Annotated in this window: 48 protein-coding genes and 2 riboswitches (1 of these 50 running past the window's edge); of the genes, 21 read left to right on the top strand and 27 right to left on the bottom strand. The window is 60.1% G+C overall.

Annotated features, from left to right (window positions below):
- Positions 1-1,577, top strand: partial view of a bifunctional protein-serine/threonine kinase/phosphatase gene (locus UF78_RS08950; protein ID WP_045161809.1) — the 3' portion only. Its footprint begins 145 nt before the window's first position; the window shows 1,577 of its 1,722 coding nt (coding positions 146-1,722); its start codon lies beyond the left edge, outside the window; the stop codon is at positions 1,575-1,577.
- A 26-nt stretch (positions 1,578-1,603) separates the two neighbouring features.
- Here UF78_RS08950 and UF78_RS08945 read toward each other — a convergent pair whose 3' ends face one another.
- On the bottom strand, positions 1,604-1,930 hold the full coding sequence (locus UF78_RS08945; RefSeq protein WP_045161807.1) for a hypothetical protein: 327 nt from the start codon (positions 1,928-1,930) through the stop codon (positions 1,604-1,606).
- 181 nt (positions 1,931-2,111) lie between these two features.
- Here UF78_RS08945 and UF78_RS08940 point away from each other — a divergent pair, with 181 nt between their 5' ends.
- The gene (locus tag UF78_RS08940; protein ID WP_045161806.1) at positions 2,112-2,420 is read left to right on the top strand and encodes a hypothetical protein; all 309 of its coding nucleotides are present in this window, start codon (positions 2,112-2,114) and stop codon (positions 2,418-2,420) included.
- Between the two features lie 288 nt (positions 2,421-2,708).
- Positions 2,709-3,386, top strand: a complete 678-nt coding sequence (locus tag UF78_RS08935; RefSeq protein ID WP_045161805.1) for a TIGR04211 family SH3 domain-containing protein — start codon at positions 2,709-2,711, stop codon at positions 3,384-3,386.
- Positions 3,387-3,422: 36 nt separating this feature from the next.
- On the opposite strand, the gene UF78_RS08930 is transcribed toward UF78_RS08935, so the two are convergent.
- From UF78_RS08930 to arsS, 5 genes are all read right to left on the bottom strand, one after another.
- The gene (locus tag UF78_RS08930) at positions 3,423-5,516 is read right to left on the bottom strand and encodes a putative bifunctional diguanylate cyclase/phosphodiesterase (RefSeq protein ID WP_045161804.1); all 2,094 of its coding nucleotides are present in this window, start codon (positions 5,514-5,516) and stop codon (positions 3,423-3,425) included.
- Between the two features lie 276 nt (positions 5,517-5,792).
- On the bottom strand, positions 5,793-6,002 hold the full coding sequence (locus UF78_RS08925) for a DUF3079 domain-containing protein (protein ID WP_045161803.1): 210 nt from the start codon (positions 6,000-6,002) through the stop codon (positions 5,793-5,795).
- A gap of 95 nt (positions 6,003-6,097) precedes the next feature.
- On the bottom strand, positions 6,098-6,772 hold the full coding sequence (locus UF78_RS08920) for an RES family NAD+ phosphorylase (protein WP_045161802.1): 675 nt from the start codon (positions 6,770-6,772) through the stop codon (positions 6,098-6,100).
- On the bottom strand, positions 6,772-7,173 hold the full coding sequence (locus tag UF78_RS08915; protein ID WP_045161800.1) for an MbcA/ParS/Xre antitoxin family protein: 402 nt from the start codon (positions 7,171-7,173) through the stop codon (positions 6,772-6,774). The genes UF78_RS08920 and UF78_RS08915 overlap by 1 nt, the downstream gene beginning before the upstream one ends.
- A gap of 197 nt (positions 7,174-7,370) precedes the next feature.
- Positions 7,371-8,348 (bottom strand): arsenosugar biosynthesis radical SAM (seleno)protein ArsS, encoded by a 978-nt coding sequence (arsS, locus tag UF78_RS08910; RefSeq protein WP_045161799.1) that lies wholly within the window; start codon positions 8,346-8,348, stop codon positions 7,371-7,373.
- A gap of 127 nt (positions 8,349-8,475) precedes the next feature.
- On the opposite strand from arsS, the gene UF78_RS08905 reads away from it, so the two are divergent.
- Positions 8,476-9,156 (top strand): DUF2064 domain-containing protein, encoded by a 681-nt coding sequence (locus UF78_RS08905; protein ID WP_230623591.1) that lies wholly within the window; start codon positions 8,476-8,478, stop codon positions 9,154-9,156.
- Positions 9,149-9,868: a glycosyltransferase gene (locus UF78_RS08900; RefSeq protein WP_045161797.1), complete on the top strand. Its 720-nt coding sequence runs from the start codon at positions 9,149-9,151 to the stop codon at positions 9,866-9,868. The genes UF78_RS08905 and UF78_RS08900 overlap by 8 nt, the downstream gene beginning before the upstream one ends.
- A 10-nt stretch (positions 9,869-9,878) precedes the next feature.
- On the opposite strand, the gene UF78_RS08895 is transcribed toward UF78_RS08900, so the two are convergent.
- The gene (locus UF78_RS08895; protein WP_045161796.1) at positions 9,879-12,242 is read right to left on the bottom strand and encodes a DNA polymerase II; all 2,364 of its coding nucleotides are present in this window, start codon (positions 12,240-12,242) and stop codon (positions 9,879-9,881) included.
- Positions 12,243-12,627: 385 nt separating this feature from the next.
- On the opposite strand from UF78_RS08895, the gene UF78_RS08890 reads away from it, so the two are divergent.
- On the top strand, positions 12,628-13,743 hold the full coding sequence (locus UF78_RS08890) for an SMP-30/gluconolactonase/LRE family protein (protein ID WP_045161795.1): 1,116 nt from the start codon (positions 12,628-12,630) through the stop codon (positions 13,741-13,743).
- 56 nt (positions 13,744-13,799) lie between these two features.
- On the opposite strand, the gene UF78_RS08885 is transcribed toward UF78_RS08890, so the two are convergent.
- From UF78_RS08885 to UF78_RS08875, 3 genes are all read right to left on the bottom strand, one after another.
- Positions 13,800-14,708 (bottom strand): chemotaxis protein CheV, encoded by a 909-nt coding sequence (locus UF78_RS08885; RefSeq protein ID WP_045161794.1) that lies wholly within the window; start codon positions 14,706-14,708, stop codon positions 13,800-13,802.
- A 123-nt stretch (positions 14,709-14,831) separates the two neighbouring features.
- Positions 14,832-16,019: an acetyl-CoA C-acyltransferase family protein gene (locus UF78_RS08880; protein ID WP_045161793.1), complete on the bottom strand. Its 1,188-nt coding sequence runs from the start codon at positions 16,017-16,019 to the stop codon at positions 14,832-14,834.
- 186 nt (positions 16,020-16,205) lie between these two features.
- A complete protein-coding gene (locus tag UF78_RS08875) occupies positions 16,206-18,368 on the bottom strand; it encodes a NosR/NirI family protein (protein WP_052679293.1) in 2,163 nt (720 codons plus the stop codon).
- A 225-nt stretch (positions 18,369-18,593) separates the two neighbouring features.
- On the opposite strand from UF78_RS08875, the gene UF78_RS08870 reads away from it, so the two are divergent.
- From UF78_RS08870 to UF78_RS08855, 4 genes are all read left to right on the top strand, one after another.
- On the top strand, positions 18,594-18,905 hold the full coding sequence (locus tag UF78_RS08870) for a hypothetical protein (protein WP_045161791.1): 312 nt from the start codon (positions 18,594-18,596) through the stop codon (positions 18,903-18,905).
- Positions 18,906-18,969: 64 nt separating this feature from the next.
- Positions 18,970-19,263, top strand: a complete 294-nt coding sequence (locus UF78_RS08865; RefSeq protein WP_275589370.1) for a GNAT family N-acetyltransferase — start codon at positions 18,970-18,972, stop codon at positions 19,261-19,263.
- 72 nt (positions 19,264-19,335) lie between these two features.
- The gene (locus tag UF78_RS08860) at positions 19,336-19,689 is read left to right on the top strand and encodes a YkgJ family cysteine cluster protein (RefSeq protein ID WP_045161788.1); all 354 of its coding nucleotides are present in this window, start codon (positions 19,336-19,338) and stop codon (positions 19,687-19,689) included.
- Between the two features lie 26 nt (positions 19,690-19,715).
- Positions 19,716-20,057 (top strand): FKBP-type peptidyl-prolyl cis-trans isomerase, encoded by a 342-nt coding sequence (locus UF78_RS08855; RefSeq protein ID WP_045161787.1) that lies wholly within the window; start codon positions 19,716-19,718, stop codon positions 20,055-20,057.
- Between the two features lie 33 nt (positions 20,058-20,090).
- Here UF78_RS08855 and UF78_RS08850 read toward each other — a convergent pair whose 3' ends face one another.
- Entirely contained in the window at positions 20,091-21,356 is a 1,266-nt protein-coding gene (locus tag UF78_RS08850) for a D-amino acid dehydrogenase (RefSeq protein ID WP_045161786.1), read from the bottom strand.
- A 53-nt stretch (positions 21,357-21,409) separates the two neighbouring features.
- Positions 21,410-21,520: riboswitch (glycine riboswitch) on the bottom strand.
- A 1-nt stretch (position 21,521) separates the two neighbouring features.
- A riboswitch (glycine riboswitch) is annotated at positions 21,522-21,618 on the bottom strand.
- Positions 21,619-21,829: 211 nt separating this feature from the next.
- Positions 21,830-24,952, bottom strand: coding sequence for an ATP-binding protein (locus UF78_RS08845; RefSeq protein WP_045161785.1), 3,123 nt, complete (start codon positions 24,950-24,952; stop codon positions 21,830-21,832).
- Positions 24,953-25,205: 253 nt separating this feature from the next.
- Between UF78_RS08845 and UF78_RS22570 the strand changes: the two genes are divergently transcribed.
- On the top strand, positions 25,206-25,463 hold the full coding sequence (locus tag UF78_RS22570) for a DUF1272 domain-containing protein (RefSeq protein ID WP_080890577.1): 258 nt from the start codon (positions 25,206-25,208) through the stop codon (positions 25,461-25,463).
- 14 nt (positions 25,464-25,477) lie between these two features.
- A complete protein-coding gene (locus UF78_RS08840; RefSeq protein ID WP_045161784.1) occupies positions 25,478-25,807 on the top strand; it encodes a DHCW motif cupin fold protein in 330 nt (109 codons plus the stop codon).
- A gap of 64 nt (positions 25,808-25,871) precedes the next feature.
- Here the strand turns inward: UF78_RS08840 and UF78_RS08835 are convergent, their stop codons facing one another.
- The 3 genes from UF78_RS08835 to UF78_RS08825 all read right to left on the bottom strand — a co-directional run bounded on the left by UF78_RS08835 (position 25,872) and on the right by UF78_RS08825 (position 29,473).
- Positions 25,872-27,278, bottom strand: coding sequence for a DegQ family serine endoprotease (locus UF78_RS08835; RefSeq protein WP_045161783.1), 1,407 nt, complete (start codon positions 27,276-27,278; stop codon positions 25,872-25,874).
- Between the two features lie 354 nt (positions 27,279-27,632).
- Complete coding sequence (locus tag UF78_RS08830; RefSeq protein ID WP_045161781.1) at positions 27,633-28,502, bottom strand: NmrA/HSCARG family protein; 870 nt, start codon at positions 28,500-28,502, stop codon at positions 27,633-27,635.
- Positions 28,503-28,537: 35 nt separating this feature from the next.
- Positions 28,538-29,473 (bottom strand): NADP-dependent oxidoreductase, encoded by a 936-nt coding sequence (locus UF78_RS08825; RefSeq protein WP_045161780.1) that lies wholly within the window; start codon positions 29,471-29,473, stop codon positions 28,538-28,540.
- A 104-nt stretch (positions 29,474-29,577) separates the two neighbouring features.
- Here UF78_RS08825 and UF78_RS08820 point away from each other — a divergent pair, with 104 nt between their 5' ends.
- On the top strand, positions 29,578-30,453 hold the full coding sequence (locus UF78_RS08820) for a LysR family transcriptional regulator (RefSeq protein WP_045161779.1): 876 nt from the start codon (positions 29,578-29,580) through the stop codon (positions 30,451-30,453).
- A gap of 162 nt (positions 30,454-30,615) precedes the next feature.
- Here the strand turns inward: UF78_RS08820 and UF78_RS08815 are convergent, their stop codons facing one another.
- Complete coding sequence (locus tag UF78_RS08815) at positions 30,616-31,032, bottom strand: hypothetical protein (RefSeq protein ID WP_230623590.1); 417 nt, start codon at positions 31,030-31,032, stop codon at positions 30,616-30,618.
- Between the two features lie 130 nt (positions 31,033-31,162).
- Here UF78_RS08815 and UF78_RS08810 point away from each other — a divergent pair, with 130 nt between their 5' ends.
- Complete coding sequence (locus tag UF78_RS08810; protein ID WP_045161778.1) at positions 31,163-32,047, top strand: AraC family transcriptional regulator; 885 nt, start codon at positions 31,163-31,165, stop codon at positions 32,045-32,047.
- 352 nt (positions 32,048-32,399) lie between these two features.
- Here UF78_RS08810 and UF78_RS08800 read toward each other — a convergent pair whose 3' ends face one another.
- The 8 genes from UF78_RS08800 to UF78_RS08765 form a co-directional block, all read right to left on the bottom strand.
- Positions 32,400-33,326 carry a Kiwa anti-phage protein KwaB-like domain-containing protein gene (locus tag UF78_RS08800; protein ID WP_045161776.1) on the bottom strand — a complete coding sequence of 309 codons (927 nt, stop codon included), beginning with the start codon at positions 33,324-33,326 and terminating at the stop codon, positions 32,400-32,402.
- 2 nt (positions 33,327-33,328) lie between these two features.
- Positions 33,329-33,922 (bottom strand): hypothetical protein, encoded by a 594-nt coding sequence (locus UF78_RS08795; protein WP_052679291.1) that lies wholly within the window; start codon positions 33,920-33,922, stop codon positions 33,329-33,331.
- 260 nt (positions 33,923-34,182) lie between these two features.
- The gene (locus tag UF78_RS08790; protein WP_045161775.1) at positions 34,183-37,011 is read right to left on the bottom strand and encodes an AAA family ATPase; all 2,829 of its coding nucleotides are present in this window, start codon (positions 37,009-37,011) and stop codon (positions 34,183-34,185) included.
- Between the two features lie 633 nt (positions 37,012-37,644).
- Positions 37,645-38,991, bottom strand: a complete 1,347-nt coding sequence (locus UF78_RS08785; protein WP_045161774.1) for an MmgE/PrpD family protein — start codon at positions 38,989-38,991, stop codon at positions 37,645-37,647.
- Positions 38,992-39,006: 15 nt separating this feature from the next.
- The gene (locus UF78_RS08780) at positions 39,007-40,200 is read right to left on the bottom strand and encodes a CaiB/BaiF CoA transferase family protein (RefSeq protein WP_052679290.1); all 1,194 of its coding nucleotides are present in this window, start codon (positions 40,198-40,200) and stop codon (positions 39,007-39,009) included.
- A 121-nt stretch (positions 40,201-40,321) separates the two neighbouring features.
- Positions 40,322-41,311: a tripartite tricarboxylate transporter substrate binding protein gene (locus UF78_RS08775; protein ID WP_045161773.1), complete on the bottom strand. Its 990-nt coding sequence runs from the start codon at positions 41,309-41,311 to the stop codon at positions 40,322-40,324.
- A gap of 344 nt (positions 41,312-41,655) precedes the next feature.
- Positions 41,656-42,609 (bottom strand): LysR substrate-binding domain-containing protein, encoded by a 954-nt coding sequence (locus UF78_RS08770; RefSeq protein ID WP_230623588.1) that lies wholly within the window; start codon positions 42,607-42,609, stop codon positions 41,656-41,658.
- A 6-nt stretch (positions 42,610-42,615) separates the two neighbouring features.
- Positions 42,616-43,866, bottom strand: a complete 1,251-nt coding sequence (locus UF78_RS08765) for an OprD family porin (protein WP_045161771.1) — start codon at positions 43,864-43,866, stop codon at positions 42,616-42,618.
- Between the two features lie 638 nt (positions 43,867-44,504).
- Between UF78_RS08765 and UF78_RS08760 the strand changes: the two genes are divergently transcribed.
- Complete coding sequence (locus UF78_RS08760; RefSeq protein WP_423831466.1) at positions 44,505-45,365, top strand: IclR family transcriptional regulator; 861 nt, start codon at positions 44,505-44,507, stop codon at positions 45,363-45,365.
- Positions 45,366-45,405: 40 nt separating this feature from the next.
- Here the strand turns inward: UF78_RS08760 and UF78_RS08755 are convergent, their stop codons facing one another.
- From UF78_RS08755 to UF78_RS08745, 3 genes are all read right to left on the bottom strand, one after another.
- Positions 45,406-46,380, bottom strand: a complete 975-nt coding sequence (locus UF78_RS08755) for an AbrB family transcriptional regulator (RefSeq protein ID WP_045161770.1) — start codon at positions 46,378-46,380, stop codon at positions 45,406-45,408.
- A gap of 324 nt (positions 46,381-46,704) precedes the next feature.
- A complete protein-coding gene (locus tag UF78_RS08750) occupies positions 46,705-48,198 on the bottom strand; it encodes a tripartite tricarboxylate transporter permease (RefSeq protein WP_045161769.1) in 1,494 nt (497 codons plus the stop codon).
- Positions 48,199-48,207: 9 nt separating this feature from the next.
- Positions 48,208-48,738 (bottom strand): tripartite tricarboxylate transporter TctB family protein, encoded by a 531-nt coding sequence (locus UF78_RS08745; RefSeq protein WP_045161767.1) that lies wholly within the window; start codon positions 48,736-48,738, stop codon positions 48,208-48,210.
- A 566-nt stretch (positions 48,739-49,304) separates the two neighbouring features.
- Between UF78_RS08745 and UF78_RS08740 the strand changes: the two genes are divergently transcribed.
- The 6 genes from UF78_RS08740 (at position 49,305) to UF78_RS08715 (ending at position 57,509) form a co-directional block, all read left to right on the top strand.
- Positions 49,305-50,102: an enoyl-CoA hydratase/isomerase family protein gene (locus UF78_RS08740; protein WP_045161766.1), complete on the top strand. Its 798-nt coding sequence runs from the start codon at positions 49,305-49,307 to the stop codon at positions 50,100-50,102.
- Complete coding sequence (locus tag UF78_RS08735; RefSeq protein WP_045161765.1) at positions 50,099-52,225, top strand: acetate--CoA ligase family protein; 2,127 nt, start codon at positions 50,099-50,101, stop codon at positions 52,223-52,225. The genes UF78_RS08740 and UF78_RS08735 overlap by 4 nt, the downstream gene beginning before the upstream one ends.
- Positions 52,218-54,299 (top strand): 3-hydroxyacyl-CoA dehydrogenase NAD-binding domain-containing protein, encoded by a 2,082-nt coding sequence (locus UF78_RS08730; RefSeq protein WP_045161764.1) that lies wholly within the window; start codon positions 52,218-52,220, stop codon positions 54,297-54,299. Before UF78_RS08735 ends, UF78_RS08730 begins: the two co-directional genes overlap by 8 nt.
- Before the next feature lie 5 nt (positions 54,300-54,304).
- Entirely contained in the window at positions 54,305-55,510 is a 1,206-nt protein-coding gene (pcaF, locus tag UF78_RS08725) for a 3-oxoadipyl-CoA thiolase (RefSeq protein WP_045161763.1), read from the top strand.
- 80 nt (positions 55,511-55,590) lie between these two features.
- Positions 55,591-55,995: an acyl-CoA thioesterase gene (locus UF78_RS08720; protein ID WP_045161762.1), complete on the top strand. Its 405-nt coding sequence runs from the start codon at positions 55,591-55,593 to the stop codon at positions 55,993-55,995.
- A 143-nt stretch (positions 55,996-56,138) separates the two neighbouring features.
- A complete protein-coding gene (locus tag UF78_RS08715) occupies positions 56,139-57,509 on the top strand; it encodes an IS1182 family transposase (RefSeq protein WP_045161088.1) in 1,371 nt (456 codons plus the stop codon).
- Positions 57,510-57,671 lie beyond the last annotated feature (162 nt).

Here is a 57,671-nt window from a genome sequence, read left to right as displayed (position 1 = left end):
GCAGCAGCACCGTCAGCCATATCGCCAGCGAATCGGCCGTTACCGGATTCTTCGCCGACTACTACTGCACCTCCGACGCCTGGTCAGTCAAAACCTCTGCGCAGCGGGTGTTGATGGCGACCAACTCCTGGCTGCATGCGCAAAGTCAGCAGAGCCAGTATCGCTACGATAAGGACCGCGGCTACGTCTGCACCTTCAGCGCACTGGTAATCAAATCGACCACCGCGCACATCTTCCACGCCGGCGACTCGCGCATCTATCGCGTTCAGGGCAAGACGCTAGAACAGCTCACCAACGACCATCGTCTCTGGCTATCCGAAGAAAAAAGCTACCTGAGTCGGGCCCTGGGTATTCATCCGCAGCTGGAAATCGACTACCGCGCCGAACGGGTGGAACTCGGCGATACCTTCATCCTGGCCACTGATGGGGTATACGAGTTTGCCAGCGCGCAGTTCATGAGCGAGACCATCGCACGACATGCAGCCGATCTGGACGCCGCCGCGAGGGAGATCGTCAACGAAGCGCTGCAACGCGGCAGCGACGACAACCTCACGGTGCAGATTTTGCGCATCGAGCAGCTTCCGATTCAGGCCCCGGACGAGCTCTACCAGCACCTCACCGAACTGCCCTTCCCGCCCATGCTCGAGGCACGGGCGCGGTTCGATGGCTACACCATCGTTCGCGAGGTGCACGCCAGCAGCCGCAGCCACGTCTATCTGGCGACCGACGACGACAACGACACGCCGGTGATCATCAAGACGCCGTCGATGGAGCTTCAACAAGATGCGGCCTATCTCGAACGCTTCCTCACCGAGGAGTGGGTCGCGCGACGAATCAACAGCGCACATGTGGCCCAGCCGTGCCGGCAGACGCGTAAGCGCAACTTTCTCTACAGCGTCAGCGAATTCATCGATGGCCAGACGCTTACGCAGTGGATGATCGACCATCCGCAGCCGGACCTGGAGACGGTGCGCGGCATCATCGAGCAGATCGCCAAGGGCCTGCGCGCCTTTCACCGGCTGGAAATGCTGCATCAGGACCTGCGCCCCGAGAACGTCATGATCGACGCGACCGGCACGGTGAAAATCATCGATTTCGGCTCCACCCGAGTTGCCGGCATCATGGAGATCGCCTCGCCAACCGAACGCAGCGAGTTGCTCGGCACCGCTCAGTACACGGCGCCGGAATATTTCCTTGGCGAGAGCGGCACGCCTCGCTCGGATATGTTCTCGCTGGCCGTCATCACCTATCAGATGCTGACCGGCAAGCTACCGTATGGCGTTCAGGTCGCGCAGTGCCGCACCCGCGCCGCGCAGAACAAGCTCAGCTACAGCTCGATCCGCGAGCACGACCGCGAGGTGCCGGCCTGGATCGACGATGTGCTGCGCAAGGCACTGCATCCTGATCCGTACAAACGCTACGAGGATCTATCGGAATTCGTCTTCGAGTTGCGCCACCCCAACAAGGCCTTTCTCAACAAGGCCCGGCCGCCGCTAATGGAGCGCAACCCGGTACTGTTCTGGAAAGGGGTATCGCTGGCGTTAGCCATTGCCCTGGTCGTACTGCTGGTGCGTTGAAGGCTGCCGCCCCACCGCGGGCGATCTCACTCGGGGCGCTGCGGCGCGTAGACGTTGAGCGCAGGATCGGTGATGCCATCTTTCGAAGGGTCGAGAATCCAGCGCAGCTGGGTGACCAGTTCCTCGCAGTTCTCACCGCGTTGCAGCCAGTCCTGGAAGGCAATTCGCGATGCCGTCAACGCCACTTCGGCTACCTGCTCAGTCTCTGACGCCCGATTGCCAGGCTGCCACTGGTCAAACACAGCCTTGAGTGCCTGCTGCGCTTCCTCGGCGCCCAGCTCCCCATCCGACCAGCGTGAAGTGATGTCCTGAGCCTTCTGCAAGGCCGCTACCGTGGGGTTCGGTGATTCCATCTTGAGCTACCTCCCGCAATTCGTTGTATAGCTTGGAGTCTGCATGCGTCGCTGAATTCGTCTCCGCCCATCAGCGCCGTCTCTGATCGTACCGTTGATCCGTACATGCTCCATGCAATAGTGCCGGCCGCGCCTGCCCGTGGTCGGATCAACAAAGCCCACCGCCCATCGGAGCTGCGACATGTACCTGACCCAGTTGCTGCTTCCCCTTTATGACAATGACGGACAAGCGCTGCCCAAGGCCCTTTTCGCCGAGGTGAGGAACGAGCTGGTGGAGCAGTTCGGCGGGCTCACCGCCTATGCCCGTGCGCCCGCGAACGGCCTGTGGCGCGAAGATGACAGCCGAGCGGTGCGCGACGATCTGGTCATCTACGAAGTCATGATCAGCGAACTCGACCGTATCTGGTGGGCCAACTACCGGACCTCGCTGGAAGCCCGGTTCCGCCAGGAACAGCTTCTGATCCGGGCCCACCCGGTGGAAGTGCTGTAACGTCGCCCCTGAGCACGGCCAGCGTTGGCCGGAACGAGCTCGACCTAGCATGAAATGATGAACATTCAGTGAACCTACAGCGCTCCCTGCTGTCAGTCCTGTCTGCAGGACCATGTGGGGCCTAGGCTCAACCGGAGAGAACGCATCCTCCCGCTCACCCATCAGCACATCCGACCAGCCAGCTGCCGCCCGTAGCGGCAAGCTGACGGCACAGTGCCAGCTCCGGATCCGCTTTTGTTTCGGCCCGTTCATCGGGGCCATCATCCTTTTGTCAACGCGAAGACCACCATGTCCATATCCCGTCATCTTCTCGCCCTTCTCACCCGTGTTTCGGGATCTGCCACGCAGCGCCGCGCGTTGCGTGGCAGCCTGTTCGGTACCCTGCTGGCCGTCATCGTGCCGGCCCATGCGCAGCAAGCGACCAATGAACGCTGGGTCAGCGACAGCCTGACCACTTACGTACGCAGCGGCCCAACCGACGGCTATCGCATCGTTGGCTCGCTCACGTCCGGCGAGAAGGTCGAATTGCTCGATACCCAAGGCGATTACAGTCAGGTTCGTGGCGCAAATGGCGACCGAGTGTGGATCCGCAGCGCCGATCTGCAAGAGATGCCCGGCCAGGCGGAGCGCTTGCCTGAGCTGGAGCAGAAGGTTGCCGAGCTCAGCGAAGAGCTGCGCACCATAGACGACAGCTGGAAGACCCGGGTACAGGGCATGCAGGAGACACTCGACTCCCGCAAGGCGCTGATTGATGAACTAGAAGCGCGCCGCCAGGCGCTGGATACCGCGCTCACCGCAACCGAATCGGATCTGCGCGATGCCCAGGCGCGTCTCGGCGACGAAAACAATCAGGTACTGATGCGTTACATGGTCTATGGCGGCAGCATCGCCGGCGCAGGCTTGCTGGCCGGGCTGATCATTCCGGCGATGACACGCGGCCGCAAGCGCAACGACCGCTGGTTCTGAGCAAGCTGAAGAGTCGCCGGTGCGGTTAACCCCTGCTTACCCGGCGAGAGTGCAGGCCGGCTCGACCCGCGCGCGCTCGGCGCGCTCAAGTACCTGTGCCGCAGTCATCGGTCGATCAAGCAGAAAGCCCTGGAGCGTTTCACAACCGAGATCTGTGAGGAACGCCTGCTGTTCAGGTGTTTCCACACCTTCGGCGACTATCTCGAGACCCAACGCTTTGGCCAGTGCAACGATCGCCGAGACGATGACCGAATCTTCGTTGCCAACGCTCATTTCCTTGACGAATGCGCGGTCGATCTTCAGCTCGCTGGCGGGTAACCGCTTCAGGTAGAGCAGACTCGAATAGCCCGTTCCAAAATCGTCGATGGAGGCCTTGACGCCAAGATTCGTGAGTTTCTCCAACGTCTCGATGGTCACTTCCGGATTACGCATGGCAACGGTTTCGGTGATTTCGAGCGTCAGCTGGACCGCCGGAATGGCATAGCGATCGAGAATCTCGGCCACCATACCCGGCAGATCCGGCTGGTCGAACTGCACCGCTGAAAGGTTGACCGCGATCGTCCACTGGCTGAAGCCTTGTAGATGCCACTCGCGCAACTGTCGGCACGCCTCCTCCAGCACCCATTTTCCCATCGGGATGATCAGACCGGTTTTCTCAGCCAGCGGCAGAAACGCATCAGGGCTGAGCAGGCCACGTTTCGGATGCTGCCACCGCAACAATGCCTCGAAGCCACGTACGGGACCGGCGGGTGCCTCGAACTTCGGCTGATAATGCAGGCGTAACTCACCGCGCGCTTCGGCCAGCCGCAAGTCATGCAATAGCTGCAAATGCTCCGCGGCGTTGGCGTTCATTGAAGGTTCGAAGAAGCTGTAGCCGTTCCGGCCGGCGCTTTTGGTGTGGTACATGGCGGCGTCGGCGTGCAGCAGCAGATCACGCGTGCCCTCGCCATCATTGGGGTATATCGCAATGCCGACGCTGAGCGAGACACGGAGCTCGTAGCGCGACAGCTCAAAAGGTTCGTCGATGCGCTGCACCAGCTTGTCGGCCAGTGTCGCTGCATCATCCGGGCTTGTAACGACCGCCAGCAACACGAACTCATCTCCGCCAAGGCGTGCGAGTGTGTCCTGGGCGCGAATGCACGAACGCAACCGTTCAGTGACGCTAACCAGCAGCTCATCGCCGATATGGTGTCCATAGGCATCGTTTACGGCCTTGAAGCCGTCCAGATCCATGAACATCACGGCAAAGCAGGAGCGCTCGCGCTTGGCGATCTCCAACGCCTGACTCAGGCGATCCTCCAGCAGGAGTCGGTTGGGTAAGCGGGTGAGGTTGTCATGCAATGCCAGCTGGACCAGCTCGCTGTTGGCCTTCTCCAATGAAGTCGCCAGCAACGATGTACGCGATTGCATTCGGCTATCCAGAATCGAGACGATCAGCGTGATGGCCAGCACGGCCAAGGTCAGCACGATCACCAACAGCGCCAGCCAATGGGTTTCCACACCCGTGATGGAAGCCCCGCAAAAGCTACCTTCGGGAAAGCGCGCCGCTGCCATGCCGGTGTAATGCATGCCGGTGATCGCGAGCCCCATCACCAGGGCGGCCAATGTACGCCAGAGTTTCAGGTGGGCCAGATTGCCGCGCAGGCGAAACGCCAGCCACAAAGCGGCTGCCGAGGCGAGCACGGCAATGGCAACCGAGGCAATGAACCAACCCGTGTGATAGTCAATGCCTGGCTGCATGCGCAGCGCCGCCATCCCGCTGTAATGCATTGCGGTAATTCCGGCACCGATCAACAACGCCCCCACCCCGATACGGGACCAGGGCAGCTCACGCTGACATACCAGCCACAGCGCAACGGCAGAGGCAGCAATGGCAATCACGAGCGAGCCGGCAGTGATCAGCGGATCGTAGCCGAGCGGAAGCGGCAGACTGAACGCCAGCATGCCGATGAAGTGCATCGACCAGATTCCCAGGCCCATAGAGAAGGCGCCACCGGCCCACCATAGGCGCGCCGCACGACCTTCGGCAGTCGCGACCCGTCCCGCCATGTCGAGCGCGGTATAGGAGGCAAGCACAGCGACGACGAACGAGAAAAACACCAGGACGTCGTTATAGCTACCAACTAGCATGGTCAGGTTCCTGCGTGGGCTGCGAATGTTCGGTCTGGATCCGAGACGAGCGGCGCTCCGCCCGGACAGCCCCACGAAGAGGCCACGGTGAACCCGCAACGTGGCCGCCGCACCAGTTCATCGTTCGCTTGGAGATTTTCTGAAGTTTGCAATTGAAGCAGGTGCCGAACGGTTGTTCGACCTGCCTTGGCCAAAAGGCGGCGAAGTGTACCTGCGGTTCGGTGGACCCGCTATTTCCTAGGAAAAATATCTAGCTAGAAGTTGCAGGCCGGAGGCTTAAGCTTTTTTCTCGTCCGGCTTGTCGGTGGCAATCAAATCGAACCCCCAATCGCCGTACAGGTACCAGTCGTCACCCATCATCTCCGCAGGATGCTGAGTACGACCTGCGCCGTTGCCGCAGGCAAGCGAATCCGATGGACAATATCGATCGCATCCCCAGCAGATGCGCTCGGGATGCGGAGGATTCATCGGGAATTTCTTGGCCATCTCAGGGGCCTCGTCTTGATCTCAATCGAGCCTTCAGACTAGCCAGGCGTCCTTTGCAGGGACTTGATCAGGCTCAAGAACGCAGCCCTGGACGTTCACACCAATACCTCGCTCATCTTGAGAATGTGAGTGATCGCGCCCGACCGGGCATCCCACACGTAGCGCAGATGTGGCCCCTGCACCGGCAACGAGACCGCCCGCGGACGAAAGGCCGCGACGCATTCGTGCCCTTCCAGCCGCACACTTCGATAGAGCAAACCCCAGGTCTTGCCGTCACGTTGCTCACGGGCGAATGCCTGGCTATTGCCATAGGCGGCCGGATCGGGTTGGTGCAGCTCGGGCATGTCGCGCACGTCGATCAGCGGTTTGACGACCTTGTTGACGTACGCGCGCATGGTGATTTCGACGTTCGCCTCGCGGGTGGCTGCCAGAAAACGCTCTTGATGGAATTTGGTCTCGGCGATGGCGGCATCCAACGAACTGGCACAGTAATAGACACCGTAGCTGCCGTCGCTGAAGCGGCTGGCATTGCCGATATGGGTAAAGGCCGCCATCACCGCAGTCGAACCCGGCCCGCTGACACGGTCACCCGGCGCGACGCGCTGCAGGGCGCCCAGTTCCTCGCGCAGCCGATCGTTGGTCATGGCTTCCAGCGCGAAGGCGATCTCCAGGTCATCCGGGCTGAGCGTGTCCTCGAACACGTCCAGTGGCGGGAACGAGCTGTTGATGATGCGATACGCTCGCCGCCAGGCCGGCAGGATTTCCTGCATCAGCCCCGCACCCAGTCGAGATAGCGACGTACATCGGCCAGATCGACCACCTGCCCACCGAGCATGTAATCGAGCGCGCTCACGCCATTGAACGGCGCGGCATCATTGGGCTTGTGCACCCACTCATATGCCCGCTCCGCCTGATTGCTGAAAAGGATACGCAGCGCCTTGTGAATACCCATCAGGTAGGAAATACGCTCCAGCGTATCGCGCGGCAGACGAACTTCAGGAAGTTTCTTGTACTTGAAGTAAGTCGTATTACCCACCGAGCCAAGCAATATCCGCTGCTGCTCGGCGCTGCAGTTCCATAACCGCATGAGGTTGAAGAAGAACGTCAGCGCGACTCGCCCTGCCTCGGGCGAAGCAGTGTCTGGCTTGCTGACCGCCTGTTCGAGTTTCATTTCCGCTCCGCCTGGTTATTGCCACAGGACACAGATTACTCCATATATGAATAATCTCAACTTTTAACTACGCATGCGGATAGCATTAACTTCGAACTTGACGATAGACGCACAACAGAACGGGAGTAGTGCAAGGTCATCAGAGAATGGCCGGTCGAATGGTTTGCTCGATCGACTCGAGGCGACGCAAGGGGTAATCAGCTTTTTAGAGCGCCACCGCAGCTCGATCCCTGTCCAGCGGTACAGGCGTAGCAGTGATCACGCGTGACGATGGAGTTACCGTCCAGCCTCAAGGGCGTCAGCAAATCGCGCAGGTGCGCGCGGTCCCGGCTGATGAGCCTGGGAAGCGACATCGGCAGGTTGAGCATCTGATTGAAATCACAGTCGTACAGGTAGCCCTGCCAATCGACGCTCACCAGGTTGCGGCACATCACCGCGCCGAGATTTTCAGGCCGATAGCTGTCGCGCAGGAGTTGCATGTAGTCATTGAACTGCCCCCTGCTCACCAAGGTACTGCCGAAGCGCGCGATCGGTTGATTGGTGATGGTCAGCAAGTGATTGAAGCGGATACCGAAATCCTCGGCCAGGTGCGCTTTGTAGTCGGTTTCCAGTTGCGCCTGTGGCGGCGGCAACGACGGCCCCTGCGGGTTATAGACGAGGTTGAGCACCAGCCCACGGCCCTCTTTTCCATAGCCCAACGCGTTGAGCTGACGCAGCCCGGCAATACTCGCGTCGAACACGCCATCGCCGCGCTGCTTATCGACGTTTTCCTGCGAGTAACACGGCAGTGATGCCGTCACTTCAACCCCTTGTTCAGCAAGGAACTCGGCCAGATCCTCATGACCCGGCTCGCTCAGAATGGTCAGGTTGCAGCGATCGATCACCCGCAGCCCTTCGCGGCGGGCATGCCGAACGATCTCGCGAAAGCGTGGATGCATCTCCGGCGCGCCGCCGGTCAGGTCGAGTGTCTGCACCGGGTGCGCCTCGATCACCCGATGCAGCAGAGCCAGGCTCTCGTCGGTCATCGCCTCCTTGCGCGTCGGCCCGGCGTTGACGTGGCAGTGCAGACAGCGTTGGTTGCAGCGGTAGGTCAGATTGACCTGCAATGCCTCCAGACGACTGCGTCGGATCGGCGGAAAGCGCAACGCATCGAGCAGCGGTAAAGTGTCACGCATGACAATGTTTCAACCTTCAAAACGTCTCAAGGAAACCGACGCGTAGATCGCTCGCAATCGGCAACCGTTTCATCAGCGTAGTCAACGCACGCGCAAGGTTCTGCCTTTGCTTCCAGGGGAAACCGATTTGACCTCAGATCCTGCCATGCCCTGCCTGGTCCTGCTCTGTAAAAGACCCGCACTGGGCCACGCCAAGCAGCGACTGGCAGCGACACTCGGGCAGCATGCCGCGCTGTCCATCGCTCAGGCACTGCTCGCCTGTGCACTGGAGGACCTGCAGCAATGGCCAGGGCCGAGGGCGATCGCACCGGATCACGTGCAGCATCTGAACTGGGCGCGATCGCTGGCTGGCGAGGCGCTCTGCATGGCGCAGCCAGACGGCAATCTCGGCGAGCGCCTGAACGAACTGGACCGCACGCTACGCGACCAAGGCCAGCGCAAGCTGATCTTCATCGGCAGCGACTGCCCTGCCCTGCGCCCCGCCGACTACCTGTACGTCGCCCAGCTGCTGCAGCGGGTCGACACCGTGCTGTTCGCCGCCCGTGATGGCGGCGTCGTACTGATGGCCTCCAATCGCCCCTGGCCGGATCTTTCCCGCCTGCCCTGGAGCACTGATCGACTCGGCCATGCGCTCGTGCAGTTGTGCCGACGGGCAGGTCATGAGGTCGTCATTGCGGGCGAGTCCTTTGATATCGACCATGAGCAAGACCTGCTGCCCCTTGCCGCGGCGTTGCGCGAAGACAGGCGGCCATCGCGTCGAGGCCTACGCGCGGTGCTCGAAGCACTTGGGACTCGTCACGATGCCTGAGCAGAGCGCAATCAGCGTGATCATTCCATGCTGGCGCGACGAGCAGGCGCTGACGCAACTGCTGAGCAGCCTCGTCCCGCTTTTCCAAACGACCGAGGTGAATGGCGAAATCATCGTCGTGGATGGCGCCAGCAGCGAGGCGTGCCGATTGCTCTGCGCGCGCCACGGCGCATCCTGGCTGCCGACCGCGCCCTGCCGCGGTACGCAGCTTCGCTTGGGTGCCAGCCATGCGCGGTATCCAGTGCTGTGGTTCCTGCATGCCGACGCCCAGCTACACGGCAACCCGTTGCCCTCGATGCTGACGGCGATCGCCGACGGTGCGGTGGGAGGCTATTTCAAGTTTCGCTTTGCCGGCCGAACCGGCTGGCAGGGCGCGCTGCTCGAGCGCCTGATCACGTTGCGCACTCACTTCGGCGTGCCCTACGGCGACCAGGGGTTGTTCGTAACGGCGGAGGCCTATCAGCGCTGCGGTCAGCACAGCCCTTGGCCGCTGTTCGAGGAGGTCGAACTGGTGAAATGCTTGCGCCGAAATGGCCGGTTCGTACGGATGAATGACGGCGTCCGCGTCGATACACGCCGTTGGCAGCGCGACGGCTGGTGGCGACGCTCGCTGCGCAATCGCCTGCTGGCGCTGCAGTTCGCCTGCGGCGTGCCCGTCGGACGCCTCGCCGAGCGCTACAGCGCGCCTCGCTCCGACCGATCGGGTGGCTAGAGTCAGCTAATCAGAACAGCCCGAGCTGCTCGTCGATCAAACCACTGAAGCTGTCGCCGACGAAAGGCAGAATGGCATCGGCGATGGGCTGCAGCTGGCGTGTCACGTAGTGGTCGTAATCGATTGCCGCGCGCCGCACTTCCAGAGGCTCCGGGCCGCCCACGGTAATCAGATAGCTGATCCAGCCACCATTCTGGTATTGCCGCTGACGGCCCTGCTGCAGGTTGTAGTCATCGGCAATCCGTGCGGCGCGTACATGTGGCGGGACGTTGCGTTCATAGTCATCCAGGCGCCGGCGCAATCGCTTGCGCAAGATCAGCAACTCGTCCAGCTCACCGTTCAGGGTGCGGCGTACATAGTCGCGCACGTAGTCCTGATAGGGTTCGCGGTTGAAGATGCGCCGGTACAGCTCCTGCTGAAATTGCTGGGCCAGCGGCGACCAGTCGGTGCGCACCGTTTCCAGGCCTTTGAACACCAGCCCGTCGCTGCCGTCCGGGCGGGTGACCAGGCCGGCATAGCGTTTTTTGCTGCCTTCTTCGGTGCCGCGAATGGTCGGCATCAGGAAGCGCTTGAAGTGGCTTTCGAACTGCAGCTCCAGCGCACTTTGCAGGCCGTACTCACGCTGAAGATGCTCGCGCCACCACCCATTGATCTGCTGCACCAGTTGCCGGCCGATGCGCGCCGCATCCTCGTCGCGGTGTGCTTGCTTGAGCCAGACGAAGGTGGAGTCGGTGTCGCCATAGATCACGCTGTAGCCTTCAGCTTCGATCAGCTCGCGGGTGCGGCGCATGATTTCGTGCCCGCGCAGGGTGATGGATGAGGCCAGGCGCGGGTCGAAGAACCGGCAACCGCTGGAGCCGAGCACGCCGTAGAAGGCATTCATGATGATCTTCAGCGCCTGGGACAAGGGCTTGTTGCCCTCGCGCTTGGCAGCTTCGCGCCCTTCCCAGACACGCTCAACGATGGCCGGCAGGCAATGCCGGTCGCGTGAGAAACGGGCACCGCGAAAGCCCGGTACCGAGTTGCTGTCGTCAGGATTGCGCATGCCTTCGACCAGCCCCACCGGATCGATGAGAAAGGTGCGGATGATCGACGGATACAGGCTCTTGTAATCCAGCACCAGCACCGATTCGTACAGGCCCGGCTGGGAGTTCATCACGAAGCCACCGGGACTGGCTTCCGGTGGCCGCTCACCGAGGTTGGGCGCAACGAAGCCCTGGCGATGCATCAGCGGGATGTAAAGATGCTCGAACGCGGCCACCGAGCCACCCATGCGATCGGCGGGCAAGCCAGTGACCGTGGCGCGCTCGAGCAGAAAAGTCAGCAGCTCGGTCTTGTCGAAGATCCGCGTGACCAGTTCGCAATCCTTGAGGTTGTAACGCGCCAGCGCCGGCTTGTCCTCGGCGAACATACGGTTGATCTCGTCCATGCGCTGATAAGGCGTATCGATCGCCTTGCCCTCGCCGAGCAACGTCTGAGCGACGTTCTCCAGGCTGAACGAGGGGAAACTCCAAGTCGCCGAACGCAGCGCCTCGATGCCATCGATGATCAGCCGCCCCGCCGCTGCTGCGAAGAAATGATTGCTGCGGCTGCCGTGTTCGCGCCAGGCCATCTCCTCACCGCCGCGCCCCAAACGCAGCGGCACCTGATAGCGCTGGGCCTGTTCGCGCAGTACACGCAGATCGAACTGCACCAGATTCCAGCCGATGATCACATCCGGATCGTGCCGCGCCAGCCAATTGTTCAAGCACTCGATCAACTGCTTGCGGCTGTCGCAATACTCCAGCTGGAAATCCACCGTACTGGCATCGCCATTGGCCGGGCCGAGCATATAGACCTTGCGCTGGCCGCAGCCCTCCAGGGCAATGGAGTACAGCTCGCCGCGCATGGTGGTTTCGATATCCAACGAGACCAGCCTGAGTGGTGGCCGATAATCCGGTGCCGGCTTGATCTGCGCCTCGACGAGAACGCCTTGCGTATCCGGCCGGCCGGCAAAGCTGACCGGTGCGGTGATAAACCGCTCCATCAGATAACGCTCCGGCGGTCGGATGTCCCCCTCGTAGACGTCAAGCCCCGCCCCGCGCAGACGCTTGTCGAGATTCATCAACTGGCGGTGCTGTTTGCAATACAACCCGACCACCGGCCGATGGCGGAAGTCGGTCAGGCTCAGCGGACGCAGCTCGACGTCGCGCTCGCCCTTGAGCAGGATTTCAACCTTGCGCTGCTGTGCCGCCGGAATGAAGGCAACCGACGGTTGGTAAGGCACGCGCAGACGACGCGGACCGGTATCGGTGGCCAGCCAGAACTCCACCTCAGTACCGGCCGCCGTGTCGCGCCAGTGTCGGGTCAGGACAAAGCCCTGTTGCAGATTCACCGTCCGCCGTCCTTATTCTTTCGGGGCGCCCATTCTACGTGGCAACGTCCAAGCGAAGGCGACAAACGAGTCGAACCAGCTCATACGACGTCGAACAAGATACAGAAGGTGTTAAAGATCTTCGTTCGTCAGCAAGAATAGGCTTTGACAAGCGGTCATACCCTAACAATACTCATCGAGGTTGTACGACAACATCACCCTACAATAACAATGGATAGTCGCATGCCCCCTTCTCCACGCCCGACCGCCAAGCGCGTTCTGCCGTTGTTGCGCCACGCACATAGCCCGCCTCGACTGAATCGCTGACCCCTCGCGTATCGCCTGACCGCCTATCCCGGTGGAACGGGCTCGCTCGCCCATAAAAACTTCACGTAGGACGCACGCCATGACCACAACGAATGACGATTCCGCCAACGACCCACGCAATGCCCGCCGAGCCTTCCTGAAAAACTCGCTGATGGTGTCGGCTGGAATCGCCTCGATGGGCAGCCTGGGCCTGCCCCGGCTCGCCTTGGCCGAACCATTGACCCAGCGCTACCCGGATGAACTCGTCGAAATCCTCGATGAGAGTTTCACCAAATATCGGTTGTTCAACGCCAGCGTCGAGAAGATCGCCAGCGGCATGCGCTGGGCCGAGGGCCCGGTCTGGGTCGGCGATGGCCGTTACCTGCTGGTCAGCGACATTCCGGAAAATCGCATCATGCGCTGGGATGAGATCACCGGTTCGTTCGACATCTATCGCCAGCCCTCGAATCATTCCAACGGCCTGAGCCGCGATCTGCAAGGACGGCTGCTGGCCTGCGAAGGCTCGACCACCAATGACCAGGGCCGTCGCGTCACACGCACCGAGCCGGACGGCAGCATCACGGTGCTGGCCGATCAGTTCGAAGGCAAACGTTTCAATTCACCGAACGATCTCGCGGTCAAGCAAGACGGATCGATCTGGTTCACCGACCCGCCTTTCCAGACCAGCAACTTCTACGAGGGACACAAGATTCAAACCGAGCTGCCGGACGCCGTCTATCGCATCGATGGCGAAACCGGTGCCGTGACCCGCGTGATCGACTCGATCGCCGGCCCCAACGGACTGTGCTTCTCGCCCGACCAGAAGACGCTGTATGTCGTCGAAGGCCGGGCAAAGCCCAATCGGCTGGTCTGGGCCTACCCGGTCAACGCGGACGGCACGCTGGGCGAACGTCGCAAGCACATCGAGGCGCCTGCCTTCGGCGCGTTGGATGGCATCAAGTGCGACGAGGATGGCAACCTGTGGTGCGGCTGGGGCAGCTCGGGCTCACCGGAAGCCGTGACCGCCGATCTGGATGGCGTGATGATCTTCAATCCACAGGGAAAGGCGATCGGGAAGATCAGGCTGCCGGAGCGCTGCGCCAATCTCTGCTTCGGCGGCAGCAAGGGCAACCGGCTGTTCATGGCCAGCAGCCATTCGTTGTACGCGCTGTACGTCAACACGCGTGACGCGGCGTTCGGCAAGTACGGCGCCTGACCGAGCCTAGGCGGAGGTGGCCGATCCGGAAGCCACCGCCGCTACCAACCAGGTTCTCAAGCGACCGAGGTGTCCTCACCGAGATGAATCACCCGCGCCGCGCGCAGCATGCACTTGGCCATTTCCGGCGGCGAGAACTTGGTGAGGATGTCATTGGCGCCGGCGGCCTTGGCCTTATCGGTGCTGATGGTGCTGTCGAGAGAGGTATGCAGCAGGACGTAAATGGACGCGTAATCCGGATGCTTGCGCAGCGCCTGGGTGAATGAATAACCGTCCATTTCCGGCATCTCGATATCCGACACCACCACATTGATCGCTTCGTAGCTGTCCTTCAGGCTGTCGAGCTTCTCGAAGGCCTCGCGAGCGCTGCGTACCGAATGGCAGGTAACGCCCATCTTCGTCAGCGCCGACATCGACATGTGGATCGCCACCTGGCTATCGTCGACGATCAGGGCGCGCGTTTCGGTCAACAGCTGGGCGTCCTGATCATCGAGATGGGAAATGTCCGCCTCGCCGGGAACCGGCGCAATGTTGTGGATGACCTTTTCCACGTCGAGGATCTGGATCAGTTCGCCGTCCACTTCAGCGGTACCGGTAATGAAGGAATTGTTTCGCGCGCCGTAGGGCGGCGGCAGGATCTTCGATGATTGGATGTGCACGATCTTGACCACCGCCTGCACATGCAATCCCTGCTTCGAACGACTGATTTCGGTGACGATCAGGCAACCGCCTTTGGGATCCTGCAAGGGCGCCATGCCGATGGCCAGGCTCAGATCGATGACCGACAACGGCTGGCCGCGCAACGTGGCGACGCCTCTGACATGAGGGTGCGACTCTGGCAACCGGGTCAGCGACGGCGTCGGAATGATCTCGCTGACCTTCAACAGGTTGATCGCCATCTGCTTGCCGCTGCGAAGCGTGAACAGCAGAAGCGATAAGGCGTCGGTGGCGGATGCGTTGTTCATGAATAGTCCTGTGGGAAAGCCGGTCTCTTGGCGTAGATATCACCCTCGCCAAAGCTTGTCGGCCATTTCGGCAGAATCTTCAATCGAAACGGCTATGCCCGACGAACGCGAGCGCAGCCGCTATCAGCAACGCTCGAAAACCGCTGCGATGCCCTGCCCGCCGCCGATACACATGGTCACTAACGCATAGCGGCCCTGTATGCGCTGCAGCTCATGGATGGCCTTGACGCTGATAATCGCACCGGTCGCGCCCACCGGGTGCCCGAGGGAAATACCGGAGCCATTGGGATTGACCCGCGCCGGGTCCAGCCCGAGCTCCTGCATTACGGCGCAGGCCTGGGCGGCAAAGGCTTCGTTGGCTTCGATGACATCGACCTGCTCGAGGCTGATGCCGGTGCGCTCCAGCACCTTGCGCACCGCCGGCACCGGGCCGATCCCCATGTAAGCCGGGTCGACCCCGGCATGGGAGTAGCCGACCAGTCGCGCTATTGGCACCAAGCCCAGCGCTTTAGCCCGCCCGGCCTCAGCCAGCACCAGCGCCGCAGCGCCATCGTTCAGCCCCGACGCATTACCAGCGGTCACGGTACCGTTTTCTTTCTTGAAGACCGGCTTCAGCGCCGCGAGGCGCTCGGCGGTGAGATCGGCGCGGATGTGTTCGTCGACCTCGAACTGGATGGTCCCCTTGCGGGTCGCGACGGTCACCGGGACGATCTGCTCGCGGAAATGGCCCTGCTCCACTGCGCGAACAGCGCGCTGTTGGCTTTCCAGCGCGAGCGCATCCTGCTGCTCGCGGCTAATGCCGTAGCGCTCAGCGACGTTCTCCGCAGTCACACCCATGTGAAACTTGCCCCAGGGATCGTGCAACAGGGTGTTCATGTAGTCGATCGCCTGGCTGTCGCCTAGGCGTGCGCCCCAGCGCATGTCCGGCAGGATGAATGGACCGCGGCTCATGCTCTCCGCGCCGCCACCGATGGCCACGTCGGTATCGCCGAGCAGGATGGACTGCGCCGCCGAGATCACCGCCTGCAGGCCGGAGCCGCACAGGCGGTTGACGTTGAAGGCCGGGGTTTCCAGCGGAATGCCCGCGTCCACCGCGGCGACCCGTGCCAGGTAGCCGTCTCGAGGCTCGGTGGGTATCACATTCCCCATCACCACGTGGCCCACGGCATCGGCGGGCGTACCGGAGCGTTCAAGCACGCCGCGGCAGACTGTGGTTGCCAAGGTGATCAGATCGACATCCTTCAGCGCGCCACCAAAGGAGCCGATCGGGGTGCGCACCGCACCGACAACGACGATTTCACGTTCAGCCATGGAGTCCTCTTCGGAGCAAAGGGTCAGGCGCGCCGATCCGGTCCGGCGCACGGAATCGGCCGATCCTAACGAACTCAGGCAAAGGAACAATAGCCATGTGCGCAGAACCGCTGTGCAGCGTTGCAGAACCGGCCGGTCAGGTGGCGTTTACGATCAGCCGCTCCGATACGGCCAGATCGTTGATCCTCAGGGTGCCGGTAGCGGCCTCGGAGCCATGGCGTCGGTTACGATCAGACCGTCGTGACCGCGGCGCCCGGCCTTTTCGGCCCTCTTGCGCGCACTGACGGTCGCCACGCATTGATCCTCGTTGTTGAGTATGACGATGCATTCCAGACACTGGATGCATTCGTCATAGTCGATGCGGCCATCGCGTTTGATGGCGCCGATCTCGCAGTGGTTCTTGCAGTGTTGGCACGGCTTGCCGCAAGCATCGATGCGGGTGAGCCAGGCGAACAGGTGGAACTTGCCGAGCATCGCCAACCCAGCCCCCAACGGGCAGACGTAACGACAGTAGAACTTGTGCACGAACAGCCCGAGGCCGAGCAGAATCACCGCATAGAGCACGAACGGCCATGAGCGCACGAAGAACAGCGTGATGCTGGTCTTGAAAGGCTCCACCTCGGCGAGCCGCTCGGCCAGCGTCAGCGAGTAGAACGCTGTCGGCACCAAGCCGATCAGGATCAGGTACTTCAACCATTGCAGGCGCTGATGATTGCGATCCGATATTTTCCACTGACGGATGCGCAGACGCTTGGCGACCCAGCCGAGCATCTCCTGCAGCGCACCGAACGGACACAGCCAACCGCAGAACACACCGCGCCCCCAGATGAACAGGCTGACGAAAGTGAAGCTCCAGAGCATGAAGATCACCGGGTCCATCAAAAACACCCGGATATCGAAATCCTGTCGCAACGCTAGAAGCAGCGTAAAGATGTTTACCACCGATAGCTGGCCCTGAGCGTAGAGCCCGATAAAAACCAGGGTGAACAATAGAAAACCCGCACGGAAGACATGAAAGCCCTTGCTGTGGCGGCTGATGCGGTGCTGCCAAATGAACACGGCGGTCAACACCAGCAACGACAGTCCCACCAAGCCGACCTGCCACCAGCGTTCATGCCACATGCGCAACCAGACCGGAACCGGCTCGGCAGCGACCTGCGCCTGCTGGATGTCGAACAGTGCGGGATCGAGCCGAAACGCTCGGCTGAAATGGGCGTTGGTTTCCATCAGGTGGTTGCGCCGCAATCTGACGTTGAGCCGCAGACTGGCCGGCTCGACCGGATTGAACGCGCTGTGGGCCTTGATACGGAATATGTGCGCTTCGCTCGCCTCCACCGGCACGTTCAACGCGTCGAGGACCGCTCCATTGTTGAAGTTCATGTCATGCAGTTCGATCGCATGATCGTTCTGCATCAGCACCAGCCGATCCGGTGCGGTAGCTGGCACGAAGTCGTCCGGCACGTGGCGATACATGCCGGATGACATCACCAGCAGCGCCTGCTCGTTGGGTAGCAGCTCCTCCCTAAGCCGTTGGAATCTCGTCTCGCCCAGCAGGTTACGGCCGATACTCGGCGCATTCAGATAGGCGAAATACAGGTCGCTGAAAGGTTCGTCTTCGGCGTCCGCCTCGAGATCCTGATAGCCGTCAAGCGAATGGCCTATGGCCTCCTCGACCTCGTCGTCGCTCAGCGTCCAGTGCTGGACGAAGCCCCGCTCCAGCAGCTCGTTCCAGCCGAGCGGTTGATATACGTCTGGTTTGGCGGTGGCCAGCGGGCCACTAGCGAACCCATCGAGCAGCTGCCGTGCGACGTTCAAGGCGGAAAGCAGAACGGTTTCGTTGAGGATCACCACCGAGACCGTCGCCTTGCTGACCCCGTCGATGCGGGTCACCGAGTCGCTGTCAGCTGTGGCCCCTTCACGATTGCCCACGACGATGGGCCTACTGATCGATTTCTGCCGATATTGCTCGACGAAGTCGAACAAGGACTGCTCGCCAAGCCCGTGCAGAAATACCGGCTCATGATGTTCCAGCACCTTGATGCCAGCCAATACACCCTGCGGGTCCATGCCGATCAGCAGCCGTATCGGCTTGCCGGAAAAACCCTGCAGATTGGAGTAATCAGTGGACTCGAAGGCGTAACCGAGCAGCTCGTCGAGCTGATACGCACGGTAAACCGGCGGGTTCTCCTGCTTCGGCTCGATGCGCGTCGCCCTGGGAAACAACTGTCTGATCTCGGTCTCCAGGCCCTGCTCATCTGGCGCCTGAGCGTAGAGCATCGGACTGACGACCAGGACGCAGAACAACACAAGCGTACGTACGCACGGAAGGAGGCTGACGCTTCGAGTCATGGGTGCCTCTGGGCTTGTCGTTACGCCCCATGCTAGCCAGCGACAGCTCCGACACCATGCGACTTGCAGGTGGTAAAGGCTGTACTTCAGTCTAGGTTTGGTGGCGCCGATAGCGGGCCGGTGAGCCGTGCGCTGGCAGGTTCACGTTCATCGCGCGCATCGCCACCGTCGGGAACGATGCGCCGCTGCCTCGGCCCAATCCAGACAACCCAAGGAGGTCCAGCGATGAGCAAGGCCGTCAAACCGGACGCCGAACAGCCCTACTTCGACATGCCCGCGCACATCCCCAGCGGCAGCGATCACCAGATCCCTCACAGCCACCGGCTGGTCTACCGCGATCACGAGGTGATCGTGCACATCACTGGGTACGAGTATGAAACTTACGGCGAGACGCTCTGGGCCGTGGGCGCGGAAGTGGTGAAAGACCGTGAAATCGTCGTTCCGGTAAGCGTCGATCAGACGCAGCACTACCGCAGTTTCGACGAAGCGCTCGAGCGCGGCTGCGAGATGGGACGAAAGCTGGTCGACTCGCTGTAGCGGCTACACCCTGCCCGGTTGCTATACAGGCCGGGCCTGATTTCCCTACGGAAGGAACATTTCGATGAACGACGCAACAGTACGACACGACGAGAATGCGCACCGCTACGTGCTGAACGTCAATGGCCAGGACCTCGGTTTCGCCGAGTACCGTGAGGAAGGCCCGCGCCAAGTGTTCACTCACACTGAAGTGGACCCGAGCCTCGCCGGGCAAGGAATGGGCAGCAGGCTGATCCACGAATCGCTCGACGATGCCCGTCGACGCGGCAAGCGCGTCGTGCCGGTATGCGGTTTCGTCGCCGACTATGTGAGCAAGCATCCTGACTGGAACGACATCATCGATACGCCCTCGCCGTGAAAAAGGCCGGCGCGGAGGAGAATTATCCCGTTTGGCCGAGTACTATTCGCGCCCCGAAACAGGCGCCCCCTGATGAGCTGCACCAACCGCAAGATCGACCAGCTGCGCCGAAAAATCCCAGGCTTCGCCTGCGAACCCGGCTGCCACGACTGCTGTGGACCGGTGACGGCATCTTCCGAAGAAATGGCGCGACTGCCTCACCGCAGCGACGCCGAGCACGACGCCGCCCTGGCGCACTGGAACTGCGTACACCTAGGCCCCAACGGCTGCGAAGCCTATGCCGAGCGTCCGCTGATCTGCCGGCTGTTCGGCACCACCGCGAGCCTGCCCTGCCCCCGTGGCCGCGGCCCGGAACAGGCCACTGCGGCCAAAGTGGAAAAACAGGTGCACCAGCTTATCGCCAGCACCCGCCAGGTGCTGGTCTAGCCCGGATCATCCAACGAGAAAAACAGATGAACGACGAACTGCAGATCGAGGACCTTCAAGTTGGCGACGGCAAGGAAGTGGTCAAGGGTGCCCTGATCACCACTGAGTACCGCGGCCAGCTGGAAGACGGCACCACTTTCGACTCCAGCTACGCACGTGGCAAGCCATTCCAGTGCGTGATCGGCACCGGGCGGGTAATCAAGGGCTGGGACATCGGACTCATGGGCATGAAGGTGGGTGGCAAACGCAAACTCTTCGTCCCCGCCCACCTCGCTTACGGCGAACGTCAGATCGGCGAGCACATCAAGCCGAACTCCAACCTGCTGTTCGAAATCGAGCTGCTGGAGGTACTGACTCGCGACGATTGACGACCGCGGCGTTGCCGCAGTCGCCAATGCTGGTCACGCCAGCGCAGCCTCCGGACGCGAGCCGGTCATCGAGGTAGCCGAGCCCAGCGACTGGCTCACCACATCGCCGATCATGTCCGCGGTTATTGCGCTCAGGGTCCAGCCGAGGTGCCCATGGCCGGTGTTGTAGAACACGCAGGCCGAGCTGCCGCGGCCGACCTTGGGCATCATGTTCGGCATCATCGGACGCAGCCCCGCCCAGGGCACCACGCTCTGGGTGCTGACGCCGGGGAAGCACTCGGCGACCCAATCCACCAGGGGGCGAATCCGATCAGCGCGGATGTCACGGTTGTAGCCGTTGAACTCGGCGGTGCCGGCCACTCGGAGGCGGTTGTCGCCGAGGCGGCTGGTGACCAGCTTGGTTTCATCGTCCAACAGGCTCACGGTCGGCGCGGCAGCACGGCTGGCCTCGTCATTGAGGTTGACGGTTATCGAATAGCCCTTGACCGGATAGATGTTCACTCGATCGCCCAACTGAGTGGCCAAGGCACGGCTGGCTGTACCGGCGCAGATCACCATGCCATCGAACTGCAGGGTTTCGTCGCCTCCTGGCGTGCCGAAAATGACGCTGGCCTGCCTGCCATCTGTCGCCACGCCCTTCACATCCTGGCCATACCGGCACTCGACGCCTAGGCGGCTGGCCGCTGCGGCGAGGCCGTTGGTGAATAAGTGAATGTCGCCGGTGGAATCGCACTCGGTGTAATAGCCACCGTAGTATTGCCCTGCAAGCGTCGGTTCGATGGCACGCATCTCGTCCGGCGTCACGCTGCGGCGCGGTAGGCCACCCTGGGCTAACAATGTGGATACCTTGCCCGCGTGGTCGAAGCCGGCCTTGTCGCGGTAGATGTGCAGGATGCCGGCCTTCTTCAGGTCGAAGTCGATGCCCTCTTCCTCGGCCCAGGCGAACAGGTGCTCACGCGCGGCGATGGCCAAACGTGCGGTTTCGATGGTGTTCTGACGGTATTGCGGAATGGCACCGATGAACTCGGCGAACCAGGACAGCTTGTGCCAGCTGGGCTTGGGATTGACCAGCAGAGGCGCGTCGCTCTTGAGCATCCACTTGATGCCCTTGAGGATGGTCGACCAATGCGTCCACACCTCTGCGTTCGACGCGGAGAGCTGGCCGCCGTTGGCGAAGGAGGTTTCCATCGCCGCGTAGCGATGCTTTTCGAACAGGGTAACGGCGAAACCGCGTTTGGCCAGCGCATAGGCGGTAGTGATGCCGGTAATACCGCCACCAATGACAGCGATCGTTTTCATTTTGAGGCTCCAGAACGTCGGGGTTAGAGCTCGTCCGCTATTGCAGATCGAGCGCCCCCTCTGTTCTGGACCTGAGAGTTTCACGAACAGCCATTGTGTAGCGGCGTTCGTTTGCTCCTTCGGTGCAACGGGCGACGACTGCCCGTCGACTCTTCAGAGTTCAAAGCGGTGGTATCGGTCCTTTTGCCTGAGAGTTTCCGGGGCGGTTGCTCCTTCGGCGCTGCGACGGCGTTGCCGCTGCAGTCTCTCCCGATACCACTTCATTGCGCACCAGCGCGCTCCACGTCGCTCTGGCCGCTACAAATCAGATGGCAAAGGTGCCAGAAATTTCGGCGCACGGCACCCGCTTTTTTTTCAGGCCCACTGATGGAGCCGTAAATCCATCTCACCCACAGCGCGAAATGCTCCTCAAGGGCCTGTCGCGTATGTGTCTCCTGCACGGGCAGGCCGCGGAAACTGGGCTACGTACGGCTTCAAGCTCCCACGATGGAAATCAACCGATCGATATCGACGGGTTTGGTCATGTGCACGTCGAATCCGGCGTCCAACGCTTTTTCCTTGTCGCTCGGCTGCCCCCAGCCGGTAATCGCCACCAGTCGAACGCAAAACGTCGAGGGCTGCGAACGAATCATCCGTGCCACCTCATCGCCACGTAGGCCGGGCATGCCGATGTCCAGCAGCACCACTTCCGGCTTGAGTTGCTGATAGCGCTCAAATGCCTCGTTGCCGTCGAAGGCCAGATGCACCTCATGGCCTTCCAGCCGAAGGACCTCAGCCATGGTTTCGGCGATATCTCGGTTGTCATCCGCGACGAGGACCCGCCGCGCATGGATCGCCGCCTTGCCCGGCTCGGCACGCTGCCCGTCGCTCGGCAATACCGCGAGGGCCGGCAGAGTCAACCTGAACTCCGCGCCCTGCCCCAGCCCTGCGCTGCTGACGCGGATATCGCCGCCATGAAGATTGGCCAGCCCCTTGGCCAGTGCCAGCCCGATGCCCAGACCCGTGTTGACCTGCGTCCGGTTTGTGGGCACCTGGGCGAAGCGTTCGAAAATCAGCTTGAGGTGTTCACGAGCGATGCCCAGGCCGTTGTCGGCCACCGAAATCATGGCCGTCCCGCCCATCAGTGTGGCGCTGATACGAATCCGCCCACCCTGCGCGGTGAACTTGGCCGCGTTGTTGAGCAAGTTGACGAGTATCTGCTCGAGTCGAAGCGGGTCGGCCTCCAGCATGATCGGTTGCGCCGGCAACTCCACGATCAACTCGTGCTGTTTTGCCTCGATCTTGGCGCGAGCGGTTTCGACGGCTGCCTCGATGACCGCTCCAAGATCCAGCGACTCCTTGCGCAGCACCAGCTTGCCGAGGGTGATACGGGAAATGTCGAACAGGTCGTCCAATAGCAACGCCATGTGCCGAACCTGCCGCTCGATGATCTGTTGGCTGCGCAGCTTCTGCGCTTCGGACGCGCCGGGTGAACCGAAAAGGCCCGCAGCCAGACGTATCGGTGCGAGCGGATTACGCAGTTCGTGAGCCAGCGTCGCGAGGAACTCATCCTTGCGCCGGTCAGCCTCCAGGATGGCCTGTTCCTGGTGCTTGGCTTCCGTCACGTCAGCGAACCAGACGGCGATGCTCTGCTCGTACGGCGTCGCCACCAGACGTACCCAGCGATCGCCGCCGAACGCCGTACTGCGCAGCTCCAGATCATGCGGTTGTTTATAAGTAGCCACCGCCACCAGCGTTTCCATAACCCGAGAATTGGCGTTGGGGCCCAGCACTTCGCTCAAAACACGGCCGGTCAGTTCCGTCACCGATCCGCGCAGAAAGGCGGCCCCCGTCGGGTTGATGAAGGCCAACACGAAGTCCGTCACCTGTCCCGTCGAATCGTACAGCGTGGAAAGAATGCTGAACGGCACCGAGGACGAATCCAATGCAATCCGTAGACGCTGCTCGAACATGCCGGCCTTGGTCTGGGCTCGTGCTCGATCGATGAAGACGGCCGCGAGACCCGCCGCAAGATCGGCCAGGCGTATCTCGCGCTCCGTGGGCAAACGACTGTCCATGAGTTGCACGGTCAACACACCGAGAACGCTGCCATCGCTGTGCCTGATAGGCGTGGCATGCACCGAGCGGAACCCCTCGGCACGGGCGAGTGGGACGAGCGCGGCAAAACGCGGATCGGCTTCGGTATTCGCGACGGTCACTCGACGGCCTTCCAGGACGGCCGCACCGTCTACGCTGCCCTCAAGCGAAAGGTTGTTCAATTGCAAAAGCGAGGTCGCCGAAAAGCCTTTCGAAGCCTGAACGCGTAACGAGGAATTCCCCTCCCGGGTGGTCAGCAGGCCATGCTCGGCACCATGCAACTCGCACAGCACCTCGACAATCGCCTGCAGTTGATCGTCCAGCGTCGGCAATTGCAGCAACTGATTGCTGAGCGCCTGTAGCGATTCCAGATCGCTGACCTGCTCGGTGAGGTCCTGCTGAGCCAGCTCCAGCCGCGCCAACATGCTGTCACGCTCGGCTTCGCTCGCCTGGCGCGCCTGCGCTGCGGCGGCTAGCGCCCGCCCCACCTCGCGCACTTCCTCGATCTCGCTCTCCGGTGCCTGGTGCACCGACTGACCTCGACCGATGGCTTGCGCCGCCCGCCGCAACTGACGCATCGGGACATTGATCCGCCGCGTCGCGAACAACGCCGCAGCGACCGCAAACAACAACGAGAGCAGCAGCCCACCGCCGTAGAACGTGAAGGCCCTGACGGCGCCGGCTTGAACCTCGTCGGTGGAAACCCCGGTCGCCACCACCCATCCCGAGGGAGACAACCGCACAAACGCCGTGAAAACGGGCAGGCCTTCCACAGTCATGGTCATACCCATGCCTTCTTCTGCCTTATCTTCCTGCAGCAACTTCGCCAGGGTCGGAGAAGCGGGCAGCCCCAGCGTCTCAATATGCCGTTGAGACCGGGCGATTCGTGAACCACTGGCATCCAGCACAGTGGTCACCCAGCCCTTCGGCAACCGCCGATTGTTGATGACGTCTGCGATGGCGCCGGGTTCGAGCACTGTCGTCAGGATGTAGCGGATAGTTGCGCCATCATGTACCGGTACGCGCAAAGGAATGCCCCACGCGCCACCAGGCCCTTGCGCCATGTTGCCGATCTGAGGCTCTCCCGTGCCAAGCATTTCAACGAAGCTGCCAGGCTCGGCTATCACCTTCGACTCCGGGGAGTTATGCGACGAAACGCGCCGAACGACCTCACCCTCCGGCGTGATGATCAGCAGCGAATGCCAGCTGGGAACCGTCGGTAGTACACGCAAAACCATCTCGGCAAAGCTTTCGACGTCGCCTTCGTCGAGCAAGGGCGACTGCGACAGTGCCTGCAACAGGTTCATCGAGCGCACCAGCTCGATCTCGATAGCCGTAGCGGCCAGGCGCGTTACCTCGAGACTGCGTTGCTTGGCTATTTGCTTCTGCTCGCTGACGATCGATACCAGCCCCAGGCCGGCGACCAATGCCAAAGGCAGGATTCCGGCAAGCGCGATGGTCAGCAGACGACTGCGCAACGGTACCGAGCGGGCCGGTTTCGCTCCACTTGCGTGACTCAAAATAGCGTTACCCCTGATGCCTCGGCCAGAGGCATGAATATCGTGATATGCACAAACAGTGCGACGTCGACAGTGCTCAAGGTGTCCGACGTCGCGGGAACAAAGAGGTGCTGTGTCGAATGAATGCTTTAGCTTAAGCGATTCGTGCCGACGATCCTTAAACTCCCATACATTCGCGCCAGGCGGTCCATCGCATTAGCTGGCCCACCCGGCACGCGGCTTATCAGATAGACCACTCAAGAAGGAAACTGACATGCTGGAACTCCGGCCCGGCTGCGAATGTTGCGATACCAATTTGCCGCCAGAATCTCCCGAGGCAGTGATTTGCTCCTTCGAATGCACCTTCTGCACGACGTGCGCCCAGTCCAAACTCGGCTTCGTCTGCCCCAACTGCGGCGGTGAGTTGGTCGCTCGTCCACGCAGGCCCGTCGAGAAACTTGCCGACAATCCCGCCTCCACCCAACGCGTATACAAGCCGCAGGGTTGCAACCCGGAAAACCGGGACACTTAAAAAGGAACGATCTCGTGCAATTGAACGCCATCCCCTTCGGCACTACCGACTGGTCACTGGTTCAACCCAGCGAACATCCGGGCGAAACCGGCAGCGCGCTCTGGCGCACCTGCCATTTTGGCGACATCCGCGTTCGGATAGTCGAATACAGCGCGGGCTATCTCGCCGATCACTGGTGCAGCAAAGGCCATATCCTGTTCTGTCTCGAAGGCGAGCTGCATACCGAGCTGGACGATGGCCGCACTTTCATCCTCAAACCTGGCATGAGCTATCAGGTTGCCGACAACGCCGAAGCGCACCGCTCATCCACCGCGGTCGGCGCCAAGCTGTTCGTCGTCGACTAAGCAATCTCTGGACAGCAAAAGGCCCGCATTAAGCGGGCCTCATAGGCAGAGCAACTGGTTCGGGTTAGTCGGGGAGCCTGAAGGTAATGAAGCTCGCCCGTCCGTCCCGCAGGACACGCATCGACACGGAGCGGTTCTTCGGCAACGCCTTGACTACCTTGCTGAAGGTTTTAACCGAGTCGATCGCCTGGTTGTTGAGATGCGTGATGACATCTCCCGGGCGCAGGCCGATCATCGCTGCAGGGCCCTGACTGACCTCCCTGATGACCACTCCCCCGCTGATTTCGAGCGCCTGACGCTGCGCATCGGTCAGCTCGGTCACGGATACCCCCAGACGATTATCGCTGCTCGTGGCGCCGCCCGGACCGCCGGCTGACGCCAGAAGATCGCCATCTTCGGGCAGTGCCCCGATCTCCAGTGTCACCGTCTTGCGGTCGCCCCCACGGACCACTTCGAGCTTGGCCGTGCTGCCCGGCTTCATCGCGCCAACCAGGTGCGGCAGGTCGCCGGACATGTCGATGGACTTGCCGTTCAGGCTCAGGATGACATCGCCAACCTTAAGGCCGCCCTTGGCTGCCGGGCCGCCGTCCATGACCTGCGCAACGAGCGCACCGGCTGGACGTTCGAGACCGAACGACTCGGCCAGATCCTTGTTCACTTCCTGAATGACCACACCGAGCCAACCCCGGCTGACCTTGCCGTCTTCACGCAGTTGATTGGCGACATCCATGGCGACATCGATCGGGATCGCGAACGACAGCCCCATAAAGCCACCGGAACGGGTGAAGATCTGCGAGTTGATGCCGACCACTTCTCCATCCAGATTGAACAGCGGGCCGCCCGAGTTACCGGGGTTGATCGCCACATCAGTTTGAATGAAGGGCACATAGCTCTCGTTCGGCAGGCTACGCCCAGTCGCGCTGACCACCCCAGCGGTGACTGTGTGATCGAAGCCGAACGGCGAGCCGATAGCAACGACCCACTCCCCCGCCTTCAACTTCTCGGAATTACCGATCTTCACGATAGGCAGATCGTCGCCATCGATTTTCAACAGGGCGACATCGCTGCGCGGATCGGCGCCTACCAGCTTGGCCTGCTGCTCACTACGATCAGGCAAACGCACCATGATTTCATCGGCATCGGCGACCACGTGGTTGTTGGTCAGGATGTAGCCGTCCTCGGAAATGATGAAACCGGAGCCCAGGGACTGCGCCTGGCGCCGGCGATCCGGTTGCTGCGGCATGCCGCGCTCGAAGAAGTCGCGGAACATCGGAGGTATGCCCTCGAGATCAGGCATCTGCATCGGCCCGCCGCGTACCGGCGTGGACTGCTTGGTGCTGATATTGACCACCGCCGGTGAGGCGCTCTCGACCAGCGGTGTGAAGTCCGGCAGCTCGGCATGAGCGACGAGCGTCTGCGCCAGCAACGCAACGCCAGCCACGACAGCCAGGAAATTTTTTTGAACGATCACGGTGACGGGTCTCCCCACGAAATGTTTAAACCAACCTGCTTTCGCACGATGCCAAAGTCTAGGTTAAAAAAGCAGCGGACCGCCGCGGCTGCAACAGCTGTCAACTCAACAACCGGGCCGCGGCGGGTCCACCCAATGGAGCCGGCTGTTCCATCAGCCTGAACAGGACTTTACGCTGCTGACGGTCAGCTTCGTGTGAAGCGGACGTAAAGGGAAAGTAAGGTTTTTCCCGACACTGGGCCAGAGCTGGCGCTGATGACAGCCTTTATCACGCCAAAAGCGGACTTCACGTGAGGTCCGCTTCGGTTTGCACGGCATCGGCGGGCTCGGTCAGCGCCGCCCGCCCGGTGACGATCAGTCGGCACCGCGGGCTTCGCGCACGAAGTCCTGGTAACTGCGCAAACGGCGTCCCAGGATGGCTTGCAAGCGCTCCACCGCCCCTTCGCCCGCATGCATGCCGTGCTTCTGGATGCCGGCCATCATCAAGCGCATGTCATAGGCCATCCAGGATGGGCCGAACGAAGCCATTTGTGCTTCGAAGGCGGCCACGTCATCACCGGCATAGGCGATCTCCCGCCCCAGAGCGGAGCTCCAGACCTGCGCCGCAGAGGCGCCGGTCTGCACGTCCGGGCCGACAAGATCCAGCGTCACCGGCTCGAGCGCACCGGGGGCCTTATCGCGTCGGAGCAACTCGGCGACGGCGATATCCGCAATGTCGCGTGTATCGATCATCGAGACGCCCGCTGAGCCGATCGGCATCGGATAGACGCCATAGTCCTGAATGGCCTGCTGAACCATGTACTCGTTCTGCATGAAGTAGGCCGGGCGCAGGATGGTGGCAGCTATGCCGAAGCTTTCGATCATGCGCTCGACGGTATGTTTGCCGGTGAAATGAGGCACGTTCGTGTACTTCTCGGCATGGATCACCGACAGGTAGACCACGCGTTCGATGCCGGCTTCCTGGGCGAGGTTGAGGGTGATAAGCGCCTGCGTCACCTCGTCCGGCGTGACGGCATTCAAAAGGAATAGCGTTCGCACCGAAGAAAGCGCGGCGCGCATCGACGGCACGTCGGTCAGGTCTGCGACGACTTCGGTGACACCTGCCGGGAAGCTTCCCTTGCCCGGTTGACGAACCAGTGCGCTGACGTCCGCGCCTGCAGTGGCGAGGCGTTGAATGATGAGAGAACCGATTGTGCCCGTGGCGCCCGTAACAAGAATGCTCATGTGAATCTCCAGTATCGGATGGATGTGAGGGTGGGTTAGCGCGAGAAGTCCGCAACGACCTTGCCGAATCGCGAGGCGGTGCGGTTGCGTTCGATGGCCAGAGGAAGGTCGGCGACGTTGACGACCTCGCTGATGTGGGATTGCAGCGCGCCACTTGCGACCTCGGATGCCAAGGTCTCCAGAAGCGCGGCGTCTGGCGTGTTCATGAACCACAGGCCACGGCGGCCTGCCGGCGTACGGGCCAGGATGTCGGGCGACGTGGTGCCTACGATGGCGCCGGCCGCCGTCAGGACTTGCCATGACCGATCGAGGACATCGCCCCCGACGTAATCGAGCACCAGATCGATGCCCCAGGCGATGTCCTCGAACCGTTGGCGTTGGTAGTCGATGACATGGTCGGCACCGAGGCCGCGGACATAGTCGAGATGAGCCGAAGCCGTCGTGGCGAACACCTCGGCGCCTAGCCTTTTGGCGAACTGCACGGCAAAGCCACCTACGCCACCTGCCGCACCATGAATCAGGATCCGCTGACCCTGACGGACCGGCCCTGCATGGTGCAGGCTCTGCCAAGCCGCCACGGTTGCCACCGGGAGCGCTGCGGCCTGGACGTCATCCAGCGAATCCGGCGTGCGGGCCAGGTTCGCCTCGGCGACCGCCACGCACTCGGCATAAGCGCCGAGCCCGCCTAACGGCCCCATCACTCGGTCACCGACACGAAAGCGAGACGTGTTGGAACCGACCGCCTCGACGACGCCTGCCAACTCGATGCCCAGCACAGCCGGCAATTGCAGTGGAAAGGCATCCCGCACATAGCCCTCGCGAACTTTCCAGTCGAGGCCGTTCACCCCGGCAGCGCGAACCCGAACCAAGACTTCGCCCTGTGCCGCTTCTGGCATGGAAACATTCGCGACCTCCGCGGCATCAGCGCCGCCGTAGGCCCGGATGAGTAAAGCGCGTTGCATGGTGCTCATGGTGGTCACTCCTTATCGATCAGTAGTGACCAGACGATAGGCCGTTGCACATACAAAACGCAGACCACAAACTGAAGACACCTCGTTTCAAATTTGGAACACCTATGGACATCAACGCACTGGTCGACTTCGCACTCGTGGCCACCAACGGCGGGCTGGGAAAGGCCAGCCGCGCGAGCGGTAGGTCCAAGGCGACCCTGTCACGCCGCATCGCCGACCTCGAGGATCAACTCGGTGTGCGGCTGATCGAGCGCAGCGCCCGTGGCCTAAAGCTCACCGCGGCGGGCGAAATGTTGATGGCCCGAACCGAAGGGCCGATGAGAGAGGTGGCGGAAGCTATGACGGCCACTCGCGAGGGGCTATCCATCCCCCGCGGCCATCTTCGTGTGGCTTCGCCAGTGCTGTTCTCGCAGCTCGCCATGGGGCGGATCGGCGCCGAGTTCTGCGCCGCTTACCCGGAGATCACCATCGAGGTCCTGGCGGAGGACCGCCTGGTCGATCTCGTCGAGGAGCAGTACGACGTCGCCATTCGGGTCAACCCCAGCCCGGATAGCGACCTGGTTGGCCGATGTTTCGCCAAAGACCGACTGATCGTAGTGGCCGCCCCGTCCATCCCGATCCCGCCGCCCGGCGCGGCCAGGCAGATACCCGGCATTGTGTTTTCGAGCTTTCAGCCAACCAGTTGGAGCCTCGACGAGGGGCGCCTGATCATAGAACCCGTGCCGAGGTTGAGGTTTTCCTCATTCCTGATGATCCGCGACGCGGCTGTCGCGGGCGGCGGCGCGGCGCTCATTCCGCAGTCCATTGCATGGAACCAGCTTGCGCGTGGAGAACTGGTTCAGTGGGGCACGATATCCGGTGCCGAAACGTCGCTCTGGGTCCTACACACATCCAGACGCCTCGCTGCACCTAAGGTCCGGGCGTTCGTTGAGTTTCTGTGCGATCGCTATCCGGGAGCGTCTCTTGTACTGGCGGATTAGAGTCGGAAGCAGAGGCGGCTATCGGGCCAGGAGCGGACAGACTTTTTTGAAGGATCGGCCTACTCTACTTAAGCCATCTAGAGGGAGTGCGATTCCAGCATGCTAGATGTCGTGGCGCGATGCGGAGTGCTTTACGGGCGTTCCCGCAATCGCAGAGCACTCTCAGCGCGCGAACACCTCTTTGCTCATAAGTATGTCTAATCGATAGACATGAGCCGGATAGGCAAGTATCGAATTCATCCGCGTGATGTCTCTGAATATTTTTCCACCGCCACCTTCCACGTGGGCCTGTCTTCCTGCCAGATTCGGGAACGCTTCGAATACGCCGAAAGTCGTCTGCGAGTACCGCACGCCATACCAAGGTCCGGTAGCCGGCTCCTGCTCAACACAGGCGAGAATGTCCCTTAGCATCAGCACGACCTGATCCTCGCTGCCAGGGATGGCCTCAATGTGAATGTAGAAGGCTTTGCGACCGTCATCGCCCTGTTCGCCACTAACCTGGACGCCGTGGTGGGGCAATACGGGTGCGGACGGAGCCGGGAATAGAACAGGGCCTGGTAGGGTTGTGTTGTCAGTCATGATCACCTCCTATCGAGAGGCTTCAAATATAGAGTCGGCATGGCTGGGTGGAGCGCTGGATTCATCCGTTTTCTAGCCTGATCATCCAGAATCAACTCACGTCGCTCAGTCCGTATGGCAGGATCAGGGTATGGCCGAGACGCTACTTGAAATTGTTCGCCGCCATACCGAAGGCGCGTGTGCACGTGACAGTGTTGCATCTACCGCTTGCGGGCTTATTGCTGTTCGCAAAACCGCGACTACTTTATTGGAGCATACGCTGCCACGGCCGCTGTTGTGCCTGGTGCTGCAGGGCAGCAAGCGCGTTTCCATTGGTAGCCAGCAGCTGGATTACGCTGCTGGCGACTCCATGCTGATCACTGCCAACCAGCCAATGGTCAGTCAGATCATGCAGGCGAGTGCGAGCACGCCTTATCTGTCGCTCGCACTTGATCTGGACCTTTGCATAATCGCCGATCTGGTGCTGGAAATGCAGGCGCAGGCGTTAAGCGTCAAACCTCATGAACATACTTCAACATACGAGCAAGTCGCCGACACAGCGTTGCGTTTGATGCAACTGCTTGACCGTCCGGCCGCATTGGCCATGCTACATCAGCAATTGCTGCGCGAAATCCACTACTGGCTACTCACGGGTATGCACGGCGCAGCGATACGCCAACTCGGCACGCCTGACAGTCATGTTCATCGCATAGCCCGCTCCGTTGCGGTACTGCGAGCCGAGTACGCCAACGCGCTGCCGGCCGAACGGCTGGCTGCCGTGGCGGGTATGAGTCGCTCTTCGTTTCACCAACATTTCAGGGCAGTCACTTCACTCACACCGTTGCAATTCCAGAAGCAATTACGATTGATCGAGGCGCGGCGCTTGATCGTGTCTGAAGGCAGGTCATCCAGTAGCGCAGCGTTCGAAGTTGGTTATGAAGGTGCTTCGCACTTTGCAAGAGACTACCTACGCATGTTTGGCATATTGCCTGGCAAGGATCGGCTAGAAACCAGCAGACCGCGTCGCAAGGAGTAACGCCAATTGTCGCTAGATCCGGGAAGGATGCCTCCGCCATCTGCCGCTTTTGCCGATCGCGGTGACAGTCAGCTATCGGCCGATTCTGTTGAAAAAGTCCCGCCTCGATATTGGTCCACGAAAGAGCGTGAACGACGTTGAAATCTGGTTCGCTCGGAAGGCGGGGTTGTTTTGGTTTTTACGTAGCAACACCAAAATCGAGCGTTTTTTGAGCAGCCGAAAAGCAACTCCCTCGGAGAGCGACTTTTTCAACAGAATCGGCCAATAGCAGACATTGAATGTGTCTGGAAAGCCGGGGGCGATTCAGTCTCGACATAGGGAATCATTAAAAGGAGGACATGTAGCCTCCCCCTCACATACCTGTATCAGCAGTGTTCTGGACGTCATAGATCTTCTCTGAAAAGTGAGATTTCAACCGGTGATCCAGTAGTGCTTTGAAAATATCAGGGCAGCTTTCTGGAGTAGGCGCGATTTTTCCGTCAGCTTGGAAGGGGATGTTTAGGCCAAAGTTAGCGTACTCGCGTCGCAGATTACCCATGAATCTTGCGTCGAGATAATGGCCCTTCATCTTGATGGCCGACGCCCTGCGAAGCTGCATGGCATTCGTCCCAACATAAGCGCTCACCGCGTCGGTAGTGGTGAAAAGCGCCTGGAAATCAGCCTGAGCTAGGAGCTGAGTAAAGTCATCTTGGTGGGCGGCTTTGTGGCTCAATATCGATTCAAAGCTGGGTTTGTGTTTGATGAATATGGTGTCATCCAGCACTGCCATGTCGAAGTCCTTCGCAATGTGAAAGCTGGGCGCCTCATCAAGTTTCAGCGTTTTGGATTTGAAAAAGGTGTGAATGGCACCAGCTCGCTTCCTGGTCTTCCATGTGGAGTCCGTCTTGCGCACGCAGTACAGATTGCTCTGAGCACCCGAGAACTTCACCACGTAGAATTCGGCGTTGGCGAGCTCCTTCATTTCGGAGATTCGCTTGGCTGGAGTCTGGTCATGCGACTCTGCGACGAACTTGGCTGCATGGGTTTCGTCCTGCGGAATTGTGAGCGCACTCGATTGATTGTTTTCAGCAAGCAACCCGTATTCAAGCGTTTCAGTGAGCGCTGCTTTGAAGACCGCTGCCGTCGACTTCAATGCCAATTTTAGGTCTTTATCCAGGCTTACCCATTTGCCCGTGTATTTGGGCTCCGGTGGCGTGCCTTTTGTATATCGCCTGAATACCCAGAAATTGACCGTCGATTGTTCGAGATCGAAATCATGTAGATCCTGCAGCACTGTCATGGCTAATCCCTTTTTACTATGACTTCTTGTATGAACTCGACGTCGATGGTGGCGTTGGCCGCGGGTTTGAACTCAGTTCTGGCCAAGGCTTTATCTACGCGCTCAGTTGGGCTGTTCTGGTACGTGTATTTGATCTCGTACAGCTTCCAACCCATGATTATCAGAATTGGATTTAGAACGACTTGACCAGTTTTGTAAGATAGCCAAAAGATCCAAATCATGAATAGCGCAAAGCCCAGAACTTTGGTCAATTGTGAGTATTCAAGGCTCATGAACGAGACGATGTAAGGCACCGCGTAGTTTATCAGGTCAGTTGGGATCTGTTTTGACTCAATGATGTTAATACTCTGAGGCTCTTGCTTACACCAAATCACAAAGACGGTGGTTAAAAAGCAAGCTAGGCAGCAGAGTGCAAATCCAATCGAAAGGCCAGGGTTGTTGAAAGGGAGCTCGCACTTCGACGACATCTGCCAAAGCGTTGAACAGAAAGGCCTACTGAAGAGGTCGACCTTCAAGTCCTGAACCAACAGAATGATGCTGAGCGGAAGGTAGGAGCCCAGAAAGATTGCTGCGGCGAATACTAGCCTGAGTTCCATTTTGCATCCCTGCAAGAGCGGGGCGAATTTACCCATCCCGTTGCGCTAAAGTTATCGAGGTCAGGATAACGGCGATCACTGGCTGCTGCTAGTGGCGTTGTGCCTCAGCAAGTTAAAGGGTCTAGGTTGTTGGCGCTGATGCGATTTTTACCCAGGCTGCGAATTAGCTTGGCCCGCATGCTGCACCCCAAATCACCCACAATAAGTCGCCCCGAATTTTCCACCCACGTTGAAGGTCTGCTACTGGCCGTTTGGCAGATTCAGTTGGCCATCTCGGCAAGGCAGACGGCGACGTAAGCTAGCTCCTGAGTCAGCTCATCTGCCCGCCTGCGCAAGAGTCTCAGGCGCGCCTCAGCGTCCTTTTGCACCGCTTCTGGGGCCTGAGCAAGCTTGGCAAGCTTCGCTACCCACTGATCAATCTTATCGTTCACTTCAACCAGCAATGCCTTACATGCAATGTCCTTCTTGAGAGGAAAAAGCTGGCATTCCAGTAAGCGAACCGCATCGTAGATCCTGACCACTTCCTTGCTGGTTTTTGAATGTACGAAGTTCAAACTTCCCTCATCAAATGCGTGGTGTTCCTGGTTCTGGCCGGCCCAGTTCACCAGATCATTTTTGATCAGATTGAAATGGGCAGGATCGTAAGCGAGCACCGGCTCGATCAGTGAGAAGGTTCTCTCCAAACTGACCTGCAGATATACATTCTTCTTCAGCTGAGACTTACCGAACTGAGCAGTGATAGACACGGCATTTTCCAGGCAGTACTCGATAACGATTGACTCAAACCAAATCCGGCAATAGATCAATGCCTGCCTCACGTCGTAAACGCGCAATGCATCGTGCACCTTGCCTTGAAACCCACCGGAGTGGTCGACCGCCACGATGCCTTTGTTCGTATAACTCAAAACGCAACTTGTATGCTGATCGGCTTGAGGGTGCCGATCAGCGATGATGCAGAAGCGCTCCCAGAACAGACGATCATGTGTTGTCACGACCATCTGAGTACGCCGGAGGTAACGGTCAGAGAAAAACAGATCGATGATGTTCGACCGGTGATCGCTATCGATCGCGTTCACGACGTCATCGAAGACAATCAGTGGGAGCTTATTCTTCTCTGCCATTGCCAGCAGAAGCGAAAGGCCGAGCACACGAAGGTGCCCTTCGCTCAACACCGAGAAAGCGTCCTGCACTGTGCCGTTCGTAGCGTTGATCTTGATTCGATAGCTGTCGTTGATCCTCTCGAAGCGGATAGCATCAATACGCTCATGCTCATCGTCATGATCGTTGATGGCTTTGTAGTACTCAGCCGCTTTTGTCTCGACCCCAGTAATACGTGCCTTCTCAAGGTGCAGTTTGTACCCCAGCAGATCTTGATAGAGATTGCCGTACTCATCCTGTAACTGACGAATGAGGGTATTGAACCGAGCCGTATCGGCATCATCACGTTTTAAACTATTTCGTCGATCAATGAGGCCCGCGATTTTTTCGCCTGCATTCTCAATCAGTTTTCTACAGGTATTTTTGGCGCCAAACAGATCTTTGATTGCATCTTGCTTCTGCTGGCGTAACTCGGCCGATCTACCCAGGCGGGAGATCTCCTCCGAAGCTTGCGCGAACACTTCGTCCTTCTGTTTACAAGCCTGTAGGTAGGTCTCGATCTCGGCTGCCTCATCTCTAACAAGCGAGACAAAGTGACTTAGCACGGATGCCGCACACGCTCCTCGGTCGGCGGATGTCTGGAGGTTGGCCAGTTCGCTTTTGAGGCCGTCTAGATGAAGACGACAAGGGATATCCAACCGGGTATTCTTTTCGACTCCCGCAAGCCCAGCAGCCACCGCTCTAACGACTTGAAGAATCTTCTCGTCATTGCGCTGGTCAGCGGCTCTTAAACGCTCCAGCCGGCTTAAGGCCTGAAGCTCGCGTTTTGCCTTTTCAAATGGGTTCTCCACGACCAGTTGCAACGGAGTAGAGCATGCTGGACAAGTGTCATTTTCTTCCACTTGGCCTAGGTCTTGAATGGCTAAGTAAACGGCTTCGTAGTTAACATCCTTGGCACTTTTTAAAAACAAAGCCTCGATCATCGACTTTCGGGCAAGGAGGTAGCGAGCGGCACGTGCTGCGCGCTCAATTCGAACGAAAGAATCGACGACTGGAGCTTCTGCAAGTTTTAGTTGCTCCGCCTTGCGGATCCTGATCTCGATATCGCTCTTCAGCCGCAAAAATCTAGTTCGGACAGCAGATTGCTGATCCGACTGCAGACCGAGCGCCTCGCATACTTGGTTATTGATCTCATTCATGCGGTTGAAGTGACCCTGGCGCTCGGCAAGGAGGTCTTTTCGGTCTAATTCAACCTGGGTCAACGCTTCGGCCTGGTCTGGCTTCAAGTACTGGGTGAGATTGAAGCTCTCCGGTCTCACGAACCGCCCGATCACCTCTTGGAACTCTTCAAGGCCGAAGAGGCTGGCCACTACATCGCTTTCAGCGCTCCCTGTATCCTTAGAGCCGAGCAATGAGAACTCTTGCAGACGGTTGCGATCAATGAAGCAAGCTGACCAAGCTAGACTCTTGGTCACGGCTTTTCTGTCCCGGCCCACCAACGACAGCGTCGGCTTTGCACTGCCTCTCGCAATATAGGCCTTCACCTTCGTTTTCCGGCGATCTGCTTCTTTGATATGCCCGGTCGTACCGTACTCAATCGCCTCGCAAAGCGAAGACTTCCCCCCACCATTAGGTGCGTAGAAGATGTTCTTCATTTTGCTAAAACGCAGAAAGCATCCCCTGTCATCCGCAGACAACTCGCCGAAGCCCCTGAAGTTTTTAACCTGCAAATCCTGCAATGGGCTGAGGCCTGAAGGCGCCACCCAGTCCAGTTCTGGCCTAGACTCCAGCCCCCTTTTAAACAGCGCACCGATACGCTGAAAATTAGTGTTCAGTAGTTGGTCAGCGTTCGACGCGAGATAGGACTTGATGTGGTCTGAATAGCGTCCGCGATCCTGGCTCGCCTTGGCCATGCACCAGAGAAGGGCCAGATAGCCATCCGATTTGCCACTCAAGTGGCTTCTGGCAAAGCTCAATAGATACTGGCTCATTCGCCTGCCCTCCCTGAAGTATCTTCAGCCTAACCGGAGCGGGGGCATTTCGCTATCAGGCAGACACCTGCAGTAACTAGCTCAGCAGTCCCACCGGCCGCTTTTGGCCGATTCTGTTGAAAAAGTCCCGCCTCGATATTGGTCCACGAAAGAGCGTGAACGACGTTGAAATCTGGTTCGCTCGGAAGGCGGGGTTGTTTTGGTTTTTACGTAGCAACACCAAAATCGAGCGTTTTTTGAGCAGCCGAAAAGCAACTCCCTCGGAGAGCGACTTTTTCAACAGAATCGGCCGATAGCAGCCTTGGGCGTCCGGCAGCATGGCCAAAAGCGGTCTTTAGTAACCACGAAATGTAGAGCAAGCCATTTCAAGAGGCGGCAGCGAAGTTCCACATGTCCTGCGTGAGCCTGCCGTAGATCAATGCATTGCTCGCGGCAACAGTACTTTGATACAGCCCGCTAGGGGCTCCTGGCATGGTGCCTTGGTGATGCGGCTGCGCGAGCCGTATCGGTTTAAACGCTGGCCGTCAGCTCGCGCAAAAATTGGAACGCCTATGAGTAGATGAGCATCAGTCAACCGCCATTGTTCCTAATGGGGCTGCCTGATATGGGGCGGATCCCGTAGCACACCTGAGCTCAGCTCTCTAGCCTAATAACGTTTGGCAGTGCATTCTCGTAAAGGACACTCTGGCGTAGCGCATCCAGCTGCGATGGAGAGAGAACAGTTCCTGCCAATTCATCGTACTTGGCCACAAGCTCATCATCCGATAGGGGATCTTCTGGATCGCCTTTCCGAGTTAGCTGCAAGTGGTTTATCTGACGTCCATCCCTCAACCGCACCAGCAGCTTGGCCATGCGTTTTTTGGGGTAGGCGGCGGCCAGTTCTACATCTTCGCTAACAGACACCTTTTGCATCAGAGCTAGGATAGCTGGATGAGCAAGAGCTTCAGGGTCAAATGCAGCCAAGCGTACACATCCGAGCACTGACTGCGCAGCGAGGCAGTACTGAATGCTGAAGCGAGCCTCCTGGGCCGACTTGGGATTGGCACGGTTGCACATCTGATAGGTCGCGCCGTAGCCAGCCACATGGATCGAGTCGATATCCCCGGCAGCGAAACCCTCCCTCTCCTGCAGCAGCCTCAGGCCATCGAGGGCGGGAAAGATATGCCCGCAGCAGCCGTGATTCTTTACCGTGATGCGCATGATAGGCGTCCACTCTCCCAGGTCTTCGAGCGCCGTTATCCAGTTGCCGCTGGAGCCGCTGGTGGCCGCCGCGAAGCCCTTGTCGCCATGCAGGCTGTCGAGGGAAGCCGTCACGCCACCCGCCGCCGCGATGCCCGCAAGGATGCCGGCATCCGCCGCATGGCCGGGATGCATCGCCTTGGCCATGCCCTCGTCCTGAAGGTTTTGCTGGTGCCCACCGGCAAAGCTGCTCGACAGTGCGATCGCATAGGCGATTCGCTGCGCATCCGCCCCCAGAATCATGGCGGTTGCAACGGCGGCCCCGATAGTGCCGACCGTGGCAGTAGTGTGCCAGTAACGATAGTGGCTGGGCTGTATCGCCAGGGAGATCCGGCACCCGACCTCGTAGCCGGCAATGATCGCGCGATGCAGTTGCTCGAGCGAAGCGCCCCTGTCCTGAGCGACGGCCAGCGCAGCTGAAATGGTCGGGCTGCCTGGGTGATAGCCACCATCCTTGAAGATATCGTCGAATTCGACCGTATGGCTTGCGCTGGCATTGAGCAGCGCAGCATGGCGGGGCGAGCCAGGCTGCCCATCCACATAGCAGATGGCATTGCCCGAGCCGCGCCATGGAGAAAAAGCCTCGGCCAACAGGGTTGCCGGTGGCACTACACAGCCCGGCAAGGTCGTGGCAAACCAATCGAGAATAACGCGCCGCGTAGCCCAGATCACGCTCTCGCTCAGATCGCGGCTTTGCCAGTTCGCCGCGGCAGCGGCCAGCACCTGGATGGGATTAGTCATCACGCCACCTGACAGTCAATTGATGACACCGGCTGCGCGCAGCGCGTCGATCTCCTGCTGCCCGTAGCCTAGTTCTGCGAGAATCTCGGCGCTCTGGGCGCCTACCGGTTGAGGCGCGAGGGTGATCTGCGGTGGGCTGTCCGACAGATTGAAAGCCGCCACTGGAACCGTCAGTCCATCGACAACGCTGCCCGGGCTCGTGTGTTGCTGCAATACTTGCCGGCATGCCACCTGCTCGTCAGCGATAGCCTCCTCAAGGCGGCGAATGCGTGCTGCGGGAATACGCCGGGTCTGCAGAAACTTCTCCCAGTAATCCGCCGACATCGTACCGATGATTTGCCTCAGTACCTCTGCCTCTTCTGCATGCGCATCCAGGCGTTGATTGTTATCGGTCTTGATCATGTCTTCACGACCGAGCGCCGTCCACAAACGACGTTGTTGCACGAGGTTCGAGGCGCCGATCATCAACGGGGCATCGGAGGCCTGGTAACAGCCAATGGTGGCAAAGGGGAAGGTATTGCCCTTTTGCTCCGGATGCTTGCCGTTCCAGAGCAATCCGGTGAGGTGCGAGCTGGTCAGGATCAACGCGACATCGAGCATGGAGACGTCGATGAACTGGCCCTTGCCACCATTGCGTTCGCGTTGAAAGAGAGCGGTCGCGATGGCATAGGCTGCTGATGTGCCGGTCGCATAGTCCACCACCGGCGCACCGGACTTCAGAGGCCTGCCATCTCCATGACCGGTCATCGCCATCATTCCGGAAAAGGCCTGGATGACGTTGTCATAGGCGGTCTGTTCGCGGCGCGGTCCGTTAGAGCCGAAAGCCGAGATGGAGCAGTAGATAAGCTTGGGGTTGAGCTTCGACAATTCGTCATAACCCAGGCCCAGCTCATCGAAAGCGCCGGGGCGATAGTTCTCCACGAATACATCGGCCGTCGCGATAAGTCGCTTCATCGCCTCGCGCCCCTCGGCGTTGGAGAGGTCCAGCGCCACGGTCTTCTTGTTCGATGCCTGGGCCATGAACGCCGTGCCCATGCCCATATCGTTCAATGCGCGATCAGAGCCCTGCATGCGCGCCTGGTCGGGATCGCTGGGCGATTCAACCTTTATCACTTCAGCGCCAAGGACGGCCATCTGATAGCTGGCAAAGGGGCCTGCGAGTACATGCGTCGTATCAACGACGCGAATTCCTTCAAATGCTTTAGACATGAATCCTTACCCTGTAACGACGGCAGTTTCACCCTGAAGATGTGCTTACCGGTCAGTCGTCAGCGACGCCCAACGAGCTGACCGTGGATCTACATCACGTCACGCTCTTCAAAGTCTGAACTCACTGGATATAACCGGCTTCCTTGAGCTGGACTTCCGCCACATCCGTTACACGGTTGACGAAGCTGGTGTACTCGTCAGGCCCCATCCAGGAATCCACCACGCCGGCGTTGCGGGCATATTTCTGATACTCATCCGAGCGCATCGCCTTGTGGATAGCATCGGCGATCTTCTGCTGCAGTTCCTTGGGCATATTCGCAGGCCCGAAAACGCCACGAACTTGCAACCAGCTGGTGTCCACCTCATAGCCCTGCTCGGCGAAGGTGGGCACGTCGGACAAGCCGGTCAGTCGCTCTTCACCCAACACACCAAGGCCTTCGATGCGACCGGCATCGAAGAAGGGTCTGACCGCGCCAAGATTGGAGACCCCGACATCGACGTGGCCGCCAAGCAGTGCCGCCGTGATATCCGGGGTGGAGTTGAATGCCACCCAGTTGAACTTGACCCCGGCGGCCTTCTCCAGCATCGAGATTCCGATGCTCTGCATGGAGCCCGCCGGGCCGAAACCGCCAACATTGACCTGCCCATTGTTCGCTTTTGCCTTGGCCACCAGGTCGTCCAGGTTCTTGATGTCGGAACCGCTCTTTACGTACAGCAAAATCGCATCTTCCTGGGTCGAGGCGATCCAGGAGAAATCATCGATGGCGTAGGTACCCTTGAGATTGGTCAGCATGCTTGTGAAATGCGACAGGGTATTGATACCCAGCGTCAATCCATCGGGTTTGGCAGAGAGGATGCGCGTCATCTGCGCTGCGCCACCGCCACCAGGGGCATTGATGACGATCACTTTCTGCCCGATTTCAGGCTCAAGGGTTTTTGCCAGCGTCCTGATGAACACGTCAGCAGTCCCCCCTGCTGCGGTGTGCATGACCATATTGACGGGGCCCTTAGGCCAATCGCTTTCAGCCAACGCGATGTTGGCGGTGCCGAGCATGGTCATGGCAGCGAGCATGGTTGCACCCAGCACGTTCTTTCTAGCTTTGCTTAGCATCTTCAGACTCTCCGACGATGTTATTTTTGTTGGTCGCTATGAGGGTCACCCCCCTGAATCAAGGCTCCCAAAAATGAATCCTCGACGGTACTGATGATTTGTCAGCCAAAGCAGGCGTTTATATTAGGCAAACAGTAAGGGGTGAGGCAGCACAGTGCCCCCTGGCGCAGCACTTGGGCGATGGCGAAGAAGTCGGGGGTTGGATTGATCCAGACGAACGAAGGCTGGCCCGCACAACACGAGCTAGCAGGCTATTGAAAAACGTAGGCGGCGACTGCATGGATACAGGAGGTAGAGCGAAGCAGGAAGCCGAGCCGAGGCAGCCAGTGGGTCAGGCTGGCTTATCAGTCGGTCTGCGCCAGCAGCTCACGCATCCAGGAGAGAAACTTCAGCAAGGGCTCCGACGGTCTCATATTACGTGGCCAGGTCAGGTAATAGCTTTCACCGGTCTTGCAGGTATGTTCGAACGGTGCGATGAAACTACCGTTCTTGAGCTGTCGCTCGACGAAGGCCTTGACCGCGATAGCCACCCCCATATTCATCGACGCGGCCTCATAGGCTAGCGCCGAATTATCGAAGCGAACCCCTGAGTCGGCATCGACTCTGGTATTGATCGATGCAAGCCAGCTTGCCCAGTCGTTCGGACGCGCCATGGAATGCAGCAGACGCGCGCGGGCGAGATCCCGAGGTGATTCCAGCTTCGCAGTCTCCATCAGCGTCGAGGAGCATATGGGTATGAGTTCGATATCGACGAGTTTTTCCGCATGCAGATCAGGCCAGTCACCACGTCCCGAGCGAATCGATGCATCGATGTTCTGCGTTTCGAAATCCACTGGTGCAAGGGAAGACGAAAGCCTGATCTCGATCGACTCGTGGGCATCATGGAAATTGGCCAGCCTAGGAATCAGCCAGCGCTGCGAAAACGTCGTATAGGACTGTATGGAGAGAATATCCCGTCGCCCTCTGCGCGACACTTTGCGCGCCGCACTGCTGATGTCCTGAAACGCTCGACTGATCCCCTCGTAGAGCTCCTTGCCCTCGCGCGTCAGCTCGATCCCTCTGTGCAGGCGTCGAAACAGAGCCACCCCGAAGTACTCCTCGAGCACCCGCACTTGCCGACTGACGGCAACCTGCGAGACGTTCAGCTCCTCGGCAGCGCTCGTCAAACTGCAGAGCCGGGCGGCGGCCTCGAAGGCTCTCAAGGGATTCAACGGAGGAAGGGGGTATTTCATGGGATCACCGTAATCACGCGAAAAAGCACCAGCCGCGGCCAGACAAAGGCCGCTCGACTGGTGCATGGGGTGTCAGAGAAGACTTAGCGGATAACTGATGATAACGCGGGCGTCGTTGGCGTCACGCGCGAAGTCAGATCTATAGGTTGCGCTGCGCAGGCGCACGCCCAAGCCCTTGAAGCTGCCGCTTTGGAACACGTACTGCAGTTCGACATCCAGTTCGCGTTCACTACCTGAGTCGGTCCCCCCCACATCCGCTCCGCTACCACGCAGGTAGCGGGTCATGAAGGTGAGACCAGGAATTCCCACCTTGGCCAGGTCGTAGCCGTAACGCAGTTGCCAAGAGCGCTCATCCTTCTCGGCGAAATCGCCAAGCTGGACGAAGTTGACCAGATAGGGATTCGCGCCTGCGACATAGGGGAAAGCCGAGTTGCCTGACATCACTTGGTAACCCGCGCCCAGCGAATGACCGTTGAGCTTGTAGGTGCCCATGGCGCTGACCGCGCGGTTGTCGATGGCACCACCATGAGCGTTACCCTCGTCGTCGCTCAGAAAAAGGCGGATATCGCTGTTGAACGCGCCCCAGTCGCCCTTGCGTTGATCACTGAGCCCAACGAACTGCTGCCGATAGATATTCTCAAAGCGAGCGAATTGGTAGCTGAGGTCGGTATTTTCCAGGACCCGGTAGCTGAGCCCGAACAGGTCGAAGTCACCTCCGTCCCGAGAACCGCTGAAACGACGATTCTTATTATTCAGCATCAAGCCTTCGTCGCTGGTCTGATCGCGCTGCACGACGCGCTGAATCTGCGCGCCAGTAAGCTCCAGCCCCTGCAGCTCCCGCACTTGCAGCTGCATCCCCTCGAAGGTCTGCGGCAGCAGACGACCATCGTTGGCCTGCAACGTCGGCCACTTGGGAATTAGCGTGCCCACCCTGAGCTCGCTGTTGGACGCTCGCAGCTTGAGGGTCGCCCCGGCCTTCGAGTAGTCGTCAGGTACGTCACCATCGTCTTCCACCGGCAGAAGCCCCGTACCGGCCCGGCCACGCCCCGAGTCGAGCTTTATACCAAGCATGCCGATGGCGTCAATGCCAACACCGACGGCACCCGGGGTATAACCTGACTCGTAGCGCAGGATAAAACCTTGGCCCCACTCTTCACGCTTCGACTGACCACTTCCCTCCCTGAAATCTCGGTTCATGTAGAAATTGCGCAGATCCAGCGATGCTTTGCTGTCTTCCAGAAAGCCTTCTGCAAATGCCGAAGGCAGCATGACTGCAAACCCTGCTCCAACGACGTACAGAGACATGTGTTTTATTGTTTTCATTGCAAGTACCTGGTTAAAGGCCGGACACCGCAGCCAAGCGTGGGGCCGGTCGAGGGTGGGCGAAGCAGGACTTGGAAATCACCAGGCAAGCCGGCCCCCTGCGCACTAACTTTGCGCCAGCAAGATGAGCGACTAGAGATGACCCAAGCGAGTCCGATTTAAATAGGAGAACGTGCTACTGGAAGCTATTCATCCGCAGATGATGTGCCTTGGGTTGTACAGGGTATTGGACATGACTGTGCAGGCACGGCGTCTTGAACTTGGCAGGTAGGCATCGGATAAATGAGCGTTACCGAGAACTGCCCTGCTGAGACGGCAAAAGAGGGAATTTTCATATAGACCTACTTGTTGTTATGAGTCTGAAATGAACACCCTTCGATTATGCAAGCACAATTTTCATGTTCAACCGAGCCGTTCCACTGCTTGGAACAGGAAGCACTGGCCAGCAGGTCACGCCCTCCTCCGTAAGGGGCCGGAGCAACTAACATACCGGCGGCAATCGACGATGACAGAGCGCTTACGTCGCGGTTGCGTTACCTGGGCAGCAGGCCGAAAATCGGCGCCTGCAGGAACCGCCAATGGCCTCAGTCGGGCAAGGACAATCGCGCGAACGCCAGCATTCGAGTCATACGTTGTAAATGGGCATTGCGAGGGCCAAGGCAATGATCGACCCGCAACTTCAGGAACTACGGTTAAAAGGCAAAGAAGCGATGCCATCGGCACTTCCCGGTCAAGGGAAATCAACGCCGAATCGCTCTCTCGAGCGTGGCCTGGATTTGTTGAGAGCCTTTCGCCCGGGTTGTGAATATCTGACCAATGGAGACTTGAGCGAAAGGACTGGCCTCTCCAAGTCGACCGTCAGTCGCCTGACACAAACGCTGGTGCGTTCAGGCTTTCTCGATTACGACCTCATCAGTGGCGCCTACCGACTGGCCCCCTCTCTGCTCAGCCTGGCACACACCCTGCATCACGGAAGCACGCTGATACGAGTGGCGGAGCCATTGATGCGCGAAGTCGCCAGACAACATCAGGTGAACGTTGGCTTGGCCGCTGCCGATGGCGATGAGATGGTCTATCTGGAATCGATCAGACTGAGCACACGCAAATCTCCGCGCAGTGTCGGTACAGGGCAGCGCCTACCCATAGAGCTGACCGCTCTTGGACGTGCCTACCTGTCAGCCGAGAATGAGGTTCGCCGCAATACGCTACTGCAACATTTCCAAACGCGGCGCTGCGCCTCTCGCTGGACGGACCTGAGCAGGGAGATCGAGGATGCCATGCGCAGCGTCGAGCGCCATGGCTATTGCGCAGCATCCTGGCAACCGCAGGTGATATCGATAGCCGCGCCTCTCAATCTCCCCTCCTATCGCGCCCACGCATTGAATATCAGCCTGTCGACCCGTGAAAACATCGACAAGGTCATTGCGAGCTATTCGGGCCCGCTGATCGAACTGGCCGATACCATCAGGAGCCAGTTGAGCGAACAAAGTGATTCATAAGGGGCCAACCAGCCAGGACTTAGCGCTGACGGCCCGGCACTCAGGATGCGCCTTTTGATTCAAAGCGCCGCGCCACTGCGATGAACCAGTGAACGCCTGGCATGAATATGCAGATCCGCACGATCTGAAACGAAACGATGATAGCTACGCTGTAGCCAAGGAACTGCGCGGTCAGCGCCATTTCAGTGACCCCTCCGGGCGCAGCGCTGAGCACCATGACCTCCCAGGGAAGCCCAGTCAGGCCTGCAACCGCCACAGCCATCATGCTGGTCAGGAGAAGGAATAACAGCATGGACAGGATGATGCAGAACGTCAGCTTCATCTCCAGAAACAGCTCCTTGGTGAACACCGATCCCAGCCAGGTACCCAGAACAACCTGAGCGATGGCCAACACTAGCGCGGGATAAGGCGCAACATGCAAGCCACTGCTGGACACAGCGGCGGAAATCAGCAGCGCGCCGAAGAAGTACGGGTTCGGCAATCTCAGCCATTTGAACAGCACGGCACCCGCCAGGGCGGAAACTGCCAGCAGTGCGACACCGCCGATATCGAGCGCACCGACCACGCCCAGAGTACGGTCGGCATTTCCCGGCCAGCCATCCACCACATACAGAGCGATGGGAATGATCACCACGACGCTCGCGATTCTGATGGTTTGCGACAGCACCACCACTCCCCGATCCAGGCCGAACCGTTCAGCGATCACGGCTGCCTCGACCGGGCTGGTGGGGATGGTGCAGAGCAATGCGGTCGAGTAATCGAGACGAGTAAAGCGTTTGAGCAGCAATGAGACGAACAGCGCACAGAGCCCGGTAAGCAGGGCGAGGCCGACGATCTCGGGCCCCATTTCGAGGATGACCACCAAGGCGTCCGGGGTAAATGCCAGGCCTACGGTTGAGGCAATGATCATCTGGCCATAAGGTCGAGTTTTCGCCGAAATAGCCGTCTTCATCACACCGCTCATATACAGCGCAGCCGTCAGCAGCAAAGGCCCGATCATGTACGGCAACGGCATGCCGATTTCCACAAACACCCGGCCCATTGCAAAACAGAGCCCATATAGCAAAAGCAACCGGACAAGGCCGGAAAGATCCATAGCCATCATGAAACCCTTAACCATCAACCGGCACCATCAGCAATCGCCAGAATCGGCGAGAATCACAGCGCCGCCCCAGTGAAAGTACATGCCGGAAAGGAAACAGCCCGGAACGACAAGCCATGGCAGGCTTGCCGTTTCGGGCCATGAAGTACCACGCTCTAACCCCGTTCAGCCAGGCGCTCGCACGGGACGAGGTCGAGCGCCTTATCCGCCGAAACTTCCGGTCCTGGGAGTCCACCGTCATGCGAGACGCTGGCGGGTGAACCTGCCGCGCACGAATTTCAAAGCAGGCAATGCGAAGGAAATCACGGCAACCGCCAGCAGGATCAGCGTCAGCGGGCTGCTGTAGAACACCGAATAATCACCATTGGAAATGACCAACGCCCGACGGAAATTGGTTTCGAGCATTTCCCCCAGCACCAAGGCCAGAATGATGGGCGCGAGGGGGATGTCCAGCTTGCGCAGGATATAACCGAGCACGCCGAAGGCCAGGGTGAGATAGACCGGGAACATTGAGTTCTCGGAGGCGTAAGCCCCCATCAGACAGATGGTGGCTACCGTCGCGGCGACAGCCGGGCGCGGAATGTCCGCCACCTTCGCCCAGTACTTCGCCCCCGCCAGGCCGACGAAGATCATTACCGGCACACTGACCCACAGGGCCGCGATGACGGTGTAGGGAATCTCCGGATTGGTGGTGAACAGCAACGGTCCCGGCTGAATACCATGGATCATCAACGCGCCGATCATGATGGCGGTTGTCGGGGAACCTGGGATGCCCAGCGCTAAGAGCGGTGCTAGTGCGCCAGATACCGCGGCATTGTTGGCCGACTCCGATGCGGCGATCCCCTCGACGCTGCCCTTGCCAAATTGCTCGGGCGTTTTCGAGGTTTTCTTCGAAACGGCGTACGCCACAAAAGAAGCAATGGAAGCGCCAGCACCTGGGATCACTCCGATGACGTAGCCAAGAACGGAGCTCCTCAACAGGTTATATTTCAATTTACCGAAGGTTTTTAAGGGAACCGCAAGTATCCCTGTCATCGGGTGACTTTTAGTCTTGCCGGAAGCTCCAGCTTCTACCATGAAGAGCACTTCAGAAAGCGCAAACAATCCCAACAGCACAGGCACTAGGTGGAACCCTTCAAAAAACTCAGGGTTAGGGCTAAAACGCGGGATACCCGTCTGGGTATCCAGCCCAACTGTTGCCAGAGCAAGACCAATGCCCATTGCAATAGCACCTTTGGCCGCAGAACCATTGGAGAGCGTAGAGACAAGGCTCAACCCTAGAATCGCTAGCGCAAAATAAGCTGTAGGCCCGAAATTGAGTGCGAATTCGGAAAGCGGAACTGCGGTCACCAGCAACAGGAATGCGCTGATAAAAATACCAAGGCCGGATGAGATGATAGATATATTTAGCGCTACACCAGCCTTTCCTTGCTGGGTCAGCGGAAAGCCATCCCAGGACGTGGCCACTGCAGCTGCAGTTCCGGGGGAGTTGATAAGAATCGCGGAAATCGCCCCACCATATTCGGCAGCCGCATAAAGAGAGATCAGCGTCACGATCGACACCAACGGATCGAGGCTGTAGGTGAAGGGAATCAGCAAGGCCACGCCGAGGCTCGGGCCCAAGCCGGGTAGCGCACCAATCATGTAGCCCAGCAGCGCACCGACAATCAGGCCGACCAGCACCAACGGGTCGCCAAAGGCCGAAAACCCGATCAGGATATTTTCAAACATGGGGTTACCTCAAGAAAAGCTGACGCCGAGAGCCAGGACGAAGACCGCATACAACCCCAGGCTCAAGCCCAGGGAAACGGCAATGATCTGCATTGGTCGACGCTCACCCGCGGCGAGCATGGTCAGCGCAGCGAGCAGAGCGACGCCGACGAGGGGCCCCAGCCTGTCCAAGTAGGTGCCGATACCCAGCAGTACCAGCACGGCCAACAGGACTGACAGAGGGCGACAAGTCGTGACCACTGGGTGGGCCGAGCGCCGCGCGCACTTGACCACCCCGACACCTAGCATCAGCGCGACAGCGACCAGGCTTACAACGGCGATGATCACGGGAAACTCACCGACACCTATTCCATTGGGGTTCATCGGTCCAGGTAGTTGCATGGCATGCCAGCCATACAGCCCAAAGACGCCCAACAGAACAATACCGACAAGAACATCCAACACGCCCGCTGGGGCTTTGACGACAGGCTCCGCCTTGCGCGCTCCCGCCGTCGAGTCCTTAGTTTCTGCTGAGGTCGTAGACGCACTCGATGTGTTCATTTTGTACTTCCTCTCACCGCGAACCGAGATCGCGGATTTTCGCGCCTGCCAGTGGCGCGGTTGTTTTTATTGTTTGGGGTTGTCTACTTCCTGATGCCAGCAGGCATATTCCTGCTCTGCTTCAGCGGTAGATTCGATAACCGGCAGTTCTCAACCCATCTCTCGTACTGCGTCTTCACTATGACCGAACGCGCAGCCCCCCTGAACTGAGTATTTATTTGGCCTAGAGCAGCAGGTTGTTTGTCATGCACCACCGCTGATCCAGCTGAATAAGCCGCAAGCCCAGCAAACACGGCACCTTAAAGCAGGTGCCTGGCAATCTCGCGACTCACGTCACCCTCGAAGCCCCAACCGCGGCCTGACGATCCCGCAGAACATCCCAACGTTTTGTTAGACCAATCGACATCTTTAGTCATTTGAACAGCCGCCAGGTTGATCGAAGAATGCCAAATAGGATGACGGGCGAACTAAACGCTCCATTCACGCCTGCAGTCGCCCAACCGCAATCAGCCTGCCTAGTGCCAGGCAAAACTCGATCGGTTTATTTAATTACAAGAGATCCAATAATGAGCCAGAACACTCTTATCAACTTTCAACAGGAAAACGGCATTGCTGTCCTGACCCTCAACCGACCAGAAAAACGCAATGCGATGAGCGACGCCATGCGCGCCGAACTGGTTCAGTTGCTGGAGAAGTTGCGCAGCGATCGCAGCGTTCGAGCGCTCATCATCACTGGCACCGGCAAAGGATTCTGCGCAGGCGGTGATATTTCCGGAATGAAGGCGCGCATGGAGGCCGATCCTGCCGTCGTTGGTTTCAACGGTTGGGAGCGCCAGCAAGGCGTGCACTATGCCGCCAGCCTCCTGCTCAACCTGCCCATTCCCACCATCGCGGCAGTCAATGGCGCGGCAGCCGGCCTTGGCGCCGATCTCGCTCTGTCCTGCGACTTCGTCGTGGCTGCCCGTCCGGCCACCTTTACTTGGGCTTACATCGCGCGCGGCCTGATACCCGACGGTGGCGGCTTGTACTTCCTGCCGCGCCGTGTCGGCTTGGCGCGGGCCAAGGCGCTGATCTTCAGTGGCCGCCGTGTCGCCTCCGAAGAAGCGCTCGAACTGGGTATCGCAGACCGCCTCTGTGAGGCCGACGACCTGCTGAGCACCGCCATGGCCATGGCTGACGAGATGAGCCGCGGCTCGCGCACTGCCACTGCCCTGACCAAGTCCATCATCAACCGCAGCTACGAGATGTCTGAACACCAGGTGTTCGCCGAGGGCAGCAAGGCCCAGGGTATCTGCTACACCTCGCAGGAACACCGCACCTCGGTGCAGGCCTTCCTCGACAGTGCTAAGGAGGCCGGCAAATGAAACAGCTCGATGCCTTGCTCAACCCGAAAAGCGTCGCCGTCATCGGCGCCTCGGCGGACGTCAACAAAACCTCGGGACGCCCGGTTTCCTATCTGCTCAAGCACGGCTTCGAGGGCGCCATCTACCCGGTCAACCCGAAAGCCAGCGAGATCCAGGGGCTGCGCTGCTACGCCAGCATCGAGGAACTGCCGCAGGCCCCTGATGTTGGCCTGGTGCTGCTCAGCGCCAAGCGCAGCATCGATGCCGTGCGCTCGCTGGCCAAGATCGGCTGCAAGGCGGCGGTGGTGCTGGCCAGCGGTTTTGCCGAAGCCGGTGAAGGCGGCCTGAACCTGCAGGAGGAGCTAAAAGCCGCCGCCGGGTCGATGCGCATTCTCGGCCCCAACACCATTGGTCTGGTCAACCTGTCCGCCCGTATCCCGCTGTCCGCCAGCGGCGCCCTGGAGATCAGCGACCTGCCCGCCGGCCATGTCGCAGTGGTTTCGCAGAGCGGCGGCATTCTCGGCGCCCTGCTCTCTCGTGCCGCCGGTCGCGGCATCGGCCTCTCGTCGCTGATCTCCACCAGCAACGAGGTGGATCTGGAAGTCAGCGACTTCATCGAATATCTGGTAGATGACGACAACACCAAGGTCATCGCGCTCTACCTGGAAAGCGTGCGCAACCCGCAGCGCTTCCGTGAAGTGGCGCTGCGCGCCCGCGCGGCGGGCAAACCGCTGGTGGTGTTCAAGATCGGCCGCTCCGAAGCCGGTGCCAGCGCCGCCAGCTCCCATACTGGCGCATTGGCCGGCGAAGACCGCGTCTACGATGCCTTCTTCCGCGAGCTGGGAGTGATCCGCGCCAACACCTTCGATGAATTCCTCGACATCCCCGCCGTACTGGTCGCCGGGCGCCGCCTGGCTGGCCGCCGCGTGGCCATCCTGACCTCCACTGGCGGCGCTGGCACGCTGATCGCCGACAGCCTGGGCATGAACCATTTCGACACCCCGGCCCCGGATGCCGCCACCGCCGAGAAGCTGCGCGCCCTGCAGGGCGACACCCCCACTGCGCTCGACCGCAACCCGATCGACGTGACCCTGGCCGGCCTGCAACCCGACCTGCTGCGCCAGGCGATCCGCACCCTGCTGGCCAGCGACAGCTACGACGCCTTGGTGGTGATCATCGGCTCCTCGGGTCTGGCCATGCCGGATCTGGTCGTCAACGCCATCCAGGATTGCCTGGATACCAATGACAAACCCGTGCTGGCCTACGTCAGCCCCCATGCACCGGAAACGCTCAAGCGCCTCAATCTCGCCGGCATTCCGGGCTTCAGCTCGCCGGAAAGCTGCAGCGCCGTGCTCGCTGCCCTCGACCTTATCGCGCAGCCGCTGACCTGCGTCGAAGCGGCGCCGAGCATGCAGCTCCCCGAGGCGGCCACGCAGGCCCAAGGTTCGCTCGACGAGGCTGCCGCCAAGGCGCTGTTCAGCCAGGTGGGGCTTCGAGTACCGCAAAGCCGTGTGGTCAGCAGCCGTGAGCAAGCCGTTCAGGCCGCTCGCGAAATGGAGCAGCCGGTGGTACTCAAGGTGCTGGACGCCAAGCTGCTGCACAAGAGCGATATCGGCGGCGTGGCCCTGCAGCAGACGGCAGAAACCATCGGCGCGCGCTTCGACAAGATGATCACGGAAGTGGCCAGCCACGTCGGCTACCGCCCGGATCGCTTCCTCGTCGAAGCCATGGTCGCTGGCGGTCACGAGCTGATTCTCGGCGCCAACCGCGATGCCCTGGGCACCACCATTCTCCTTGGGGCCGGCGGCGTCACCGCCGAGCTGTACAAGGACACCGCGCTGCGCATGCTGCCCGAACAGGGTGGCCTGACGCTGGAACAGGCCCGCTCGATGATGCAGCAACTGATCACCTGGCCATTGCTCGACGGCTATCGAGGCTCCAAACGCCGCGATACCCAAGCATTGGCCCAGGCCATCGTCGATTTCTCCGCACTGGTCGCCGCCTTTGGCGAGCGCCTGGTGACGGCTGAAATCAACCCGCTGTTCGTCCTGCCCGAAGGCCAGGGCGTGGTGGCGGCCGATGCCGTACTGGTGCTGGAGCAGGCAGACGAAACCCAGGCCAGCGGAGAACGACGCTATGGCTGAGGCCCCGAGCAACGGCCAGGTTCACCTGGCCTACGAGGGGGAGATCGCCGTGATCACCCTCGACAACCCGCCCGTAAACAGCAGCACCGACGCGGTCAGAAGAGGCATCCTCCACGCGCTGGCGAGCCTGGATATGGCGCAGGCCCGTGCGGTGCTGCTGACCGGCGCCGGGCGTAACCTGATGGCTGGCGCCGACCTGCGCGAGCTGGAGAACGAGCCGACCGAGCCCACCCTGCCCCAGGTGACGGCGGCCCTGGAAGCCTGCCCCCTGCCGGTGATCGCCGTGATCAAGGGCCACACCCTGGGTGGTGGTCTGGAACTGGCCCTGGCCTGCGATGCCCGCCTGGCCACGGCCAATGCCAACCTGGGCCTGCCGGAAGTCACGGTGGGCATCATCCCCGGTGCCGGCGGCACCCAGCGCCTGCCCCGCGCAGTCGGCATGGGCACGGCCCTGGAGATGATAGTGACCGGCAAGCCGATCAACGCCGGCAAGGCCCTGGAACTGGGCCTGGTGGATCATCTGCTGAGCGCCAGCGACGAAGCCGAGCAACATGCCGAAGCACTGGCCTTTGCCCGAAGCTACCAGGGCGGCAAGCGGCCACTGAGTGCGCGCCCCGTGGCCGCCGAGGACAAGACCGCCCTGCATACGCGAGCTCAGAAGCTGGTGTCCGGCGCACGCGGCCTGCCGGCGGCAACGGTTGCCGCCGAGGTGGTTCTGGCTGCGGATGAGAGGATCTTTGCGCAGGCAATCGGCAAAGAGCGCGCCGCCTTTCTCGCCCTGCGCGGCAGCCAAGCGGCCCAGGCCCTGCGCTACCTGTTCTTCGCCGAGCGCGCCGAGCCCTATGTCCCGGCGCAACCGACAGAAGCACGGGTACTGGAACGGATAGCGGTGATCGGTGCCGGCACCATGGGCAGCGGTATCGCGCTGTGCGCACTGCAGGCCGGCTGCACGGTGGATCTGCTCGAACTGAATGCGCAAGCACTCGCAACAGGCGTCAAGCGCATCGAAGACGAACTGGCGCGCGACGTCGAGCGCCAGCGCCTGAGTGCCGACAAGCGCGATGCCATCCTCGCTCGCCTCACGGCCAGTCAGGACATCCAGACCGTCGCCAGGGCCGACCTGGTGGTCGAAGCGATCATCGAAGACATGGCGGCCAAGCAAGCACTGTTCCAGCAACTCGCCGAACAGGTGAGCAGCGACACCCTGCTGGCGACCAACACCTCTTATCTCGATATCGACGCGATCGCCGAAGGCATTCCTCACCCCGAGCGCGTACTCGGCCTGCATTTCTTCAGCCCGGCACACCGCATGGCCCTGCTGGAAGTGGTGCGCGGCAGTGCGACCGGCGAGCAAGCGTTGTGCGCGGCGCTGAAATTCGCCGAGCGCCTGAAGAAGAAAGCCATCGTCGTCGGCAACGCCTGGGGCTTCGTCGGTAACCGGCTGTACGCCGCCTACCGCCGCCAGTGCGAGTTCATGCTCGAAGAAGGCGCCAGCCCTGAGCAGATCGACGCAGCCTTGGAGCAATACGGCTTCGCCATGGGCCCGTTCAAGGTGGCTGACATGTCGGGCCTGGATATCGCCTGGCGGATGCGCCAGCAGACCGCCGCCACGCGGCACCTGCGTCGCTACGTCGGCATCCCGGACCTGCTCTGCGAAGCCGGTCGTCTGGGCCGCAAGACGGCCAAGGGTTACTACCGCTATGGCGAAGACAGCAAGCCCCAGAGCGACAGCGCGGTTGCCGAGCTCATCGCCGGCTATCGCTGTGAAAAAGGCATCGAAGCCAAAGCCTTCAGTGCTGAAGATATACAGCAGCGCGCTGTGCTGGCACTGATCAACGAAGCCCTGCTGCTGCTCGCGCAAGGCGTCTGCCAGCGCCCGGAGGATATCGATATCGCCCTCGTCCACGGCTATGGCTTCCCGCGCTGGCGCGGCGGGCCGGTGTTCATCGCCCGTAGCATGGGATCGAGCGAACTGAATGCCGCTCTGGATGGCTTCGTCGAAGCCTCCGGCAAAGGCCAGGAGCGTGGCGATGCCGCCCTGTTGGAAGCTGGCACCAAAGCAGAGAAGGAGTGAGGAAAATGTCAGAAGCTTATATCTGCGATGCGATCCGCACGCCTTTCGGCCGTTTCAATGGCGCGCTGTCCTCGGTTCGCACCGATGACCTGGCCGCGCTGCCCATCGTCGAGCTGATCGCACGCAACCCGGGCCTGGACTGGAGCCTGATCGACGACGTGATCTATGGCTGTGCCAACCAGGCCGGCGAAGACAACCGCAACGTCGCGCGCATGGCTGCGCTGCTGGCGGGCCTGCCGATCTCGGTGCCCGGCGCAACCCTCAACCGCCTGTGCGGCTCCGGCCTCGATGCGGTGGGCAGCGCTGCCCGCGCCCTACGCTGCGGCGAGGCGCAGTTGATGATCGCCGGCGGCGTCGAAAGCATGAGCCGCTCGCCTTACGTGCTGGCCAAGGCGGAGCAGGCCTTCGCACGCGGCCAGCTACTGGAAGACACCACCATCGGCTGGCGCCTGGTCAACCCGAAGATGAAGGAACAGTATGGAGTTGACGCCCTGACCCTGACCGCCGAGAACGTGGCCGAAGAAGAAGGCGTGTCGCGTGCCGATCAAGACGCCTTTGCCCTGCGCAGCCAACAGCGCTGGCAACGCGCCCATGAGGCAGGCTTTTTCGACCGGGAAATCATGCCGCTGACCATCGCCCAGCCGCGCAAACCCGAGCGGATCGTCAGCCAGGACGAGCATCCGCGCCCGGACAGCACGCTCGAAGCGCTCAGCGGCCTGAAGGGCGTGGTCAAGGCCGATGGCACGGTGACCGCCGGCAATTCCTCGGGCATCAACGATGGCGCCTGCGCGCTGCTGATGGCCAGTGGCGAGGCCGTTGACAGGCACGGTCTCAAGCCACGCGCCCGGATCGTGGCCATGGCCACCGCTGGTGTTGCCCCGCGCCTGATGGGCATGGGTCCGGTACCGGCTGTGGAAAAGGTCATGCGCCTGAGCGGCCTGGATATCGGCCAGATGGACGTGATCGAGTTCAACGAGGCCTTCGCCGCACAAGCCATCGCCGTGTGCCGCCGCCTGGGGCTACAGGACGACGACTCGCGGGTCAACCCCAACGGCGGCGCCATCGCCATCGGCCACCCGCTGGGCGCTTCCGGGGCGCGGCTGGTCACCACCGCGCTGAACCAATTGGAGCGCCAGCAGGGCCGCTACGCGTTGTGCAGCATGTGCGTCGGGGTCGGCCAGGGCGTGGCCTTGATCATAGAGCGGATCTGAGAAGCCGGCGGAAACGCCCTTTACCATCCGGCTGCAAGCGCGCTTGCAGCCGGACGTCCCCGGCCTACCAGGAGAGGATCATGAGCTATTTCTTTGAAGCCTCGATCAAGCCTCGCTTCAGCGAGACCGACATGCATGGACACATCAGTAACACCGTAGTACCGGTCTGGCTTGCAGACGGACGTGCAGCGCTATTTCGCGAGAAGCTTGGTTCGAAAGTACCGACGATGGTTGTCAACCTGAACGTAGATTTCAGGCATGAGCTTCATTGGGGATCAATGGTCACAGTACGAACTGCCGTCGAGAGGATCGGCAATAGCTCCATCTGCTTTATTCAAGAGTTGTGGCAAAACGACCGGCTATGTGTGCAGGCGCGCACGACCGTCATAGCTGTGGACGTCGAAACACGACAATCAAAGCGGGTCCCTGACGAGGAACGAACGCTTCTGTCTCCCTATCTACTCAGCGCCCAGCCTACACCTTGATCGCCTCAGGCTTTATAGGCACCTCCAAATCACAAAACATAGCCTTGGTGAACGTCCGCTTCTGGCCGATTCTGTTGAAAAAGTAGCTGCTTCCCCATGCCTTCGGCAAAATTGCTCTGTCAGTGAGCGTGGGGGCGAACAGCATGATGGGACAGTTACCGGGAGGGCAGCAGCGCCTGTTTTACTCGTTCAATCTGGAAGATCACGTCCCGCCCCAACACCTCCTGCGCAGCATCGACCAATGCCTGGATCTCAGTGATCTGCGCGCCTACCTGGCGGATTTCTATAGCCCCATCGGGCGTCCCTCGATTGACCCGGAATTGATGGTGCGTATGCTCGTCGTCGGCTACTGCTATGGCATTCGTTCCGAGCGTCGATTGTGCGAAGAGGTGCACCTGAACCTTGGCTATCGCTGGTTCTGCCGGCTGGGTCTGGAAGACGAAGTACCCAATCACTCGACCTTCTCGAAGAACCGACACGGCCGTTTTCGTGACAGTGGCCTGTTCCGCTGGTTGTTCAATGAGGTGCTGCGCCGCTGCATGGCGGCTGGCCTGGTCAAAGGCGAAGGCTTCGCTGTGGACGCCAGCATCATCAAGGCCGATGCTAGCCGCCAACGTGGCATGGCGGGTAATGAAGTCGATTGGAACGATCCAAAGCTCAGCAGTCGCGCCGTGCGCGAGTACCTCGAAGCCCTTGATGAAGAGGCGCTGGCTGAGGCTCTTCCTAAGAAAATTTCGCTCACCGATCCTCAGTCCCGTTGGACAGCAGCACCAGGCGGCCCGGCCTTCTTTGCCTACTCCACGAATTACCTGATCGACACTGAGCACGGTGTGATCATGGACGTGGAAGCTACCTCGGCGCACCGTACCGCCGAAGTCGATTCGACCAGGACGATGGTCGAGCGTGTCGAAGCGCAGTTCGATCTCACACCGGAACGCCTTATCGGCGATACCGCTTATGGCATCGCCCCGATGCTGGCCTGGATGGTAGAAGAAAAGGACATCGAGCCGCATGTTCCGGTGTGGGACAAGACCGAGCGCAAGGACGACAGCCTCTCCAGTAACGACTTCCACTGGAACCAGGAAGCCAATGAATATCGCTGCCCAGCCGGCAAACCACTACGCAGTGAATGGCGCGCCTTCACCCAGAAAAGATCGCGGGTGACCAAGGCCAACACCATCATTTACCGCTCCAGCCAAACCGACTGCGCCACCTGCTCGTTGAAAGCGAAGTGCTGCCCCAACACGCCGACTCGGAAGATCGTCCGCAGCATCCATGAGGCTGCCCGCGACGTGGCTCGACGTATCGCCAAGACACCGGAATACCTAGTCTCTCGCTGCGAACGAAAGAAGGTGGAAATGCTATTCGCCCACCTCAAGCGGATAATGAAACTTGATCGCTTACGGCTGCGCGGTCTGACGGGTGCGACTGATGAATTCACCCTGGCGGCGACGGTGCAGAACCTGCGCCGCATGGCCAAGCTTTTGCCTCAAGGGCCACCATTAATGGGATAGGTACGCCTGCTGCGAGCAGAAACCCTCAAATTAACCCTCAGAGCTGAGCAATGACGCTCAGCGAAACGCCGAAAGGCAACTTGAAGTGGCTTGCAGCCACTTCGACAGCCGGTACATCCGACCGCCTGGCTGCCGCTAAACCTGCTTTTTCAACAGAATCGG

The organism is Stutzerimonas stutzeri (genome assembly GCF_000952685.1).
GTDB lineage: Bacteria > Pseudomonadota > Gammaproteobacteria > Pseudomonadales > Pseudomonadaceae > Stutzerimonas > Stutzerimonas stutzeri_E.
Note: the sequence above shows the minus strand (reverse complement) of the source record. Positions and strands in the feature narration are given on the sequence as shown.

Bases quoted from the DNA above. Each gene is read 5' to 3' on its own strand.
- UF78_RS08945 (WP_045161807.1), bottom strand. From the start codon at position 1,930: ATGGAATCACCGAACCCCACGGTAGCGGCCTTGCAGAAGGCTCAGGAC.
- UF78_RS08940 (WP_045161806.1), top strand. From the start codon at position 2,112: ATGTACCTGACCCAGTTGCTGCTTCCCCTTTATGACAATGACGGACAA.
- UF78_RS08935 (WP_045161805.1), top strand. From the start codon at position 2,709: ATGTCCATATCCCGTCATCTTCTCGCCCTTCTCACCCGTGTTTCGGGA.
- UF78_RS08930 (WP_045161804.1), bottom strand. From the start codon at position 5,516: ATGCTAGTTGGTAGCTATAACGACGTCCTGGTGTTTTTCTCGTTCGTC.
- UF78_RS08925 (WP_045161803.1), bottom strand. From the start codon at position 6,002: ATGGCCAAGAAATTCCCGATGAATCCTCCGCATCCCGAGCGCATCTGC.
- UF78_RS08920 (WP_045161802.1), bottom strand. From the start codon at position 6,772: ATGCAGGAAATCCTGCCGGCCTGGCGGCGAGCGTATCGCATCATCAAC.
- UF78_RS08915 (WP_045161800.1), bottom strand. From the start codon at position 7,173: ATGAAACTCGAACAGGCGGTCAGCAAGCCAGACACTGCTTCGCCCGAG.
- arsS (WP_045161799.1), bottom strand. From the start codon at position 8,348: ATGCGTGACACTTTACCGCTGCTCGATGCGTTGCGCTTTCCGCCGATC.
- UF78_RS08900 (WP_045161797.1), top strand. From the start codon at position 9,149: ATGCCTGAGCAGAGCGCAATCAGCGTGATCATTCCATGCTGGCGCGAC.
- UF78_RS08890 (WP_045161795.1), top strand. From the start codon at position 12,628: ATGACCACAACGAATGACGATTCCGCCAACGACCCACGCAATGCCCGC.
- UF78_RS08885 (WP_045161794.1), bottom strand. From the start codon at position 14,708: ATGAACAACGCATCCGCCACCGACGCCTTATCGCTTCTGCTGTTCACG.
- UF78_RS08880 (WP_045161793.1), bottom strand. From the start codon at position 16,019: ATGGCTGAACGTGAAATCGTCGTTGTCGGTGCGGTGCGCACCCCGATC.
- UF78_RS08875 (WP_052679293.1), bottom strand. From the start codon at position 18,368: ATGACTCGAAGCGTCAGCCTCCTTCCGTGCGTACGTACGCTTGTGTTG.
- UF78_RS08870 (WP_045161791.1), top strand. From the start codon at position 18,594: ATGAGCAAGGCCGTCAAACCGGACGCCGAACAGCCCTACTTCGACATG.
- UF78_RS08865 (WP_275589370.1), top strand. From the start codon at position 18,970: ATGAACGACGCAACAGTACGACACGACGAGAATGCGCACCGCTACGTG.
- UF78_RS08860 (WP_045161788.1), top strand. From the start codon at position 19,336: ATGAGCTGCACCAACCGCAAGATCGACCAGCTGCGCCGAAAAATCCCA.
- UF78_RS08855 (WP_045161787.1), top strand. From the start codon at position 19,716: ATGAACGACGAACTGCAGATCGAGGACCTTCAAGTTGGCGACGGCAAG.
- UF78_RS08850 (WP_045161786.1), bottom strand. From the start codon at position 21,356: ATGAAAACGATCGCTGTCATTGGTGGCGGTATTACCGGCATCACTACC.
- UF78_RS22570 (WP_080890577.1), top strand. From the start codon at position 25,206: ATGCTGGAACTCCGGCCCGGCTGCGAATGTTGCGATACCAATTTGCCG.
- UF78_RS08830 (WP_045161781.1), bottom strand. From the start codon at position 28,502: ATGAGCATTCTTGTTACGGGCGCCACGGGCACAATCGGTTCTCTCATC.
- UF78_RS08825 (WP_045161780.1), bottom strand. From the start codon at position 29,473: ATGAGCACCATGCAACGCGCTTTACTCATCCGGGCCTACGGCGGCGCT.
- UF78_RS08820 (WP_045161779.1), top strand. From the start codon at position 29,578: ATGGACATCAACGCACTGGTCGACTTCGCACTCGTGGCCACCAACGGC.
- UF78_RS08815 (WP_230623590.1), bottom strand. From the start codon at position 31,032: ATGACTGACAACACAACCCTACCAGGCCCTGTTCTATTCCCGGCTCCG.
- UF78_RS08810 (WP_045161778.1), top strand. From the start codon at position 31,163: ATGGCCGAGACGCTACTTGAAATTGTTCGCCGCCATACCGAAGGCGCG.
- UF78_RS08800 (WP_045161776.1), bottom strand. From the start codon at position 33,326: ATGACAGTGCTGCAGGATCTACATGATTTCGATCTCGAACAATCGACG.
- UF78_RS08795 (WP_052679291.1), bottom strand. From the start codon at position 33,922: ATGGAACTCAGGCTAGTATTCGCCGCAGCAATCTTTCTGGGCTCCTAC.
- UF78_RS08790 (WP_045161775.1), bottom strand. From the start codon at position 37,011: ATGAGCCAGTATCTATTGAGCTTTGCCAGAAGCCACTTGAGTGGCAAA.
- UF78_RS08785 (WP_045161774.1), bottom strand. From the start codon at position 38,991: ATGACTAATCCCATCCAGGTGCTGGCCGCTGCCGCGGCGAACTGGCAA.
- UF78_RS08780 (WP_052679290.1), bottom strand. From the start codon at position 40,200: ATGTCTAAAGCATTTGAAGGAATTCGCGTCGTTGATACGACGCATGTA.
- UF78_RS08775 (WP_045161773.1), bottom strand. From the start codon at position 41,311: ATGCTAAGCAAAGCTAGAAAGAACGTGCTGGGTGCAACCATGCTCGCT.
- UF78_RS08770 (WP_230623588.1), bottom strand. From the start codon at position 42,609: ATGCACCAGTCGAGCGGCCTTTGTCTGGCCGCGGCTGGTGCTTTTTCG.
- UF78_RS08765 (WP_045161771.1), bottom strand. From the start codon at position 43,866: ATGAAAACAATAAAACACATGTCTCTGTACGTCGTTGGAGCAGGGTTT.
- UF78_RS08760 (WP_423831466.1), top strand. From the start codon at position 44,505: ATGGGCATTGCGAGGGCCAAGGCAATGATCGACCCGCAACTTCAGGAA.
- UF78_RS08755 (WP_045161770.1), bottom strand. From the start codon at position 46,380: ATGCCGTTGCCGTACATGATCGGGCCTTTGCTGCTGACGGCTGCGCTG.
- UF78_RS08750 (WP_045161769.1), bottom strand. From the start codon at position 48,198: ATGTTTGAAAATATCCTGATCGGGTTTTCGGCCTTTGGCGACCCGTTG.
- UF78_RS08745 (WP_045161767.1), bottom strand. From the start codon at position 48,738: ATGAACACATCGAGTGCGTCTACGACCTCAGCAGAAACTAAGGACTCG.
- UF78_RS08740 (WP_045161766.1), top strand. From the start codon at position 49,305: ATGAGCCAGAACACTCTTATCAACTTTCAACAGGAAAACGGCATTGCT.
- UF78_RS08735 (WP_045161765.1), top strand. From the start codon at position 50,099: ATGAAACAGCTCGATGCCTTGCTCAACCCGAAAAGCGTCGCCGTCATC.
- UF78_RS08730 (WP_045161764.1), top strand. From the start codon at position 52,218: ATGGCTGAGGCCCCGAGCAACGGCCAGGTTCACCTGGCCTACGAGGGG.
- pcaF (WP_045161763.1), top strand. From the start codon at position 54,305: ATGTCAGAAGCTTATATCTGCGATGCGATCCGCACGCCTTTCGGCCGT.
- UF78_RS08720 (WP_045161762.1), top strand. From the start codon at position 55,591: ATGAGCTATTTCTTTGAAGCCTCGATCAAGCCTCGCTTCAGCGAGACC.
- UF78_RS08715 (WP_045161088.1), top strand. From the start codon at position 56,139: ATGATGGGACAGTTACCGGGAGGGCAGCAGCGCCTGTTTTACTCGTTC.